40 protein-coding genes are annotated in these 42,629 nt (G+C 67.9%); 2 read left to right on the top strand and 38 right to left on the bottom strand.

All coding sequences use genetic code 11. The features are described 5' to 3' along the window. Positions 1-60: 60 nt before the first annotated feature. The 31 genes from aroC to WEE69_09425 form a co-directional block, all read right to left on the bottom strand. Positions 61-1,212, bottom strand: coding sequence for a chorismate synthase (gene aroC / locus WEE69_09575; GenBank protein MEX1145543.1), 1,152 nt, complete (start codon positions 1,210-1,212; stop codon positions 61-63). Positions 1,213-1,331: 119 nt separating this feature from the next. Next, the gene (locus tag WEE69_09570; GenBank protein ID MEX1145542.1) at positions 1,332-2,015 is read right to left on the bottom strand and encodes an A24 family peptidase; all 684 of its coding nucleotides are present in this window, start codon (positions 2,013-2,015) and stop codon (positions 1,332-1,334) included. A gap of 5 nt (positions 2,016-2,020) precedes the next feature. Beyond that, positions 2,021-2,848: a shikimate dehydrogenase gene (gene aroE / locus WEE69_09565; GenBank protein ID MEX1145541.1), complete on the bottom strand. Its 828-nt coding sequence runs from the start codon at positions 2,846-2,848 to the stop codon at positions 2,021-2,023. Beyond that, the gene (mltG, locus tag WEE69_09560) at positions 2,845-3,843 is read right to left on the bottom strand and encodes an endolytic transglycosylase MltG (protein MEX1145540.1); all 999 of its coding nucleotides are present in this window, start codon (positions 3,841-3,843) and stop codon (positions 2,845-2,847) included. Before mltG ends, aroE begins: the two co-directional genes overlap by 4 nt. Before the next feature lie 329 nt (positions 3,844-4,172). Then, entirely contained in the window at positions 4,173-4,595 is a 423-nt protein-coding gene (gene ruvX / locus WEE69_09555; GenBank protein ID MEX1145539.1) for a Holliday junction resolvase RuvX, read from the bottom strand. 7 nt (positions 4,596-4,602) lie between these two features. Then, positions 4,603-7,242, bottom strand: a complete 2,640-nt coding sequence (gene alaS, locus WEE69_09550) for an alanine--tRNA ligase (protein ID MEX1145538.1) — start codon at positions 7,240-7,242, stop codon at positions 4,603-4,605. A 10-nt stretch (positions 7,243-7,252) separates the two neighbouring features. Continuing rightward, positions 7,253-8,584: a replication-associated recombination protein A gene (locus WEE69_09545; GenBank protein MEX1145537.1), complete on the bottom strand. Its 1,332-nt coding sequence runs from the start codon at positions 8,582-8,584 to the stop codon at positions 7,253-7,255. Beyond that, positions 8,581-10,326 (bottom strand): aspartate--tRNA ligase, encoded by a 1,746-nt coding sequence (aspS, locus tag WEE69_09540; protein ID MEX1145536.1) that lies wholly within the window; start codon positions 10,324-10,326, stop codon positions 8,581-8,583. Before aspS ends, WEE69_09545 begins: the two co-directional genes overlap by 4 nt. Next, positions 10,326-11,618, bottom strand: a complete 1,293-nt coding sequence (gene hisS, locus WEE69_09535; GenBank protein MEX1145535.1) for a histidine--tRNA ligase — start codon at positions 11,616-11,618, stop codon at positions 10,326-10,328. Before hisS ends, aspS begins: the two co-directional genes overlap by 1 nt. A gap of 41 nt (positions 11,619-11,659) precedes the next feature. Further along, positions 11,660-13,894 (bottom strand): bifunctional (p)ppGpp synthetase/guanosine-3',5'-bis(diphosphate) 3'-pyrophosphohydrolase, encoded by a 2,235-nt coding sequence (locus WEE69_09530; GenBank protein ID MEX1145534.1) that lies wholly within the window; start codon positions 13,892-13,894, stop codon positions 11,660-11,662. Between the two features lie 68 nt (positions 13,895-13,962). Next, a complete protein-coding gene (secF, locus tag WEE69_09525; GenBank protein MEX1145533.1) occupies positions 13,963-15,099 on the bottom strand; it encodes a protein translocase subunit SecF in 1,137 nt (378 codons plus the stop codon). Next, positions 15,096-16,610 carry a protein translocase subunit SecD gene (secD, locus tag WEE69_09520; GenBank protein ID MEX1145532.1) on the bottom strand — a complete coding sequence of 505 codons (1,515 nt, stop codon included), beginning with the start codon at positions 16,608-16,610 and terminating at the stop codon, positions 15,096-15,098. Before secD ends, secF begins: the two co-directional genes overlap by 4 nt. Before the next feature lie 3 nt (positions 16,611-16,613). Further along, positions 16,614-16,895 (bottom strand): preprotein translocase subunit YajC, encoded by a 282-nt coding sequence (gene yajC / locus WEE69_09515; GenBank protein ID MEX1145531.1) that lies wholly within the window; start codon positions 16,893-16,895, stop codon positions 16,614-16,616. A gap of 60 nt (positions 16,896-16,955) precedes the next feature. Beyond that, positions 16,956-17,981 carry a Holliday junction branch migration DNA helicase RuvB gene (gene ruvB, locus WEE69_09510; protein ID MEX1145530.1) on the bottom strand — a complete coding sequence of 342 codons (1,026 nt, stop codon included), beginning with the start codon at positions 17,979-17,981 and terminating at the stop codon, positions 16,956-16,958. Between the two features lie 4 nt (positions 17,982-17,985). Further along, positions 17,986-18,576, bottom strand: coding sequence for a Holliday junction branch migration protein RuvA (ruvA, locus tag WEE69_09505; GenBank protein ID MEX1145529.1), 591 nt, complete (start codon positions 18,574-18,576; stop codon positions 17,986-17,988). Beyond that, the gene (gene ruvC / locus WEE69_09500; GenBank protein MEX1145528.1) at positions 18,573-19,139 is read right to left on the bottom strand and encodes a crossover junction endodeoxyribonuclease RuvC; all 567 of its coding nucleotides are present in this window, start codon (positions 19,137-19,139) and stop codon (positions 18,573-18,575) included. Before ruvC ends, ruvA begins: the two co-directional genes overlap by 4 nt. 107 nt (positions 19,140-19,246) lie before the next feature. Then, positions 19,247-19,954, bottom strand: a complete 708-nt coding sequence (locus WEE69_09495; GenBank protein MEX1145527.1) for an SRPBCC family protein — start codon at positions 19,952-19,954, stop codon at positions 19,247-19,249. A 61-nt stretch (positions 19,955-20,015) separates the two neighbouring features. Further along, positions 20,016-20,612: a nucleotidyltransferase family protein gene (locus WEE69_09490; protein ID MEX1145526.1), complete on the bottom strand. Its 597-nt coding sequence runs from the start codon at positions 20,610-20,612 to the stop codon at positions 20,016-20,018. Further along, positions 20,609-21,430 carry a xanthine dehydrogenase family protein subunit M gene (locus tag WEE69_09485; protein ID MEX1145525.1) on the bottom strand — a complete coding sequence of 274 codons (822 nt, stop codon included), beginning with the start codon at positions 21,428-21,430 and terminating at the stop codon, positions 20,609-20,611. The genes WEE69_09490 and WEE69_09485 overlap by 4 nt, the downstream gene beginning before the upstream one ends. Further along, positions 21,427-21,885, bottom strand: coding sequence for a (2Fe-2S)-binding protein (locus tag WEE69_09480; protein MEX1145524.1), 459 nt, complete (start codon positions 21,883-21,885; stop codon positions 21,427-21,429). Before WEE69_09480 ends, WEE69_09485 begins: the two co-directional genes overlap by 4 nt. A 57-nt stretch (positions 21,886-21,942) precedes the next feature. Next, the gene (locus WEE69_09475; GenBank protein MEX1145523.1) at positions 21,943-22,353 is read right to left on the bottom strand and encodes a PPOX class F420-dependent oxidoreductase; all 411 of its coding nucleotides are present in this window, start codon (positions 22,351-22,353) and stop codon (positions 21,943-21,945) included. Beyond that, on the bottom strand, positions 22,353-22,820 hold the full coding sequence (locus tag WEE69_09470; GenBank protein ID MEX1145522.1) for a peroxiredoxin: 468 nt from the start codon (positions 22,818-22,820) through the stop codon (positions 22,353-22,355). Before WEE69_09470 ends, WEE69_09475 begins: the two co-directional genes overlap by 1 nt. Further along, positions 22,817-23,569, bottom strand: coding sequence for a YebC/PmpR family DNA-binding transcriptional regulator (locus WEE69_09465; protein MEX1145521.1), 753 nt, complete (start codon positions 23,567-23,569; stop codon positions 22,817-22,819). Before WEE69_09465 ends, WEE69_09470 begins: the two co-directional genes overlap by 4 nt. Then, entirely contained in the window at positions 23,566-24,144 is a 579-nt protein-coding gene (pdxT, locus tag WEE69_09460; protein ID MEX1145520.1) for a pyridoxal 5'-phosphate synthase glutaminase subunit PdxT, read from the bottom strand. Before pdxT ends, WEE69_09465 begins: the two co-directional genes overlap by 4 nt. Before the next feature lie 26 nt (positions 24,145-24,170). Next, on the bottom strand, positions 24,171-25,076 hold the full coding sequence (gene pdxS / locus WEE69_09455) for a pyridoxal 5'-phosphate synthase lyase subunit PdxS (protein MEX1145519.1): 906 nt from the start codon (positions 25,074-25,076) through the stop codon (positions 24,171-24,173). A 46-nt stretch (positions 25,077-25,122) separates the two neighbouring features. Further along, entirely contained in the window at positions 25,123-26,205 is a 1,083-nt protein-coding gene (locus WEE69_09450; protein ID MEX1145518.1) for a DUF3048 domain-containing protein, read from the bottom strand. Further along, positions 26,202-27,143, bottom strand: a complete 942-nt coding sequence (locus WEE69_09445) for a M48 family metallopeptidase (protein MEX1145517.1) — start codon at positions 27,141-27,143, stop codon at positions 26,202-26,204. The genes WEE69_09450 and WEE69_09445 overlap by 4 nt, the downstream gene beginning before the upstream one ends. Before the next feature lie 18 nt (positions 27,144-27,161). Beyond that, a complete protein-coding gene (locus WEE69_09440) occupies positions 27,162-27,722 on the bottom strand; it encodes a LemA family protein (GenBank protein MEX1145516.1) in 561 nt (186 codons plus the stop codon). Positions 27,723-27,803: 81 nt separating this feature from the next. Next, on the bottom strand, positions 27,804-28,910 hold the full coding sequence (locus WEE69_09435) for a glycosyltransferase family 4 protein (GenBank protein MEX1145515.1): 1,107 nt from the start codon (positions 28,908-28,910) through the stop codon (positions 27,804-27,806). A gap of 29 nt (positions 28,911-28,939) precedes the next feature. Then, positions 28,940-29,836, bottom strand: a complete 897-nt coding sequence (locus WEE69_09430; GenBank protein MEX1145514.1) for a phosphatidylinositol mannoside acyltransferase — start codon at positions 29,834-29,836, stop codon at positions 28,940-28,942. Next, positions 29,784-30,464: a CDP-alcohol phosphatidyltransferase family protein gene (locus WEE69_09425; protein MEX1145513.1), complete on the bottom strand. Its 681-nt coding sequence runs from the start codon at positions 30,462-30,464 to the stop codon at positions 29,784-29,786. The genes WEE69_09430 and WEE69_09425 overlap by 53 nt, the downstream gene beginning before the upstream one ends. A gap of 136 nt (positions 30,465-30,600) precedes the next feature. Between WEE69_09425 and WEE69_09420 the strand changes: the two genes are divergently transcribed. Beyond that, the gene (locus tag WEE69_09420) at positions 30,601-32,613 is read left to right on the top strand and encodes an elongation factor G (GenBank protein MEX1145512.1); all 2,013 of its coding nucleotides are present in this window, start codon (positions 30,601-30,603) and stop codon (positions 32,611-32,613) included. Here WEE69_09420 and WEE69_09415 read toward each other — a convergent pair. From WEE69_09415 to npdG, 5 genes are all read right to left on the bottom strand, one after another. Beyond that, entirely contained in the window at positions 32,610-33,080 is a 471-nt protein-coding gene (locus WEE69_09415) for a hypothetical protein (GenBank protein MEX1145511.1), read from the bottom strand. The two genes, WEE69_09420 and WEE69_09415, sit on opposite strands and share 4 nt — an antisense overlap. A 10-nt stretch (positions 33,081-33,090) precedes the next feature. After that, positions 33,091-33,585, bottom strand: a complete 495-nt coding sequence (locus tag WEE69_09410) for an HIT domain-containing protein (protein ID MEX1145510.1) — start codon at positions 33,583-33,585, stop codon at positions 33,091-33,093. 19 nt (positions 33,586-33,604) lie between these two features. Further along, complete coding sequence (gene thrS, locus WEE69_09405) at positions 33,605-35,638, bottom strand: threonine--tRNA ligase (protein ID MEX1145509.1); 2,034 nt, start codon at positions 35,636-35,638, stop codon at positions 33,605-33,607. Positions 35,639-35,717: 79 nt separating this feature from the next. Next, positions 35,718-36,899, bottom strand: coding sequence for a cysteine--tRNA ligase (cysS, locus tag WEE69_09400; GenBank protein MEX1145508.1), 1,182 nt, complete (start codon positions 36,897-36,899; stop codon positions 35,718-35,720). Next, the gene (gene npdG / locus WEE69_09395; protein ID MEX1145507.1) at positions 36,896-37,573 is read right to left on the bottom strand and encodes an NADPH-dependent F420 reductase; all 678 of its coding nucleotides are present in this window, start codon (positions 37,571-37,573) and stop codon (positions 36,896-36,898) included. The genes cysS and npdG overlap by 4 nt, the downstream gene beginning before the upstream one ends. 58 nt (positions 37,574-37,631) lie before the next feature. Here npdG and WEE69_09390 point away from each other — a divergent pair, with 58 nt between their 5' ends. Next, positions 37,632-37,823 (top strand): hypothetical protein, encoded by a 192-nt coding sequence (locus tag WEE69_09390; protein ID MEX1145506.1) that lies wholly within the window; start codon positions 37,632-37,634, stop codon positions 37,821-37,823. A gap of 54 nt (positions 37,824-37,877) precedes the next feature. Here WEE69_09390 and dnaE read toward each other — a convergent pair whose 3' ends face one another. After that, positions 37,878-41,381 (bottom strand): DNA polymerase III subunit alpha, encoded by a 3,504-nt coding sequence (gene dnaE, locus WEE69_09385; GenBank protein MEX1145505.1) that lies wholly within the window; start codon positions 41,379-41,381, stop codon positions 37,878-37,880. A gap of 108 nt (positions 41,382-41,489) precedes the next feature. Next, complete coding sequence (locus WEE69_09380; protein MEX1145504.1) at positions 41,490-42,584, bottom strand: alkaline phosphatase family protein; 1,095 nt, start codon at positions 42,582-42,584, stop codon at positions 41,490-41,492. Between the last annotated feature and the right edge of the window lie 45 nt (positions 42,585-42,629).

Here is a 42,629-nt window from a genome sequence, read left to right as displayed (position 1 = left end):
ATCTCCTCGGGTCGACTTCGCTCCGCCTTCCCGGCCATCCGGCCAAGGCTCCGCTGCGTCTCATCCCAGCGACGCGATGTAGGCGTCGTGGTTGCGAACGAGCTCCGCAAGCGAGTCGCCACCGAACTTTCGCGTCGCCTCGCCCGCGATCACGAGCGCCGCCATCGCCTCGGCGACCACTCCCGACGCCGGCACGGCGGTCACGTCGGTGCGCTCCTTGAACGACACCGTCTCTTCTTTGGTGCCGACGTCCACGGTCTTCAAGACCGGCCGGTTGAGCGTGGAGAGTGGCTTCATCGCGACGCGGGCCACGAGCAGATCGCCGGTCGTCATCCCGCCCTCGGTCCCTCCGGCGCGTGTCGAGCCGCGGGAGTAGCCCGAATCTTCGTCCCACAGGATCTCGTCGTGGGCTTCGCTGCCTCGACGGCCGGCGGATTCAAAGCCGTCACCGAGCTCGACGCCCTTCATGGCCTGGATGCTCATGAGCGCCTGCGCGAGCAACCCATCGATGCGCCGATCCCAGTGCACGTGGGACCCGAGCCCGGGCGGGACACCGTACGCAAGCACTTCGACGACGCCCCCGAGCGAATCACCATCCTTCGCGGCTGCTTCGACGGCCTGGATCATCGCGGCCTCGGCGTCGGGGTCGAAGCATCGAACGGGTGAGCCGTCGACGGTGTCGAGATCGGCCGGCTTGGGTCGACGGTCGGCCGCGGCGCGAACCGGACCGAGCTGCACCACATGGCTCAGGACGTGCACACCGAGGTGCCCGAGCAATGTCTTGGCGAGCGCGGCTACAGCGACCCGCGCCGCGGTCTCACGCGCGCTGGCTCGCTCGAGCACGTCGCGGGCGTCGTCGAACCCGTACTTCTGCATGCCGACGAGATCGGCGTGGCCAGGTCGAGGGCGGGTCAACGGCTTCTCCGTCTTCCCCGGCGCCGGTGACATCTCCTCGGCCCACTTCGGCCACTCGGTGTTGCGGATGGCGATCGCAACCGGCGAGCCCAGGGTGCGCCCGTGGCGTACACCACCGAGGAACTCGACCTCGTCCTGCTCGATGCGCATCCGCGGGCCGCGCCCGAAGCCGAGTCGCCGACGGGCGAGCTCCGCGGCGACGTCTTCGATCGTGATGGGCATGCCCGATGGGAGGCCCTCGACGACCGCGACGAGGGCCGGTCCGTGCGACTCGCCCGCTGTCAGGTAACGCAGCAACCTCGACCTCGTCTGTCGGACCGGGACGACGGTGACGTCCGCGGCGGAGCAACCACTGACAAGGATACTGGCGGGGATATCGCGCGCCCGCGGACTTCAGGTGACGCGTCGACCTGCTCCTATCCCCGGTACCAATCGACGATGACGTCCCCGACGAGCACGGCAGTCATCGCGCCCGCGGCGAGGAACGGGCCGAACGGCACGTGGTCCTTGCGAGAACGCAGCTTGGTCGCGATCAGGAACATCCCGACAACCGCGCCGTACACGAACCCGAGGAACAGGCCGAGCACCGCTTCTCCAACCCCCAGCCAGCCAAGCGCGAGGCCCAGGACGAACGACAGCTTCACATCTCCGAAGCCCATCGCACGCGGTGACGCGAGATGCAGAATCATGAACGCGAACAGACCCCCGGCACTGCACGCGAGCGCTCGGAGGAACGCGTCTGCGTCTCCTTCGGCGGCAGCGGCCCCACCCAGCAACAGTAGCGTCGCGACCGCGAGCGGGAACACGATGCGATTCGGGAGGATGAAGTGCCGAAGATCGATCGCCGACAGTGCCACCAGCGCGGCCGCCAGGAGCAGGAACGCCGGAAGCTCCCACACGTCGCCCAGGCGTTGCGCGACACCGGCCCACAGTGCACCCGTCACGATCACCACCGCGAGCCCGAGCGGCTCGCGGAACGCGCCAGCAACCTCGGGGAACGGCCTGGTCAGGACCGCGTGCCGGGCGGGGACACGCTCGACGAGCACCCAGAGGAGCACACCGACAACGAGGCCGACGAGACCCGCGGACGCGGTGAGCATCGTCGTCAGCTCGTCCGTGCTGCCGCGGCGTGCATCACATCGAGGGGCGCGTCGATGCCCGTGAAGGCACGGAACGAGATCGCGGCTTGATGCACCAACATCCCGACGCCGCCGATGCACAGGAGCTCTCGGGCCCGGGCGCGAGCCAACAACGGGGTCTCGATCGGGTGGTACACGGTCTCGGCCACAACGGCGTCGCGGCGGAGCAGCTCGACATCGAATGGCGGCGCTTCTCCATCCATTCCGAGCGGTGTGGCGTTCACGATCACATCCGCGCTCGACACTTCGTCGTTGACCGCGTCGAACGAAACACCGCGACCGCCCGATGCGAGCGAAGCCGCCGCCTGCGCCGCGCCGATACGCCGCGCCGCGACGACCACCTCGGCTCCGATGTCACCGAGTGCGAGCGCGATCGCACGCGCGGCACCACCGGCTCCGAGCACGAGGCACCGCCGGCCGGACGGATCGACGCCGTGGTCGGCCACCGAGCGGACGAATCCCTCCCCGTCGGTAGAGTCCCCCATCAGACGCGAGTCGGCATTGGTGATCGCGTTCACTGCGGCGAGCCGCGTCGCCGTCTCGGAGAGCTGGTCACACGCCCCCGCAGCATCCGCCTTGTGCGGCATGGTCACCGTGAGGGCGGCGATCCCCAGCGCGCGCATCCCGTCCAGTGCGACTGCAGCGCCGCCGGCAGGCACCGGGAGCGCCACGAAGACCCAGTCGACGTCGGCCGCCGCGAACGCCGCGTTCCAGATGACTGGCGAGCGCGAGTGACCGACCGGGTCGCCGATGATCCCCGCCACCCGCGTGGCGCCCGTGAGGGCACGAGTCAAAGCAAGCCCTTGGCGCGCGCGGCCTCGACGTTGCGGTTGTGCTCCTCGAGCGTCGTCGCGAACGCGTGGCGACCCTCCTCGTCCGCGATCACGTAGAAGAGGTACGGCACGTTCGCGGGGGTCAGCGCCGCGCGCAGCGATGCTTCGGTCACGCTCGCGATCGGCGTGGGCGGCAACCCCGGGATCAGGTACGTGTTGTACGGCGAGTCGATGGTCTTGTCGGCGTCAGTCGGCAGCGGTGGGCACCCACCCTTCGCGTAACACAGGGTGGAGTCGACCTGGAGCTGCATGCCCTGAGCGAGCCGATTCCTGATGACTGCGGAGATCAGGGGCGCGTCGTCCACGACTTTGGCCTCTGTCTGGATCAGCGATGCGGTCACGATGGCCTGGTACGGCGTGAGGCCCTGCACGTTCGCGAGACCGATCTTGTCGCCGATCTCGTCGAAACGGTCCACGAGACGCTGCACGATCTGTTCGTCCGTCCAGTTCGCGCCGATGAGGTAGGTGTCGGGGAAGAGCATGCCCTCGAGCGACGTGACCTCTGCGGGCTGGTACTTCGAGCGGATGGTTCCGGAGTTCACGACCGCGAGGAACTCGGCCGGATCCCGACCCGTGAGCTCGCCCACGATCGCCGCAATCTGGTCGAGCCGGCGACCGGGCGGAAGGAACAGCTCGAGGTCGGGCTCCTCCGTCGGGAGAACGCACTTACCCTTGATCAGCTCGCCGCCGGGTGCGCCGAGGAGGCTGGTCGCACCGCGTACCCCCAAGCCCTCGTGCAGGTCGTGGCATCCAGGTTGGTACGGGCCGCCGCCGCTCATCGTCGTCCAGAGCTTGAACGCGAGCCCGGAGCCGATGACGTCCTTGCGCGCGAGGAGGTCGGCAATCTCGGACGTACCCATCCCCTCTTTGATCGTGATCGTCACACGTGGACCGTCGGACCCGGGTCGCAGCTGGTACGCGAACCATGCGATGGCGATCACGAACGGGAGGAGCATCACACCGACGACAGCCAGGACCCGGACATTTCGCCGCCGGCCGCGCTTTCGATCTGATCGGGAAGCACCGGTCCGCGTGCGCGCCGGCGCGCTCTCCTGTCGCCCGAGGGCGGGTATCTGCTCGGTCGGAGCCTCGGACGGCGGTGGTGCCGGCCTTCTCGAGTCACCGCGACGCGTGCGACTGCGCGCCGCACCGCCGGCCGGTGCCGCCGCACCGCCGCGGGTGGGCCTCGTACCGCGGGGAACACCGGCCCCCTGGCGTCGTCCGGGCCCGGTCGGGCCAGGACCACCCGGGTTCGGGTTTCTCGGGTCCGGCGGTTCCCAACCGCTCATCGGTCCCCCTCCAGCCACGACTGGAGCATGACCGCCGCGGCCGCCGCATCGATCATCTTGCGCCGGGCGCGCCGCTTGACCCCTACCGCAGCGAGGCGACGCTCGGCACCGACCGTCGTGAAGCGCTCGTCGTGGACGCTGACGGGTAGCTCCGGACCTGCACGCATCGCGAGCGCATCGACTTCGTCGCGAGCTGCGCGCGCTGCGGGTCCGTCGGTGCCATCGAGCGAGACCGGCATGCCCACAACGATCTGCTCGGCACCTTCCGCACGAGCCACAGCCACGATGGCTGCATGGTCGCGCGACGGGTCCCCCGTGCGCGTGAGGACCGACAGCGGTGTCGCCAACGTTCCGCTCCGGTCGGAGCACGCGAGTCCGATGCGAACCGCGCCGAGGTCCACGCCCAATACTCGAGCCATCGCTGGCCTACTTCGCGCCGGCCGCGCCGGTGGCGGCCTCCTTGGCGCGCCGCCCGAGCAGTGCCAGCGCCTCGTCGACCGCCCCCGCGTTCGGCCCCCCACCGGCGACGACATCGGCTTGCTTGCCTGTCCCGCCACCGAGCACCTTCGCAGCCTCGGCGGACACCGCACCGGCATTCGCGCCGCGTTCGACGAGGTCTTTGCTCACTGCGACTGCGATCGCAGCCTTCTCACCGTCCGGTGTGATCCCGACGAGTCCCACGACGCCAGAGCCCAGCGCGTCTCGCGTCGCGATCGCCAAGCCCCGGATCTCATCGTTCGTGAGCCCGTCGCGTCTGGCGACGACCACGCCATCGACGGCAGACGCGGCAAGGCTCGTCGCAACGGTCGCGGCTTGTCCGCGTCGCTGGATCTCGAGCTCACTCCGCAGATCCTTGACCTCGGCGAGCAGGCGATCCACGCGGTCGCCGACCTCGGTTGGGCCCACATTCAGCAGACTCGCGGTCTCTCGAAGCACGAGCTCCTCACGGTGGATATGCGCGAGCGCAGCATCACCCGTGACGGCCTCGATGCGGCGGAGGTTTGCCCCGATTGAACCTTCGCTCACGATCTTGATCGGTCCGATGAACCCAAGCGCATGTACATGCGTGCCACCGCACAGCTCGATGGAGTGCTCACCTGCTTCGAGCACATGTACGAGGTCGCCGTACTTGTCGCCGAAGAAGGCGATCGCCCCGAGGCTCTCGGCATGCTCCTTCGTGGTCTCGTAGTGGCGAACCGGTGCATCGGTGATGACCTGCGCGTTGGCACGTGCTTCGATGTCGTCGAGCTGCTCACGAGAGACCGCCTCGAAGTGGCTGAAGTCGAATCGCAGACGGTCCGGCGCGACCAATGATCCGGCCTGCTGCACATGGGACCCGAGAACTTCTCGCAACGCCCAATGCAACACATGCGTGGCGGTGTGGTTACGGCGGATGCGATCCCGGCGCGGGGCGTCGATCCGAGCCGTGACCTCGTCGCCTTCCGCGATCGACCCTTCTTCGAGCTCGCCTGTGTGCACGACCAGGTCCGGCAGCCCGTATTGGGTGTCGAGCACGCGAACCAACGCACCGTTCGCAGTGGTGATCGTCCCGGTGTCACCCACCTGACCACCCGACTCGGCGTAGAACGGTGTGCGGTCGAGCACGATTTCGACCTCACCAGTCGAGGCTTCGGGCACCCGCGTGCCATTCGCGACGAGGCCGCGCACCTCTGCCCCGACGGTCTCGTATTCTTGACGCCCGACGAAGTCGGTTGGTCCTGCTAGCTCTGCGAGCTCTCGGTAAGCCTCGGTCGGCGTGGTCGCCGTGCTCGCCTTCCGGGCGGCGAGCGCGCGACGACGCTGGTCCTCCATCTGCGCCTGAAACCCCTCGAGATCGACGCGACGCGATCGCTCTTCGGCGATCTCCCGAGTGAGGTCAACCGGGAAGCCGAGCGTGTCGTGCAGGAAGAAGGCGTCGTCGCCGCTCACGTCACCTTGCGTGAGGAGACCGTCGAGCATGTCGAGACCGCGCTCGAGCGTCTGACGGAACCTCTCCTCTTCGCGCGCCACGGTCTGCGACACGAGCTCGTGGTTCTTGACGATCTCGGGGTACGGGCCACCCATCGCAGCGACCGTCGCGTCGACGAGCTGTGGCGTCACGCTCTCCGACGCGCCGAGCAAGAAGGCGTGTCGTACTGCGCGTCGGATGATCCGACGCAGGACGTAACCACGCTCCTCGTTCGACGGCACAACGCCGTCGGCGACGAGGAAGGTCATGGTGCGACCGTGCTCCGCCAAGATGCGCAGCGAGACGTCGCTGTCATCGTCATCTCCGTAGGTGACGCTCGCCGCTTGCTCTGCCGCTTGGATCAGGGGGCGGAACACATCGATGTCGAAGATCGAGTCGACGCCCTGGAGGACCAGCAAGTTCCGCTCGAGACCGGCTCCGGTATCGATGCTGCGGCTCGGCAACGCGGCGAGGTGTCCGTCGGGCTGTGCGTCGTATTGCATGAACACGAGGTTCCAGATCTCGATGAAGCGGTTCGGGTCGCCGACCGCGGGCCCGCCGCCGCTCCCGAAGCCTTCACCGAGATCCCAGAAGATCTCGCTCGACGGTCCGCAGGGGCCGGTGTCGGCCATCCGCCAGAAGTTGTCCTCGTGCAGGCGCTGGATCCGCTCGGCCGGGAGCCCGATCCGGTCGCGCCAGATGTCGGCGGCCTCGTCGTCGGACTCGTGCACGGTGACCCAGAGGCGGTCCATCGGGAGCGCGAGCACGTCGCGGTACAGCTCCCACGCCCACTCGATCGCCTCGGTCTTGAAGTAGTCCCCGAAGCTGAAGTTGCCGAGCATCTCGAAGAAGGTGAAGTGGCGGTTGGTCCGACCCACCTCTTCGAGGTCGTTGTGCTTCCCACCGGCGCGCACGCACTTCTGCACCGAGGTCGTGCGCCGCTGCGGTGGCGTTTCGTCACCCACGAAGTAGGGCTTGAACGGCACCATGCCCGCGTTTGTGAAGAGCAACGAGCGGTCGTGCGGGATCAAGCTCGCCGACGGGACGATCGTGTGCTCGCGCGCCGCGAAGAACTCCAAGAACGCGGTGCGGAGCTCGTCGGCGGTGCGCGGCGGCATCCGGTCCAGGCTACTTGTCGGTGTTTTCACGGCTCGTCGTGGAGCCGGGCGCGTCGTCTCCTGGAGCACCCCCGACGACGTCGGCACCCCGTCCGGTGGGGTTCCAATAGCGTCGGTCGGCCACCTCGTCGGGGCGGTGCTGCTGCTCGACCCAACCCTCTGGCGCGTCGTGGGGGTACTGGTAGCCCTCACCGTGGCCAAGGACCGCCGCGCCCGCGTAGTGAGAGTCGCGCAAGTGCGCGGGGACGCGTCCCGCCGGCAGGTCGTGCACGTCGGCGCGGGCAGCGCCGAGCGCCATCGTCACCGAGTTCGATTTCGGTGCCCGCGCCAGGTACACGACCGCGTGCGCCAGGTTCAGCTGCGCCTCGGGAAGACCGACGAACTCGACCGCACGCGCGGCCGCGTCCGCCACGAGCAGCCCCTTCGAGTCGGCCAGGCCGACGTCCTCCGACGCCAGGATCACAAGGCGGCGCGCGATGAGCCGGGCGTCCTCCCCCGCTTCGAGCATCCGAGCGAGCCAGTACAAGCCGGCGTCGACATCTGAGCCGCGAATGCTCTTGATGAACGCTGACAGCACGTCGTAGTGCTCATCGTCGCCGTAGCGGATCGCTCGGAGTGCGAGCGCGGCTTCGGCATCGGCGAGGGACATGCGAATGCGGCCGGCCTCAAGGCTCAGCGCGGCCGCAACATCCAAGGAGGTGAGGGCGTGGCGGGCGTCCCCATCGGAGCGATCGACCAGATGATCGAGCGCAGCCTCTTCGACCACGACCTCGCCGGAGAGACCTCGAGAATCGTCGAGTGCCCGCATGAGCAACGTGCGCAGCGCTGTCCGATCGAGCGGCTCCAATCGGAACAACGTCGAGCGCGACAAGAGCGGGCCGGTCAGCGAGAAGAACGGGTTCTCGGTCGTCGCGCCGATCAGGACGAAGAGTCCCTCTTCGACGTGCGGGAGCAGAGCGTCCTGCTGCGTCCGATTGAAGCGGTGCACCTCGTCGAGGAAGAGGATCGTGCCCTGGCCCTGCTCACCGAGCCTCACCCGCGCGCGCTCGGCGACGTCGCGAACATCCTTGACCCCGGCACTCACCGCCGAGAGCGGCTCGAACGCCTTCGCGGTGTCGACGGCGACGAGGCGAGCGATCGTGGTCTTGCCAGTGCCGGGCGGCCCCCACAGGACCACCGACGAGAGGCGGTCGGCCTCGATGAGCGTTCGGAGCGGTCGTCCGGACGCGAGCAGATGCTCCTGCCCGACCACTTCGTCCAACGTCCGCGGGCGAAGCCGAGCTGCGAGCGGTGCTCGCGAACGCAGCCGCTCTTCGACCGCGGTGCTGAACAGGTCGGTCATTTCCTTCGTGGCTTCACCGTCAAACCCAGCTCGGTGAGCTGCCCAGGGTCGATGGGCGTTGGTGCGCCCGTCAGCGGATCGGCGCCCGACTGCGTCTTCGGGAAGGCGATCACCTCTCGGATGTTCTCCTCGCCGGCGAGGATCGCGACGAGGCGATCGATGCCGAAGGCAAAGCCGGCGTGCGGGGGCGCTCCGTACCGGAACGCGTCGAGCAGGAAGCCGAATCGTGCCCGCGCGTGCTCGGCGTCGATGCCGAGCACTGCGAAGACCTGCTCCTGGAGGTCGGGGCGGTGGATCCGCACACTGCCCGACCCGAGCTCCCAACCGTTGAGCACGAGGTCGTACGCGAGGGATCGCGTCTCGAGCAGCTCAGGCCCGGTCAGGTCGGTCAGCATCGACAGATCGTCGGGGTGCGGCATGGTGAACGGATGGTGCGCCGGCACCGGGCGTCCGTCTTCGATGCCTTCGAACAACGGAAAGTCGACGACCCAGACCAGGCGCAGCGGGCCCTCGTGCACCGGCGGGCGCGCGAGGTCGAGCCGGATGGTCCCGAGGACGCGCCGCACGACCGGTCGCTCGCCGGCCGCGATCAGCAGGAGGTCGCCTGGAGCTGCGCCGGTTCGGTCCACCAGGCCGATGGACTCAGCGTCGGAGAGGAACTTCGCGACGGGTGCATCGAGCGTGCCGCCGTCCTGGACGCGCATCCACACAAGACCCGCGGCGCCGAGGTCCTTGGCGCGTTCGATGAGCGCGTCGAGGCGGTTGCGGCCGAGGTCGGCGGCTCCCGGCACGCAGATCGCCTTCACCACGTCGGCCTGGAACGCGCGGAACTCGGTCGCAGCGAACACCTCGGTGACGTCGACCAGCTCGAGGCCGAAGCGGAGGTCCGGCTTGTCGGTGCCGAACCGCTCCATCGCCTCGTGCCACGTGAGCCGCTCGACCTTCGGCGCTTCGATGCCGGTCGCGGCCTCGATCCCCGTGGTCACGACCGCGCTGATCACCTCCATCACGTCATCTGCGTCGGCAAAGCTCATCTCCGCGTCGAGCTGGGTGAACTCGAACTGGCGGTCAGCGCGCGGGTCTTCATCACGGAGACAGCGCGCAACTTGGTAATAGCGATCCAGGCCGCCGACCATCAGGAGCTGCTTGAACAGTTGCGGGCTCTGGGGCAGGGCGTAGAAGGAACCAGGCGAGAGCCGGGACGGCACGACGAAGTCGCGCGCACCTTCAGGGGTGGATGCGATGAGCAAGGGGGTCTCGATCTCCACGAATCCCCGCGCATCGAGCGACTCACGCAATGCTCTGGTGAGCCTGGCGCGGAGCCGGAGGTTGCGTTGGAGCCGACTGCTCCGGAGGTCGAGGTATCGGTACCGCAGACGGAGCATCTCGTCGGCCTCCACCCGCTCGTCGATTGGGATCGGCGTCGGTTCGGACGCGTTCAACACCTCGACGTGCGTCGCGGCAACCTCGATGCCGCCCGTCGGGAGGTCAGCGTTTTCTGTGCCCTTCGGGCGATCGCGCACCGCACCCGTGACTCGCAGCACGTACTCGGATCGGATGGCGTGGGGGTCGACACCCTGAACTTCCTGCGGGTCGAGCACCACTTGCACGAGCCCTGCCGTGTCGCGCAGGTCGACAAAGACCACGCCGCCATGGTCGCGGTGACCGTCTACCCAACCGCATACCGCCACCTGCTCGCCGCGGTGCTCGGGTCTCAACTCCCCGGCGAGGTGGGTGCGCATCATCGGGTGCGTTGCTCCCGGCGCTGGAGCAGCCAGCCCGCGACCTGCTCACGCGGCACTTCGATCTGCTTCGTCTCGCCGAACTCCGCGCTGAGGTCCTTCACCGCGACGACTTCACGGGCCAGCTCGTCAGGACCGAGCATCAAGCCATAGGTCGCGCCGGACCGGTCGGCGAGCTTCCATTGAGCCTTGACCGAGCGACCGCCGTACGCGCGGTCTGCGCGCAACCCCGCTTCGCGCAGCGCGGCGACCATGAGCGTGGCGGCCGCGCCGGCACCCGGGTCGATCACGAACGCGTCCAGGACGGGGCCGGCCGCGCCGAGGGCGATTCCCTCTGCTTCGCAGACGATGAGCACTCGCTCGATCCCGATCCCGAACCCGATCCCCGGCGTGGGATCACCGCCCATCTCCTCGGCGAGCTTGTCGTAGCGGCCGCCGCCGCCGGCCGCGTCCTGCGCGGCGTCGAGCGCGTCGCTCACGAACTCGAACGTCGTGCTGGTGTAGTAGTCGAAGCCGCGCACGAGTCGCGGCGAGATCTCGTGGGCAATCCCGAGTGTCTCGAGACCCTCTTGGACCCGTTCGAAGTGGGCGCGTGCCGCATCGCCGAGGTGCTCGGTGAGCTGCGGCGCTCGCTCGATGACGTCCTGCCACGGCTCCTGCTTGGCGTCGAGGAGCCGCAGCGGGTGCTCCGCGGCGCGGGTCCGGAACTCGTCACCCAGACCCTCGGCGTGGGCCAAGAGGTACTCGCGCAAGACGTCGGTGTATTCGGCGCGGTCCTCAGGCGCGCCCATGGAGTTGACCAAGAGGCGCACCTTCCGCAGGCCGAGGTCCGTGTAGAAGCCGTGCGCGAACGCGATGACTTCGACGTCGACATCAGGATCGTCCAGTCCGAGGACTTCGGCGCCCAGCTGCCAGTGCTGCCGGTAGCGCCCCTTCTGGGGTCGCTCGTATCGGAAGTTGGGTGCGAGGTACCACGTCTTCCACGGTGGCGTCGGGTGGTGCTGCACGAAGGCGCGCACGACGGACGCGGTTCCCTCCGGGCGCAGCGCCAGCCGCCGGCCCCCCCGATCCTCGAACTCGTACATCTCCTTGCGGACGACGTCGGTCGAGGCGCCGACGCGCTCGAAGACCTCCGCGTGCTCGAAGATCGGGTTGATGACCAGCCCGTAACCGAAGCGGGCGGCCCGATCGGCGAAGCGTCGGACCACCTCGATCCACCGCGCTGACTCAGGAGGGAGCACATCGTGGGTGCCAGCCGGCGCGCGGTAGGGAGAAGCTTCTGACGCGGCCATCGCCGCATCGTACGACCCGGTACCCCCGGATCGGTGGGAGATCAGGTGCGGCTCGCGGCGGCGGCGCCGGGGAGCACGCGATAGGCGTCGAACACCGAGTCGACACGCTGCACTGCCTTGAGCAGCGACTCGAGATGACTGGGATCGGCCAGCTCGAAATCGAACCGGAACCGGGCGACCCGATCGCTGCTCGTCTGCGACGCGCTGCCGAGGATGTTCACGTGGTGCTCGGCAAGCACTTGCGCGACATCCCGCAGCAACGACGATCGGTCCAATGCCTCGATCTCGACCGAGACCACGAACGTCGCGGTCTCGTCATGGTCCCATTCGACTTCGATGAGTCGCTGGGACTGCGTCGAGAGCGACACGGCGTTCGCGCAGTCCGTTCGGTGCACGGACACACCTCGGCCCCTCGTGACGAAGCCCATGATCTCGTCACCCGGAACCGGCGTGCAGCAGCGCGACAACCGCACCATGACGTCATCCAGACCTTCGACGTGCACGCCCACCGCCCGGCGGCCGCGCGCCGTGGTGGGCGGCCGACGGGTCGTGACGGGCAGCTGCTCCTCGCCACCGCGCAGCTCGCGCTGGACGCGCTGAGCGACGGTTCGGGCCGAGACATGGCCCTCGCCGATCGCGGCATGGAGCGCTTCGAGATCCGCGTAGTGCATCGCTTCGGCCACGCCCAGGAGCGCAGCTGAGCGTGTGAGCTTCTGCACCGGAAGACCCTCGCGTCGGAGCGCCTTCACGAGATCCTCACGGCCCGAGTCGATGGCGTCGACTCGGCGCTCGCGCGAGAACCACTGCCGGATCTTCGAGCGCGCGCGGGGCGTCTTCGCGAACTGGAGCCAGTCTCGGCTCGGGCCCGCGCCTTCGACCTTGCTCGTGAAGATCTCGACCGCGTCACCCGATTCGAGCGCGCTGTCCAAGGGGACCAGGCGACCGTTGACGCGCGCTCCGATGCAGCGGTGACCGACCTCGGTGTGGATCGCGTAGGCAAAGTCAACGGGTGTCGCACCGGCTGCCAGCGTGATGACCTCGCCCTTGGGTGTGAAGACGAACACCTCGTCCTGCTCGAGATCGACCTTCAGGGTGTGCATGAACTCGGTCGGGTCGTCGGTGTCCTGTTGCCAGGCGACCATCCGTTGCAACCACGCGAGGTCCTCGGCCTGCGAGCGCTCCTTGTAGCCCCAGTGCGCGGCGATCCCGTGCTCAGCGCGTCGGTTCATCTCGTGGGTGCGGATCTGCACCTCGACCGGCTTGCCCTGCGCACCCACGACGGTCGTGTGCAGCGATTGGTAGAGGTTGAACTTCGGCATCGCGATGTAGTCCTTGAACCGCCCCTGCACCGGCGCCCACAGCGCGTGGATTGAGCCGAGCGCGCCGTAGCAATCCTTCACCGAGCCAACCACGACCCGGACGCCGACGAGATCCTGCACCTCGTCGAACGCCTTCCCCTTCACGATCATCTTCTCGTAGATCGACCAGTAGTGCTTCGGGCGCCCCTGCACCTGCGCGTCGATGTGCAAGTCAGCGAGCCGATCCTTGATCTGTGAGACGACCGCGCGGAGCTCCTCGTCCCGCTCGGGAGCCCGGCTGGCGACCATCTGCTCGATCTCCGCGTACCGCTTCGGGTGCAAGACCGCGAACGCGAGGTCTTCGAGCTGCCACTTCACGTCGGCGATGCCCAGCCGGTGCGCGAGCGGCGCGTACACATCCAGCGTCTCTTGGGCGATCCGGCGCTGCTTAACCTCGGGGAGTGACGCGATCGTGCGCATGTTGTGGAGTCGGTCGGCGAGCTTGATCAGGAGCACGCGGATGTCGCTCGCCATCGCGACGAGCATCTTCCGCAGCGTTGCTGCCTGCTGCGCCTCCTTCGAGTCGAAGTGCAGGCGGTCGAGCTTGGTGACGCCGTCGACGATCGCTGCGATCTCGGGGCCGAACCGGTCCTCGAGGTCCGCCAGCGTGATCACCGTGTCCTCGATCGCGTCGTGGAGCAGGGCCCCGGCGATCGTCACGTCGTCGAGGCCGAGCTCGGCGAGGATCATCGCCACCCCGAGCGGGTGCGCGATGTACGGCTCGCCGGAGCGCCGAACCTGTTCGGCATGCGCCACCCGGGCGACGTCGAAGGCTTCTTCGATGCGCGTGGTGTCGGCACGCCGGTGCCGCTTGTGGAAGGCATCCAGCAGCGGCGCGAGCTCGACATCGACGTGATGCCGGCGCCACGGCAGCGTGAGGCCCGACCGGCGGTCGGGGCGGGCGTCGAGTGTGCTCATCGGATCGCCTTCACCATTGCGGGTCGACGCTGCTTCGTCGCCTCAATGGTAGAGGCCGTGCTCGTGGGTCAGCGTCGTCGCTTCCGGCGTTGCTGGCGTGGCCGTGGGGCGACGGCGCCCGGCGGTCGCGGCGCGGCGGGGGCATCGGAGACGCGTGAAGGATCGGACGTCGGCGGGGCGGCCGTCGTCGCGGGACCGACGTCGCCGCGTGCGAGCTGGGCGGCGGAGCGCTCTCGCAGCGCCCGGTAGCGCGGCTCACGCTCCTTCATCCAGGCCAAGATCGGCGTGGCCACGAAGATCGACGAATACGCGCCGGCGAGCAAGCCGACGAAGAGCGCGAGCGCGAAGTCTCGGAGAGACACCGCCCCGAGGACCCCGCTCCCCACGACGAGCAGCGACGCGACCGGGAGCAAGGCCACAAAGGACGTGTTGAGCGACCGCATCAACACCGCGTTCATCGACCGGTTGACCATGCTGGAGTAGGAATCACCACGATCTGCACCGACACTCGGCGTGTTCTCGCTGATCTTGTCGAACACCACCACGGTGTCGTAGAGCGAGAAGCCCAAGATCGTGAGAAATGCGATCACCGTCGCGGGCGTGACCTCGAAGCCGCTCACGGCATACACGCCGACGGTGATGGCGATGTCGTGCACCACTGCCATGATCGCGGCCACGGCCATCTTCCATTCGAACCGGAACGTGAGATAGCTCGCTATGAGCACGAAGAAGACCACCAGCGCGAGCAGTGCCTTGGAGCTCACGCGATCGCCCCAGCTCGCGCTCACTTCCGCGCGCCGGGTGATGTCGCCGAACTGCTCCAGGGACGCCGTGAGGTCGGCCTCCTTCGCCGTCGACAGGTCGGACACCTGGACGACGACCGAACGCTCACCGTTCGCCTGATTCTCCTGCAAGAGCACCTTGGCGTCGGCCAGACCCAACGGTCGCAGCTCGTCGCGCACATCGCTGATGGTGGGCGCCGCACCCGTGACCTTGACGGTGAGAGACGTTCCCCCGGTGAAGTCGATCCCGAGGTTCAAGCCCGAAAGAACCAGCGTCGCAAGCGACACGGCGACGGCAGCTCCCGAGATCAGCGCCCACAGCCACGTCCGTCCGATGAAGTCGAAGCGCGTGTTCTCGTGGTACACGTCACGCAGCGTGCTGAGCAGACCGCGGCGCCGATCGACAGTTGCTGAAGCTGTCATGCCGTGGCCTCGGGAGTGTCGAGGCCCGACGCGATCCCCACCTTGCGCATGCGCACCAGCGACGGACGCCGCGCCATCAACGACACGAGGGGATGCATGAAGAAGTAGGCCACGGCGAGGTCGAGCAGCGTCGACATTCCGAGGAAGAAGGCGAAGCCCTTCACCGAGCCGATCGCGATGAAGTAGAGCGCGCTCGCGCCGATGAGCGACACGAGGTCGGCCGCGAGGATGGTCCGGAACGAGCGCGCGAACCCACGGTCGACCGACGAACGTACGGTCTTACCTGTTCGTACCTCGTCTTTCAGGCGCTCGAAGTACACGACGTAGGAGTCCACTGTGATGCCGATCGAGACGATGAGGCCGGTGACGCCGGCCAAGGTCAACGCGAGACCGATCGTCTGCCCGAGGAAGGTGATGAGCGCGTAGACGAAGGCCCCGCTCAGGAGCAGCCCGGCGAGGACCACGGCGCCGAGGAGTCGGTAGTACACGAGCATGTAGAGAGCGACGAGTACGAGGCCGATCGCACCAGCGGCGATCCCCGCGTCGAGCTGGTCGCGGCCGAGCGTCGGTGACACGTCGTTGGTTGCGAGTTTCTCGAGGCGAACCGGAAGCGCGCCGTAGTTGATGAGCTTCGCGAGCCGCTCGGATTCCTCCTGGGTGAAGTCGCCGCTGATCTCAGCCGTCCCACCGAAGGAGCTGAACGCGGTTTGGTCTGGTTGGATGGCCGGCGCGGAGCGCACGACGCTGTCGAGCGCGATCGCGACGCGCTGTTGGAAGTACTTCGCCCCGAGCTGATCCCAGGCGGTTGATCCCTCACCGGTCAGCTTCATCGACACCGCGTAGCCCTGTCCCGGAGCAAAACTGGACTTCGCGGAATCGACGACTTCGCCGGTGAGCTCCGTCGGCCCGAGGTACAGCCGCAGCGGCTCGCCGTCCTGGCGGAGCACAAGGCACGACGTGCGCTTGTCGTCGGCGCGCTTCGTCGTCGGGATCGTCGCTCCGGCCTGGAGGAGCGCCTGCACGGTGTCGGTGTCGCAGGAGGTGATGGCCGCCTTCACCGCCTCGTCCGACGGTGAGACCGTCGTGGTGGTCGTCATGGGAGCCGCGGTCCCGGTGGCTCCGGTTGTGGTGCTGCTGGGCGACGGGCTCTTCCCCGCCGGCGGAAGCTCGAACAACACCGGGCGGAAACGCAGCTCACCCGTCCGGCCGACGATCTTCGCGGCTTCGGCACGGTTCTTCACGCCCGGGAGGTCGACCGAGATCGTTCGGCCCTGCCGGCTGATCTCGGGCTCGGCGACGCCCAGGCCGTTGACGCGCTCCTCGATGATGTCTCGCGCCACGTCGAGCGCGCCCGGCTTGGCCTTCCCCACCGCCTCGTAGACGATGGAGATCCCACCCTGGAGATCGAGTCCGAGGACGGGCTCGTCGCCCGACGCGAGCACCCCGCCGAGGCTGGCGACGACCACGAGGATCGACATCACCAGGTAGGTCCGCAGCCGCTTGACGGTCACGGGTCAGGCAACCTCGTCGTCTGTCGTGGTGGGCAGCTCCACGGCGCGCGCGATCGCGCCCCGAGCCATCCGCACAACGACACCGTCGGCCACCTCGAGCTCGATCGTCTCGTCCCGCAACGCACGGATCGTGCCGTACAAGCCGCCCGCGGTGATCACCTCGTCGCCGACCTGGAGCCTGCTGACCAACGCCCGGTGCGCCGCGATCTGGCGTCGCTGTGGACGCACGACGAGGAAGAAGAACACCGCCGCCAGCAGCACGAACCAAGCAATCGCGAATTCCATCGGTCTCCCCGAAGAGTCAGGGGATCGTAGCGGAGGCCTCTCTCGACGCTCGGTCGACCCTCAATCCTCGTCGAAGAGGCTCGCGGCGACGGCTGGCGTCGCGAGTCCGAGGTGCGCGTACGCACCGGGCGTCGCAACGCGACCTCGTGGTGTGCGTCGTATCAAGCCTTGCTTCAGCAGGAACGGCTCGTACACGTCTTCCACCGTCTCCGGCTCCTCCGCGACCGCGACCGCGAGCGTGCCGAGCCCTACCGGCTGCCCGACGAACGTGACGCAGAGCGCATGAAGGATCGCGCGGTCGACCTTGTCGAGGCCGAGGTCGTCCACCTCGAAGAGCACGAGGGCGGCACGCGCCGTCTCCACACTGATGCGTCCGTCACTGCGCACCTCCGCGTAGTCGCGCACGCGCTTGAGGAGCCGATTCGCGATGCGCGGCGTGCCCCGGGCGCGGCGACCGATCTCTGCGGCGCCGTCGGCCACCAGCGGGACGCCAAGGATGCGCGCCGAGCGCTCGAGGATCGCGAACAGATCCTCGGGCTCGTAGTAGTCGAGTCGGGCGAGGAAGCCGAACCGATCCCGAAGCGGGCCGGTGATCATGCCGCTGCGCGTCGTCGCACCCACCAACGTGAAGCGCGGGAGGTCAAGTCGGATCGAGCGGGCCGACGGCCCCTTGCCGATCACGATGTCGAGCTGGAAGTCCTCCATCGCGGGGTACAGCACCTCTTCGACCGTGCGCGGGAGACGGTGGATCTCGTCGATGAACAGCACGTCACCGTCATCGAGGTTGGTGAGGATGGCCGCGAGGTCGCCCGCGCGCTCGAGGGCCGGTCCGCTCGTGATGCGCAGCCCGACGTCCAGCTCCGCCGCCACGATGCATGCGAGCGTCGTCTTGCCCAGACCCGGGGCACCCGCGAACAGCAGGTGGTCGACGGCCTGTCCGCGCTGGGCCGCCGCTCCCAGCATGATCTCGAGGTGCTCCTTGAGGCGCGTCTGACCGACGAACTCCGACAGCCGACGCGGTCGCAGCGTGGATTCCTCCGCCTGCTCCGCGGGGTCGGCGGCGGCGGAGAGCAGCTCGTCTCTCATGCGCTCAGGCGCGTGCGCCGGCCAGCTGCCGCAGCGCGTCACGCAGCAGATCTTCGACGGCCCCTTCTTCGGGAAGCCGGGCCAGCACCTCACGCACCTCGTCGGGTCCGTAGCCGAGGCCCGTGAGCGCGTCGCGCACCTCGCTCCTCGCCGATGCGTTCATCCCGTCGGTGGTGACGTCGACCATCGACGGGACCTCGAGACGAGCGTGCAGATCGACGAAGAGACGCTGCGCGGTGCGCTTGCCGACGCCGGGAACCAGCGTGAGCGCGTCGAGATCGTCATCGAGCAGCGCACGGCGGAGCGATGCCGGCGAGTGCGCTGACAGGATCGCCAATGCGAGCTTGGGACCGACACCTGGGGCGCCGATAAGGACCTCGAAGGTGTCGCGCTCCTCGCGGGTGGGGAACCCGAAGAGCACCATCGCGTCGTCCCGCACGTGGAGGTGGGTGAAGAGGAACGCGGCACTTCCTGGGCCGAGGGCTTCGAGCGAACCGAGCGGTACCAGCACGCGGTACCCCACGCCACCGACGTCCAGGATCACCTCCCCCGTCACGTCGCGCTCCAGCACGTCGCCGCGCAACGACCCGATCACTTCGCCCCCTCACGCGCAAGCGCGGCCGCAACTGCTCGTTCGAGGCCGCGCCCGGGCGGCTCAGCCGCGGCGGCGGTTCGTGTGCTCGCCGACGAGCCGTGGCACAGCGCGAGTGCGAGCGCGTCCGCAGCGTCGGGCGGAGGTGCGGAGTCGAGACCGAGGAGGCGCTGCACCATGACCTGCACCTGCGCCTTGTCGGCCGCGCCGTAGCCGGTCACGGCGAGCTTGACCTCGTTCGGGCTGTAGTGCGTGACGGGGACGCTTGCTCGCGACGCGACTGCCAACGCGAGCCCGCTCGCCTGTCCGACCGAGATCGCCGTGCGGACGTTCGCCTGAAAGAGCACTCGCTCCACCGCCATCGCACTCGGGCCGATGTCGGCCACGAGCTGCGCGAGATCGGCCTCGAGCATCGCCAGCCGATCCGGGAGTGGCAGCGTCTTGGGCGTCTCGAACACACCGAGGGCCACCATGGCGAGCTCGCCGCCGCCAGGGCGAACGGCCCCATACCCGCAGCGCGAGAGACCCGGGTCGATCCCGAGCACCGGCCCGGCCTGATCGAACATGGGTTCGATCCTACGAGCCGAGACCCCTCGGTTGGTGGATGGCGGAGGGCGGCGTGACGGCTGCCGCCAGCGGAGGCGCCGCCCGCGGCGTCCGACCAGTGGAGGCGTCAGCGAGAGACGAGCCAGATGACCACGCCGATCACCACAGCACCCGCCACCAGCGCGGGCACCACGCGCTTCGCCACCGCTCCCCCAGCGACCTTCATCAGGTCCACCGCCTCCGCCTCAGGAGCATCGATCTTCCGCACCTCACTCGACGAGCCAGCTGGGGATGCCTGCTCGACCGAACTCACGTCTGGAGGGGTCTCCGGGTTCGCCGACGACGCATTTGCCTCCTGGGCACGAGGAGGAGGTGATCCCGGAGACCCCTCCCCACTGAGAACAGTCGACTCGAGGCACTCGACGAACTGCGCGAGGAGCTTCGAGCTGACGTCGGCCATCACGCCGCGGCCGAACTGGGCGACCTTGCCGGTCACGTTGAGATCAGTGTCGATCGATACGCGGGTGCCGTCACCGTCGGGCTCGAGTGCCGCGGTGACGGTGGCCGACGCGTTTCCTTGCCCGCGCGTGTCACGGCCATCGGCCTTGATCACGATGCGACGCGCGGCTTCGTCGGCTTCGACGATGCGGGCGACGCCCTTGTACTGCGCGGTGATCGGACCGACTTTCACCTTCACGGTGCCCCGGTACTCGTCGCCCTCGACCTCTTGGAGCTGGGCGCCGGGCATGCACGGCGCGATGCCCTCGACATCGAGGAGCACTCGCCACGCGTGGTCGACGGGCACCGCCACCCGGAACTGGTCCTGGATCTTCATGGTCGACTCCGCTGCGCCCTCCCGGCCATCCGGCCAGGGCTCCGCTTCGTCTCCGTGATCTTCATGGTCGACCCATCTCCTCTTCCAACGCGCGCAGGTCTTCGAGCGTATCGACATCCCGTGGGCTGCCCGTGTCCGTGCAGTCGATTTCCACGACTTCGTGCTCCCCCATCAGCGCCCGTGCGCCCACGTCACCCGTGAGCCGCCGCGCCGCCGCCCAGACGTTCCGCCCGAGCAGCACGGGGTTGCCCCGCTCTCCCGCGTACGTAGCCACCGCGAAGTCGGCGCCATCCGCATGGGCGTGGGCGAGCCGTCGAAATGCCTCGGCTCCCACGCGTGGTTGGTCGGCGAGCCCGATGCATGTTGCAGTCACCTCGCCCTGCCCCTCAAGCGCGTCGACTGCCGCGTGCAGCGAATGGGAGATGCCAAGTTCCGAAAGCGCGGCCGTCACCACTTGGACTCCGCGCGGCGCTGCTTCCGCGATCTCCGGGGCGTGGGAGCCGACCACGAGCAGTGTGGGCATCAATCCGCTCGCGATGGCTGCGTCCAGCGCCCACGCGACGAGTGGGCGACCGTTGAGCAGCGCCAACGGCTTCGCAACGTCACCCGCGAAGCGGGAGCCGAGGCCCGCGGCGAGCACCGCCGCGGCAATGCTCACGCGCCGGCGGCTTCCAACGCTCGACGTACGAGCACGCGGGCCAGATGCTCGCGGTACTCCGGTCCGCCATTGAGATCGGTCGGCGGCTCGGTGCCCTCTGCGGCTCGTTCGGACGCGTCAGCGACCGAGGATCCCGCCGCCAATGCCTCCTCGACGCCCCGTGCGCGCACCGGCGTCGTCCCCATGTTCACGAGCGCGACGCGGGTCGTGCCGTTGCGCACGACGACTGCGCCAACGATGGCCCAATCCTGCGCTCGTCGGTTGAACTTCTGGTACGAGAACCCCTCCGCGCCTGTCTTGGGCACCCTGATCTCGACCAAAAGCTCCGTTGGCGCGAGCGCGGTCTCGAGGAACCCGTGGAAGAACTCCGGCGCTGCGACCGTCCGATCGCCGTCGAGGCCGCGGATCACGAGCGTGGCGTCCAGGGCCACCAACACGGCAGGAAGGTCGGACGCCGGATCGCCGTGCGCGGTCGAACCTCCGATGGTCCCGCGATGACGCACCTGGTTGTCGCCGACCTCGGCCGCGACGGCGCGAAGGACTCCACACTCCTTGGCCAAGAGGTCGCTGGTCTCGAGCTCCCGGTGGCGCGTGAGCGCGCCGATCGCGACGTGGTCTCCACCGTCGTTCACGTAGGCGAGATCCCGCACGCGCCCCGCGTCGACGAGGACGCTCGGAGTCGCCAACCGCAGCTTCATCAGCGGGAGGAGGGACATCCCGCCCGCGAGGATCTTGGCGTCATCACCGTGCTCGGCCAGCGCGGCCAGCACCTCGCCGGCCGAGCCGGCGCGCACGTAGTCGAACGCGGCGGGGATCACTTCGAGCCCGCAGCTGCGAGCACGGCTTGCACGATGTTGTGGTAGCCGGTGCAACGGCAGAGGTTGCCTTCGAGCCCGAGCCGAACGTCGGCTTCTGTCGGCTCGGGGTTCTCGTCGAGGAACGACACCGCCGCGAGAACCATGCCGGCAGTGCAGTACCCGCACTGGAGGCCGTGATGTTCGGCGAACGCCCGCTGCACCGGGTGCTGCTCACCGTCGTGCGCCAGTCCCTCGATCGTCGTGATCGAAGCGCCGTCGGCCTGCGCGGCGAGCATCGTGCACGACTTCACGGACTCGCCGTCGACAAGCACGGTGCACGCACCGCACGAAGACGTGTCACACCCGACCTTGGTGCCCGTGAGGCCGCATGACTCACGCAGGTATTGCACGAGCAGCGTGCGCGGCTCGACATCGTGACGTTGCGCACCTCCGTTCACGGTGATCGAGATGTCCACGCGCTCCCTCCGGGTTGCGAGTCGTCGAAATCTAACTGCTGTGCGAAGAACCGGGCGCTAACCGCCAACGTTGGGGCCGGCACGTTCGATGGTCACCCGCACCAGCACGCGTCGATCGCGTTCCATGGCCGCCCGGTACTCGTCCCAATCGGGATGCTCGCCCGAAGCCTGGCGGTAGTACTCGACGAGGCCGTCCATCGCCTCGGGGAGCGAGATGATCTCCGCAATCCCTTCCACCTGCACCCAATCGCCGAAGAAGCCGTCGTTGAGCACGCACAGTGAGGCCCGAGGATCGCGGCGAATGTTCTTGACCTTCATCGCCGTCTCACGGCTGCTGATCACCACGAAGCCGTCCGCGTCGATCACGCAGGCGATCGGAGAGAGCTGCGGCCGTTGATCGCGACGGACCGTGGCGAGTACCGCGTGGTGATTGGCGCGAATGAACTCCCGGGCTTCTTGGACATCCATCAGTGCAACTCCTCGATGATCCGTGCGAGTGCCTTCGGCTTCTTGAAGATCGCACGTACTCCGGCAGTCAGGCGATATCGCACGGTCCCCTCGGTATCGATGACGAACACCGAACGCCGGACGCCAACGCCGCGCGCCTTCAAGCCGTACGCGTCGATCACGCGGCTCTCGGTGTCGGCGAGCATGGCAAACGGAAAGTCCTCTTGCTCGGCCCAACGCTCATGGCTGTCCACATCCTGCGGTGAGATCGTGAGCACGACCGCGCTCACCCGCTCGAACTCCGCGAAGTCGTCGCGGTACGAGCGCAGCTGAAGCGTTCAGCCAGGGGTGAAGTCCCCCGGGTAGAACGCGAGCACCACCTTCTGCCCCCGGAACTCCGACAGCGTGTAGTCACGCCGCTCATGCCCGCGCACTCCCGGGAGCGTAAAATCGGGTGCGACGTCGCCGACATCGGGACCGCGGCTCATGCCACGACCGCCTGCAGCACGTCGTCGGGGATGTCGAAGTTGGCGTAGACGTTCTGGACGTCATCAATCTCCTCTAATGCGTCGATGACGCGGATCACCGCGCGTGCGCCGGTCTCGTCGCCCAATGGCACGCTGGTCGTGGGCAGCATCGTGAGCTCGCAACTCGTCACGTTGATGTCGGCAGCCTCGAGCGCGGTCCGTACCGCATGCAGATCAGACGGTCCGGTCGTCACCTGCCACGTGTCGCCCTGATCGGCGATGTCTTCGGCGCCGGCATCGAGCGCGGCCAACATGAGGTCATCCTCGGTTGCCGCCGACTTCTCGAGGATGATCACACCTTTTCGCTCGAACTGCCACGCCACCGCGCCGGGCTCCGCCAACGATCCGCCGTTTCGCGTGAACACGTTCTTTACCTCCTGGCCGGTCCGATTACGGTTGTCGGTGAGACACTCCGCGAGCACCGCTACTCCGTTCGTCGCATACCCCTCGTAGGTCACCGGCTCGTAGCGAACGCCTTCGAGGTCTCCTGTGCCGCGCTTGATCGCCCGTTCGATCGTGTCGACGGGCACCGACGCATCGCGCGCCTTCTGCACCATGCTGCGCAACGTGGGACTTGCGTCCACATCACCGCCGCTCTCGCGTGCCGCGACCTCGATCTGGCGGATCAGCTTCGCGAAGAGCTTCCCGCGGGCCTGATCGGCCGCGCCCTTCTTGTGCTTGATGGAGTGCCACTTGGAATGGCCGCTCATGACATCACCTCGTTGAGGAACCGCTCGTGAACGCGGAGATCTCCGGACAGCTCAGGATGGAACGTCGAGGCCCAGATCCTGCCCGACCGGACGAGCACGGGGTGGCCCTCGTGCTCAGCCAGGACCTCGACACCCTCGCCCACACACTCGACCACCGGCGAACGGATGAAGACGCCGGGGAACGGACGGCCCCCAAGGATGCCGATGTCGAGGTTGGCCTCGAACGACGCCAGCTGGGTGCCGTACGCGTTGCGCCGCACGGTCACGTCGAGGGCATCGAGTGCAACCTGATCGGGCCGCCCATCGACGACGCAGTTGGAGAGCAGGATGAGCCCCGCGCACGTCCCGAACGCCGCCATGCCATCGTGCAACCGCTCGCGCAGCACAGGAAGCACGCCTGAGGTTTCCAGCAACTTGCCGACGGTGGTGGACTCACCTCCTGGCAGGATCAGCGCGTCGAGCCCGGTGACCTGCTCAGGTGTGCGGACCTCGGTGGTCGCGACGCCGAGCGCATCGAGCACTTCACGGTGCTCTCGAAACGCCCCCTGGAGCGCGAGGACCCCAAACTTGAACATGACCTGGAGGCCTCCGCGACACGTTGCTACCAGCCGCGCTCGGAGAGTTTGACGTCCAGGCCGGCGATCTCCTCGCCGCGCATCGGGTCGCCGAGCCCACGTGACACCTTGGCCACGATCGCAGCGTCACGGAAGTGCGTGGTTGCCTCGACCACTGCCTTCGCGGTTGCCGCCGGCTCCGAGCTCTTGAAGATGCCGCTCCCCACGAACACCGCCTGCGCACCGAGCTGCATCACGAGCGCGGCGTCGGCTGGCGTGGCGATCCCACCCGCGCAGAACAGCGGGACCGGGAGCTCTCCCCGTTCTGCCACCTCGCGCACGAGCTCCACCGACGCCCGAAGCTCCTTGGCCCACACGAACTGCTCGGCTTCGTCGGCCACGGTGATCTTGCGGATGTCGCCGAGGATCGACCGCAGATGGCGAACCGCTTCGACGATGTTGCCGGTCCCTGCTTCGCCCTTCGAGCGGATCAAGGCGGCGCCCTCAGAGATGCGACGCAACGCCTCGCCGAGGTTGGTCGCACCGCAGACGAACGGCACGGTGAAGGCCCACTTGTCCACGTGGTGCGCCTCGTCGGCCGGCGTCAACACCTCGCTCTCGTCGACGTAGTCGACACTGAGCGACTCGAGCACCTGAGCCTCGGCGAAGTGGCCGATGCGGCACTTGGCCATCACGGGGATCGTGACGGCCTGCCGAATCCCTTCGATCATCGCAGGATCGCTCATCCGCGCCACCCCGCCGTCGCGGCGGATGTCTGCGGGGACCCGCTCGAGGGCCATCACGGCCACCGCACCGGAGTCCTCGGCGACCTTGGCCTGGTCCGGGGTGACGACATCCATGATCACGCCACCGCGCAGCATCTCGGCGAGACCACGCTTGACGCGTGCAGTGCCGGTCGTGCGTGCCGCGGGTTCCTCGGTTCCATCGGGCATCCGGCGAGTGTACCGGCACCCTTGCCGACGACCGTCCGAGATCCGGCTACTTGCCCTTCTTCTTCTTGGCCTTGGTGGTGGACGTCGTCGTGGTCGGTGGCGCACCGGGGGCCACGTCGACGGTCCGCCCGACGGGCAGGAGCTCTACCCACGTGCGTCCAGGCGTGAGCACGATCGGCGCACCGTCCGCGTCGAAGAACTTCGTGGGCACGCCCGGGTAGATCCGGCTCCATCGGCCTCGGATGAGCTGACCGTTCGAGAACACGTACGCGTCACCACTGCCGAACGACAGGCCCTCGGCGCCCTTCGGGTACGGAATCACCTGCACGATCACGTTCGTCGGCGTCACCTGCGTCTGCGTGAAGGTCGACCCGACCGCGAAGAACGGCCCGCTCGAGCCCTGGAAGCGCAACCAGCCCTTGCGTTTGGCATCCCACACGTAGGTGACGTCGTAGCCCTGGTCGAAGTTGACGTGGAAGCTCAAGATCGGTTCGCCGACGAACTCCGCCTCATCATCCTTGTCGAAGTAGGTGAACATCGGACGCGGCGGGACCGGTTGCCCGCCGCGCTCGAACAGCGACGCGCTGCGCGCGAACAGGTTGTGGGGCGCGTACCGCCCGGAGTCCCGAAAGAACGTGTCGCCCGCGTTGTTCTCGTCTACCCAGACCAAGCCGGTCGCCCGGACGCCGGCCACGTTGGGCGATGTCCCCCCTGAATACGCGACGACTCCGCCGAGCGGCTTGACGATGGGCGGATCCATCGCACGGACGGAGCGCACCGGACCGATGTTGTCCGGTGCTCTCGAATTGAACACCGCCCAGAACCGCGTGATCCCGCCCTCGACGACTTCCTCGTAGACGATGTCGGCGACATCGAGACCCGATTGCGGGCGCGCGTCCGGACTGTTCTCGATCTTGACCGCGACCGACGACCGGCTGTTCGCGAGGCCTTCGGGATCGGGCAGTCCGGTGAACGGCGCGATGGGGACAGGGATCGTCGTCGTGGTGGTGCTCGGCTCGGGTTTCGGTTTCGGCGCGGCTCGCTTGTCTTCACCGCTGCACGCGCCCACCGTGAGCGCAAGAGCGGCCCCGAGCGCGACGAATCGCACCTTGAACGCGACCTGGCTCACATGGACTCCAGCAAGCGGATCCGCTCGTCCAGGGGGGGGTGGGTGTCGAAGGCCCGATTCAGCCACGAACCCTTCTTCTCTTTGTCACGATCGAGCGGTGACTCGATCCACAGCTGAGCGGTGGCGCGCGTGGCGTAATGCACCACTGCCGTGTCATCACGAAGCTTCTTGAGCGCCGAGCACAGACCTGGCGGATAGCGCGTGAGCTGCACTCCGGTGGCATCAGCGAGCAGCTCTCGCTTGCGCGTCATCGAGAACTGCATGAGCTGAGCCGCGACGGGTGCGAGCACGAGCAAGGCGAGCGCCGCGATTGCGATGATCGCGCCGGCGCCGCCGCTGTCGCGGGAGTCACGTCGGCCCCTTCCCCCGCCCCAGAACATGAACCGCAGCCCGAGATCGGCCAGCAGCACGATCGTGCCGACCGCGATCACCGCGACGGTCCCGGCCAGGATGTCGTAGTTCTTCACGTGGGACAGCTCGTGGGCGATCACGCCCTCGAGCTCTACCCGGTTCATCATCTTCAGCAACCCGGTGGTCACCGCCAGCGACGAGTGCTTGGGGTTGCGGCCGGTGGCGAATGCGTTCGGCGCCGGGTCGTCGACCACATAGAGCTTCGGCTTCGGCAATCCCGCGGCGATGCACAGCCCTTCGACGATGTTGTGGAACCGCTGGTACTCCGGTCCTTCAGCCGGCTTCGCACGCGACGCCGCGAGCGCCATTCGATCGCTGTAGAAGTACGAGAAGAACGCCATGAACACCGCGATGACGAACGCGATGATCACGGCAGCGACTCCGAAGCCGAGCAGCACATCGAAGGCGACGCCGACCAAGAGGATCAAGAAGACGAACGCCGCGAGGATCACGAACGTCCGCCATTTGTTCCTGCGGATCTCGCGATGGAAGTCGGTGCGCGCGACTGGCTGCGGTGACTCGCTCATCGGGCGCGGGAGGTCGGGCTAGAACTCGACCTTGACCGGACCCTGCGCCTCCGCCTCGCCCTCGAAGAACTCCCGCTTCTCGAAGTTGAACATCCCAGCGAGGATGTTCTTCGGGAACACCTGGATGGAGTTGTTGTAGTTGAGGACGCTGTCGTTGTAGAACTGTCGCGCGTACGCGATGCGGTCCTCGGTCGACGTGAGCTCCTCTTGCAGCTGCAAGAAGTTCTGGTTGGCCTTCAGGTCGGGATACGCCTCCGACACCGCGAACAGGCTCTTGAGGGCACCGGTGAGCGCGTTCTCGGCCTGCGCCTGCTGCTGCACCGAGCCCCGCTGCTGCGCATCGATGGCCTGGGCGCGAGCGCTGGTGACCGCCTCGAGCGTCTGGCGCTCGTGAGCGGCGTAGCCCTTGACGGTCTCCACGAGGTTCGGGATGAGGTCGTAGCGACGCTTCAGCTGCACATCGATCTGCGACCACGCGTTGTCGACCCGGTTCCGCGACCGAATCAGGCTGTTGTAGATGAGGATGACGAACAGCAACAGCACGATGATGACTGCGGCGATCACATACACGGCGGTCACTGGCAGGCCCCCTCGAAGCGGCGCGGGCTGGTGCGGACGGGCGACATCATAGGGGCCGACGCAGGGCCCCGTGACCGGGCGTCAGATCGTGGACCGGGCCGGCCCAGAGGTGACGTTCGGCTTGCTGGCAAGGAGCGACTCGTAGCGCTCGATGAAGGACGCGGCGAGACGAGGCATCGCGAACTCCTCCGCTCGCGTCCGTCCGGCCGCGACCAACTCGTCACGAAGCGCCGGATCACTGAGTGCGCGCCCGAGCGCATCTCGGAGCGCGCCAACGTCCCCAGGGGGCACGAGGAGGACCTCACGGCCGTTTCGGACGACATCGCGATAGCCGGTGAGGTCGGACGCGACGACGGCAGCTCCTGCAGCCATGGCTTCGAGCAGCACCACGCCGAACGACTCACCTTCGATGGACGGAAAGCACGCGACGGTCGCGCCGCGCAGGCGGCGAGCCTTCTCGTGCTCGGAGATCACTCCGAGCCAATCGACCCGCGTGTCGCCGGCGGCGCTGCTGCGAAGCGACGTGGTCTCTGGTCCGTGCCCCGCGATCCACAGCACTGCGTCCTCGTGGAGCCCGGAGAACGCGTCGAGCAGGACGCCGAGGCCCTTTCGCTGCTCGTGCCGACCGATGAACAGGACCGCCGGCGATGCACTCGGCCACGACTCGGCGCCCGCGTACGTGGCGATCTCCACGCCGTTCGGGAGGATCTCGCACGGCAGGCCGAACGTGGTCTCGATGTTACGCTGTGCTTCTTCGGACACCGCCGTGCGCACCGCAAGGCGCTCGACGAGCCGTCGGAGCGGCAGGCGCAGCGCGTCGTACCAGCCGTTGCGGCCCGGGTATGCCGCGTGGAACGTGCCGACGGCTGGGATCTCCGTGGCAAGGAGAGCGGCGTGGTTCGCGCCGGGCGATAGCGGCTCGTGCAGGTGCAGCACATCAGGGGCGAACGATCGCAGTGCCTCGAGCGTACGGCTTGCCACCGCGCGTCCCGATGTGATGGGTGCGATCGACCCGTTGGACGGGAAGCGGAAGGTCGGTCCGACGCTGATGATCCCCGGTCCGGGCGGCGGTCCGTCGGATGGCGCGAGCACTCGTGCGTCGACGCCGCACTGCCGCAAGGCGCGCGCAAGTGCGAGCACCTGGAGCTGCACACCGCCGAAGAGGGACAGCGAGTATGGACAGATCAACGCGACCCTCAGCGGACGGGGGCGGCGCGTCATGGTCGGGGCGCGCTGTCGCTCGGCCAGACCGGCTGCATCATCAGCCAATGGTCGGGTGCCGCCGCGATCAGCCCTTCGAAGCATCGGGCCAAGTCCTGAGTCACGCGCTGCACATCGTCGCGCAGGCTCCCACGACGCTCAGTCGGGACCGGCGCCAGGATCCGCACAAACCGTCGTGCCGCCGGCCGGAAGTAGATGCCCACCGGCACGATCGGTGCTCCGGAACGGAATGCGAGCACCGCTGGCCCGCCCGGCATCGTGGTGGGCTCTCCGAACAGCTCCACCTCGACGCCGTCTCCGGTGAGGTCGCGGTCGCACACGAGGGCGGCAATCCCGCCGTCGGCGAGCGCGCGCAGCAGCGCCCCGGCTGCGCCGGGACCGAGCGGGACCACGTCCATGCCCAGCTCGCGTCGCTCGGTCGCGAACCAGGTGAAGAGCTCTGGGGGCTCGAGCGGTTCCGCGACGACCGTGAGCCGATGGCCGCGCCCCGCGAGCCACGCACCCGCCGCGTCCCAGTTGCCCAGATGTGGGAGCGCGAGGATCACGCCTCGTCCTGCCGCTTGGGGTTCTGCGATGTGCTCGTAGCCTTCGCTGTCGGTATCGGCTTCGAGTGAACGGTGCTCGCGCCGGAGACGAAACAGCTCGTACCAATATTGCCCATAGTTCGAGAACAGCCGACTGGTAGCGCGGTGCAGCTCGCCCTCGCTCAACGCGCCTCGTGTGGCGCGTCTGAGGTTGCGCTCAACCTGGAGACGGCGTTTGCTGAAGATCGCCGTCATCCCTCGCGATATGCCTCGCGCGATCCGCAGTCCGAGCGCGGGCGGAAGCGCCCGCGCGACGTCAGCGCCAGCGCGATACGCGAGATACGCGGCGCGGCCGGTTGCGCCGGGCACGGTGACTCCGCACGAAGCGCGTGCGCATTCGACCAGGGGTGGTCAAGCGCTCGCTCGGGCTGGCCTGGCGCCAGACCTTCGCGAACCGATGGGCAGCAGTGACCGCAGTGAGCACGAGCATGATCCACAGGACCGGGATGAGGACATCGAAGGCGAGGCCCACGCCGAGCAGCACAAGCCGCTCGAAGCGCTCCATCATCCCGCCGCGTGCGGAGAACCCGAGCGCCTCCGCCTTGGCTCGTTCGTAGGACACGAGCATCGAGAGCGCGACGACGCCCACCACCAGGACCGGCGCGCCCGGTCCGTCGTCGGTCAGGTGCCACGCGACGCCGGCGAGAAGGACGGCGTCGGCGACCCGGTCGCAGACCGAGTCGAGGAACGCGCCGCGCGCGCTCGCCGTGCCGCTGTGGCGGGCGACCGACCCGTCGAGGAGGTCGGGCAGGCCGCTCAGGATGACGCCGATCACCGCGAGCGCAAGATTGCCGTTGGCGATGAGCGCCGCCGTGCCGATCGCCGCGAAGAGGCCGAAGACCGTGAGCACGTCGGCTGAGACACCGAGACGATGGAGCACCCGGCCTGCGGGATCGAGGCCGCGCTCTGCCTTCGCGCGCCAACGTCCATCCAGCATGCCCGCGGTGACCTTTCGACGACTGAGGCGCCGAGGTTACCAGGGCGCGACTTCGAGACCGTGCCCCAAACCACCTTCCCGTCCAGCGCGGCCGACCGCGCCCATAGACTCCCGATCGCTCGCCACGAAGGGGGTCATGCTCGTGTCGAAGATCCGCAACGTCGCCTTGGTTGGCCACGGAGGCGCCGGGAAGACCACGCTCGCGGAAGCGCTGCTCTTCGTTGCCGGCGCCATCCAGCGCATGGGACGCGTCGAAGACGGCACCACCGTCTGCGATTTCGATCCCGAGGAGCAGAAGCGGACCATCTCCGTGTCCCTCGCCCTCGCGCCGTTCGAGTACGACGGCTACAAGATCAATGTCATCGATACGCCGGGGTATGCCGACTTTGTGGGCGATGTCGCAGCCGCGCTACGGGCCGCCGACCTTGCGATCTTCGTGGTGTCCGCGGTCGAGGGTGTCGAGGTGCAGACCGAGACGGCATGGCAGCTGGCCGAAGCAAGCGCCATGCCCCGCGCGATCTTCGTCAACAAGCTGGACCGGGAGCGCGCGTCGTTTCAGCGCACGCTCGACCAGCTCAAAGAGCGGTTCGGTGCCGGTGTTGCACCACTCGAGCTGCCGATCGGCGAAGAGGCCGCGTTCCGCGGCGTCATGGACCTCCTGACGGACGAAGCGGTCACGTATGACGGCACGACCGGCAAGGGCAGCACCGAGCCCGTGCCCGAGGAGCTGGCCACGGAGGAACACGCGGTGCACGACGCTCTCGTCGAAGGGATCGTCGTCGCCGACGACGATCTCATGGAGCGCTACCTCGGCGACGAGCAGCTCTCGGTCGCGGAGCTCGAGCAGGCCCTGGCCAAGGGCATCGCCGAGGGCAGCGTGTTCCCTGTGCTGTGTGGCAGCGCGACCAAGCTGATCGGCGTCGATCGGCTCGCCCACTTCATCGCTGAGGAAGGGCCTGCGCCGAGCACCAGCGACGGTCCACCCGCGGCGTTCGTGTTCAAGACGATCGTCGACCCGTACGTGGGTCGCGTGAACCTCTTCAAGGTGCTCCAGGGGCAAGTCGACCAGGACGCCACGCTCCTCAACGGGCGCACGATGAACGACGAGCGCCTGCACCAGCTGTCCACCATGCGGGGCAAGGAGCAGCAGACGATCAAATCGGTCCCGGCCGGTGACATCGCCGCCGTCGCCAAGCTCACCGATACGGCGACGGGTGACGTGCTCGCGACGCGCGGCGCTGACATCGGCGTCGAGCCGTTGTCTCCGCCCGAGCCGACGCTGGCCGTGGCCATCCGAGCCAAGAACAAGGGCGACGAGGACAAGCTCGCGAACGCGCTGCACCGGCTTCAGGACGAGGACCCGGCGATCAAGATCGAGCGCAACGCGGAGACGCACCAGACCCTCGTCTGGGGCATGGGCGAGACGCACGTCGGCATCGCGCTCGAGAAGCTCTCCCGCAAGTTCGGGGTCGAGGTGCAGACCGAGGACGTGAAGGTTGCGTACCGGGAGACGATCACCGACACCGCGGAGGCCGAGGGCAAGTACAAGAAGCAGACGGGCGGTCACGGGCAGTTCGGCGTCGCCTTCCTGCGCGTCGAGCCGCTCGAGCGAGGGAGCGGTTTCGAGTTCGTGGACGCGATCGTCGGCGGCGCGATCCCCCGTCAGTTCATCCCGGCCGTCGAGAAGGGCATCGGCGAGACCATGTCGGGTGGAGGGCTCCACGGGTTCCCCGTGGTCGACGTGCGGGTGACGTGCTTCGACGGCAAGTACCACCCCGTGGACTCGTCGGAGATGAGCTTCAAGATGGCCGGCTCGCTCGGGTTCAAAGAAGCCATGGCCAAGGCGTCCCCCATCCTGCTGGAGCCGATCAGTGAGCTGGTGGTGATGGCCCCCGAGGCCTACCAGGGCGACTTGATGGGCGATCTGAACTCCAAGCGCGGCCGCATCCAGGGCTCGAGCGCGATCGGTGGCGGCGAGATGGAAGTCGTTGCACTGGTGCCCACCTCAGAGGTGCTGCGCTACGCCATCGACCTGCGCTCACTCACGCAGGGCCGCGGCCGCTTCGCGATGAAGCACTCCCACTATGACCCCGTCCCCGCGCACCTCGTCGACAAGGTCGCCGCGGCCCTCGCGGCTTCAAAGGCCTAGGCGCCGTCGAGGCCGTACTGCGACCAATCTTCGGGGTTGTCCTCGACGTACTGTCCGAGGATCCCACCGTCGATGGCGTCCACTTCCACGAGGCCTCGCTGCGTCGGCGGCGTGTCGGCTGAATAGAGAAGGATGCGCCACGACGGGCGCGATCGAAGGCCCCGCCAGCCGAGCTGCGCGGAGGCGTGACCGACGGGGAAACCCGCGGCACGGCTCGCGGCGGCGAGCGCCGCGGTCTGGTCCAGCTCGAGGTGCCAGCCCGCCAAGGAGTGGTATCCGGCGACGAGCGCGAGGAGTCCGCCGGCAACGAGAAGGCCGGCGTTCCCGCTCGCGGCTCCCCCGATCAGGCTCCCGCCCGCGACGACCGCATGAATCGCGCCCGCGATGCGACGTCGGCGGATGTCAGGAAACAAGTACGGCCCGACGTAGGTCGTGACATCGAGATCTTCGGGAAGCGCGTCGGTCACGACCGTGACCTTATGCAGGCCAGGCGGCGCGCAGCCGTTCGAGGGTGGTCGGAAGCGCCTCGGGCAGTACGCGGACCTCGGCGGCCGTGGTCATGAAGTTGGTGTCGCCCACCCAACGCGGCACCACATGGAGATGCAGATGACCGGGGACCCCCGCACCCGCGGCCCGGCCCAGGTTCATCCCCACGTTGAGACCGTCTGGTTGATATGCCGCCTTGATTGCGACGGAAGCGCGTTGTGTCATCGACATGAGCGCCGCGGCATCCTCGGGACCCAGACCCTCCAGGTCGGCTTCGTGCGTGATCGGCGCCACCATGAGGTGGCCCGACGTGTACGGATATGCGTTGAGTACCGCGAAGGTTCGGTCGCTGCGCGCCACCACGAACGCCTCATCGGGTGGCGAGGACGCGAGCGTGCAGAAGAGACAGTCATCGCGGTCGTCCTCGGCTCCCACGCTCGCCACGTACTCCGCGCGCCATCCGGCCCACAGGCGTTCGAGCGTCATGCGCGCGCCGAAACCTCGGTCATGGTCGACTTCGCGGCGCCCTCCCGGCCGTCCGGCCAGGGCTCCGCTGCGTCTCGAGTTCCGCCTGCAACCGCTCGACGAACGCGTCGAGGTTCACGCCACGCTCCGGCGCCTCGTCACCTCGAACGTTGACTCCCACGGTGCCCGACTCTGTGTCTTCGTCACCGACGACCAACACGTAGGGGACCTTCTCCACCTTCGCTCGGCGGACCCGCGCACCGAGGTTGTCGCCGTGCGCATCGTGGTACTCCACGCGGATGCCTTCGGCGCGCAGCCGGTCCGCGACAGTGATCGCGTATGGCTCGTGACGGTCGGCGACCGGCAGAACCGTCGCTTGCACCGGCGCGAGCCATGCCGGAAACGCGCCGGCATAGTGCTCCAGGAGGATCGCGAAGAAGCGCTCGATCGACCCGAAGAGCGCGCGGTGGATCATGATCGGCTGGTGGCGTTGATTGTCCGTGCCCACGTACTCGAGGCCGAACCGCTGGGGGGACTGGAAGTCGACCTGGATGGTCGAGACCTGCCATGTCCGGCCAATGGCGTCGCGCGCCTGCACCGAGATCTTCGGGCCGTAGAACGCGCCCCCGCCTTCGTCGAGCACCAACTCAAGCTCCATCGCCTCGGCCGCGACGCGCAGCGCCTCCGTGGCCTCCGCCCATTCGGCGTCGGATCCGATCGCCTTCCCCTCGGGCTTCGTGGACAGCTCGAGGTAGAAGTCTGACAACCCGTAATCACCCAGCAGGTCGAGCACGAACACGAGGAGGGAGCGCAGCTCGTCCGGCATCTGCTCCTTCGCGCAGAAGATGTGCGCGTCGTCCATCGTCAGGCCGCGCACTCTCGTCAGGCCGTGGACAACGCCGGACTTCTCATAGCGGTAGACGGTGCCGAACTCGAAGAACCGCAGCGGGAGCTCTCGGTACGAACGCATTCGGCTCTCGAAGATGAGGATGTGGAACGGGCAGTTCATCGGCTTGAGGTAGTACTTCGTGCCTTCGCCGGCGCCGCCTTCATCGAGCGTCATGGGAGGGAACATCCCGTCCGCGAAGAAGTCGAGATGCCCGGACCTCTCAAAGAGTTCGGCCTTCGTGATGTGCGGCGAGTTCACGAACGAATAACCAGCCGCCTCGTGCCGCGCGCGGGAGTAGTCCTCCATGAGCTTGCGCACGAGCGCGCCCTTCGGATGGAAGACCGCGAGTCCCGAACCGATCTCCTCTGGGAACGAGAACAGATCGAGCTCGGCACCGAGCTTGCGATGATCGCGGCGCTCGGCCTCTTCGAGGCGATGCAGGTGCTCTTCGAGCGCTTTCGGAGACTCCCACGCCGTGCCGTAGATCCGTTGCAACTGTGGTCCGTGCTCGTCGCCACGCCAGTACGCGCCGGCGACTTTCGTGAGCTTGAACGCGCCCAATCGCTTCGTCGAGGGCACATGCGGACCGCGGCACAGGTCCACGAATGCGTCGCCACCGTCACGCTTATTGCGGTAGAGCGAGACCACGGTCCCATCCCCCACCTCGGACGCGTCGACCCGCTCGATGATGTCGCGCTTGTACGGCTGCTCGGCGAACTCCGCCAAACCCTGCTCGCGTGTCACTTCCGTGCGCTCGAAAGGCTGATCGGCCTTCACGATCCCGCGCATCCGTACCTCGATTCGCGCCAGGTCGTCGTCGCTGAACCGGGCGCCGTCGGGGAGCTCGAAGTCGTAGTAGAACCCGTCCTCGATCGCAGGGCCGATGGCGTACTTCGCGCCCGGGTAAAGATCGGTGACGGCTTGCGCCATCACGTGCGCAGTCGAGTGCCGCAGGACCTCGCGCCCGTCAGCCGAGTCCGCCGTGATGATCTCCACCGCGGCGTCGTGATCGATCGGTCGTCCGAGGTCGGCGGGTTCACCGTCGACCTTCGCCGCAATCGCGGCCTTGGCAAGCCCACGCCCGATGGACGCGGCAACATCGGCCGCGGTTGCACCCTTCGCGACGTCGCGCGTCGACCCATCGGGCAACGTGATAGTGATTTCCTGCTCTACGCGCTCGCTCACTGCAGCGCAGGATACCTGCGCCACGGCCGTTCGCTCGCTGGCAAATTCCTCGGCTCGCGCAGCCCGCTACGGAATCGCGCTAGTCGAGCGCCCTGGCCAGATCGAGACCGAGGAGCGCGCCGAGCGTGCGCAGCTCACCCGGTGCAGATGCATCGTCACCGCCCGAGAGGATCGCGCTGGCCAAGTCGTCCAGCGCCTCGACGGCGCGCGGCGCGTCGAGATCAGCGTCGAGAGCATCGCGAACCCGCGTCACATACGGCGCCGGATCGGCACCACCTTCACATCGCGCGGCCGCGAGGAGTCGATGCAACAGCGCCGTGCCTTCGTCGAGATCGGTGTCGTGCCATTCGAACCCGGCCCGGTAGTGATGTCGCATCAGCGCCAACCGGATCGCGCGGGCGTCGGCCACCTCGAGCAGATCGCTCACGAACACGAGATTGCCCAGCGACTTGCTCATCTTCTCGCCCTCGTAGCTCACCATCGCCGAGTGCATCCAGTGTCGCGCAAACGGCTCGCCGCTGATGCTCTCGCTCTGGGCGATCTCACACTCATGGTGCGGGAAGATCAGATCCGTACCACCGCCGTGCAGGTCGAGGGTCGGCCCCAGGTTCTGCATCGCCATCACGGAGCACTCCACGTGCCAGCCCGGGCGGCCAACGCCGAACGGAGCGCGCCACGCCGGCTCGTCATTGAGGGACGGCTGCCAGAGCACGAAGTCGAGGGGGTCGCGCCGGTGCGGGTCGTCGGGGTTGCCGCCGCGGGCGCGGGCGAGCCGGACCATGTGGTCCCGCGGGTAGTGCGACAGCTCACCGAACGCGGGAAACGTCGACACGTCGAAGAAGACGGTGCCGTGCGTGAGGTACGCGTGCTCCGACTCGAGGAGCATGTTGATCATCTCGATCATCCCGTCGATCGCCTCGGTGGCGCGCGGTTCGGCCGTCGGCGGTCGCATCCCGAGCGCGCCCATGTCCGCTTGGAACCGAGCCAGCTCTGAGGCGGCGAGCTCGAGATAGGGCACACCGAGCTCGCGGGCCTTCGGCAAGATGGAGTCGTCCACGTCGGTGACATTGCGAACCATCCGCACTTCATGACCGAGATCTTCGAGCCTCCGGATCAAGAGGTCGTACGCGAGATACGTCGCGGCATGACCCAGGTGCGTGGAGTCGTAGGGGGTGATCCCACACACGTACATGCGCACGACGTGGTCGGGCTCGAACGCTTCGATGCTGCGCCTGGACGTGTCGAAGAGCCGAATCGTCATCGGCCGGGGCCCTGGTAGCCGTCCACACCGAGGAGGCGGAGCGTTCCCCGTCCCTTGTGACGGAGGTTCACCGAGAGCAAGACCGCCGCGAACGCTTCGAGGCCCACGGCGTTGACGAGCGACCCGCCGTCGAAGGCACGGAGCTTGGGGATCTCGACGGCGAGGTCCAGCACCAGCGTGCGGGCCGCGTCGTCGTCCGCGCACACCACCACATCGCTCTCGAGCTCGGTGTCGAGCGCCGCGAACGCGGCTGCCGGGATCAGGTGGAACGCCGAGACGACCCGTGAGGCCGGCGCCGCGGCTTGTACCGCTTGAGCCAACGAGCCCTCCTCCGGAAGAACCGGACGAAACTCGTTGCCGACCTTGTCGAGACCGTTCGCCATCGAGACGACGACCCTGCCGCTGAGCGCGTCGGCGTGTGCTCGCGCGGTGTCGACGGCGCCTTCCCAGGTTGTGGCGACGATGACAAGGTCGCGCACGGCCGCGGCGTCGTCGTTCGTGCCGGCGCGCAACGTGGCCATGCGACTTCCCCACCGCTCGACAAGGTCGCTGGCGACTGCCTCCGCTCGCGCGCGTTCGCGCGATCCGACGATCACGTCATGTCCGATGCTCGCGAGCCGAGCCGCGAGCCCTGTGCCCGCCGGCCCGGTTGCACCAAGGACGCCGATCTCCACCGCGAGAGCATGGCAGACGGGAGCTCCAGCCCCCCGTGCCGGGCCTACGCTTGCCCGCATGTCCGACCTCGAACGCCCGACGACTCCGTTGATCGTCAAGGTCGCCGGTGTGACCGCGCTGGTCCTGCTCGGGTGGTTGCTGTTCGGGTCCGCCCTCACGATCGCGAAAGCTGCGATCGCGCTCATCGGCTACATCGTCGTCGGCGTCATCGCGTTCACCATCGGCAAGGCCGTCGGCAAACGGGGCTGACGAAACGCGGCACCGCAGCGAGGCCGGGTATCCCGGCTCGCAGAGAGCGAGCAATTAGAGGAGAGAGTCGGGCCCGAAGAGAACACGAAGTTCGGCGTAGAGGCCGGCACTGGGCTCGACGCGGTACTCGTCGGCGAGGCGCAGGACGGTCGTGCGTTGGGCGCCTTCGAGCTGCACGAACGCGGCGCTCTCCCCCGGGTGCTGGAGCAGGATGTCCTTGAGCTGACGAACGCGCTCGTCGTCGAAGACGGCGGCCTTCGTGCGGATGCGCACGGGCTCGGTCTCGTGGTCGAGCGTGATCTCGGGTCGTGTCACCTCCAACGCGATGACCTTGGGCTGCTCGTCACGCAGGTCCAGACGACCCTTCACGCACACGATTGCGTCGTCTTCCAGGAGATGCCCGAAGTTCGTCATCGTGCGAGGGAACACCATCACTTCGAGCGCGGCACCGAGATCTTCGAGGACGAATGTGGCCATCAGATCACCCTTGCGGGTGTACTTCCGAGACAAGGTGGTGACGATGCCGCCGACCACGCGCATCTCTCCATCACGGAGCTCGCGCAGCTCGGCCAGCGTGCACTCGACGTGTCGCTTCAACCGACCCTGCGCGCCGAGCAGGGGGTGCTCACTCACGTAGAGCCCCAGCATCTCCTTCTCGAAGCCGAGCCGCAGCGACTTGGGGTACTCGGCGTCGGGGATCTCGATGCGGTGATCGAAGCCGAGCGCGATGGCATCGGCCCCAGCATCCGCAAAGAGGCTCATGATCCCGGCATCACGCTCGCGTCGGCGAGCCAGAGTGCGATCGATGATCTGCTCGTGCACGTCGACCAATCCCTTGCGCGCGTGACCGAGCGAGTCGAACGCCCCGGCCTTCGCCAAGGACTCCACCGTCCGCTTGTTCAGCGCGGTGGGGTCGACCCGCTCGCAGAAGTCGTGGAAGTCGACGAAAGGACCCCCGACTTCTCGAACTGCGCTGATCAGCGCCACGACTCCCTCGCCGACGTTGCGGACGGCGGACAGGCCATACCGGATCGCCCGGCTGTCGTCGGCGCTGATCCGCACCGTGAAGTCCTGCTCGGACTCGTTGACGTCGGGCACGAGCACCGCGAGGTCCATCTGCCGGCACTCGTTGAGGAAGACCGCGGTCTGGTCCTTGTTCGATTTGACGCTCGTGAGCAGCGCCGCCAGGTACTCGACCGGGTGGTTGGCCTTGAGATACGCGGTTTGGTAGGCGACGTAGCCGTACCCGACCGAGTGGGACTTGTTGAACGAGTAGTCGGCGAACGGCTCGACCTTGTCGAAGATGAGCTCACCGAAGGCCCGGTCGTGGCCTTGTGCAACGCAGCCGTCGACGAACTTCGAGCGTTCCTGCGCGATCAGGACGCGGTCCTTCTTCCCCGTCGCCTTCCGGAGGTTGTCGGCCTCCTCGAGCGAGTACCCGGCGAGGCGCTGAGCGACTCGCATCAGCTGCTCTTGGTAGATGATCAGCCCGTAGGTGGGCTCGAGGATGTCGGTGAGGTCGTCGTGTGGATAGTCGACGGGCTTGCGGTTGTTCTTCCGGTCGGCGTACTCGTTGTGCCAGTTCTGAGCCATGGGCCCCGGGCGGTACAGGGCGGTCAGGGCGGCGATGTCCTCGAACGACGTGGGTGCGAGCGAGCGCAGGAGCGCGCGCACCGGTCCGCCCTCGAGCTGGAACACGCCGACGGTGTCGCCCCGCTGCAGCATCTCGAAGGTCTTCGGATCGTCGAGCGGCACCTCGTCGATGCGCGGGCGCGATCCCGCCGTCGCCTCGACGAGATCCAGCGTGATCTCGATGACGTCGAGGTTCCGCAGGCCGAGGAAGTCCATCTTCAAGAGGCCGAGGTCCTCGACCCCGTGCATCTCGTACTGCGTGACGATCGGTCCCTCGGCGACATCGCCCTGAGGCGTACGCCCCCGTTGGATCGGCAGATACTCGATGAGCGGCTCGCGTGTGATCACCACTGCCGCGGCGTGGATGCCGTCCTGGCGTCGCAGGCCCTCGAGGCCCGTTGCCACGTCGATGACGCGACGGGCATCAGGATCCGCTGCGTAGAGCTCGCGCAGCTCGTTGGCCATCTTGTAGCCGTCCTCTTGGCCGGACACCTCCTCGAGGCACGCATTCAGGGGCGTGTCGCGACCCATGATGAGCGGTGGCATGAGCTTGGCGATCTTGTCGCCGACACCGTACGGATAGCCCAGCACGCGCGACGCGTCGCGCACCGCCGCGCGCGCCTTGATCGTGGAGAACGTGACGATCTGGGCGACGCGGTCCTCCCCGTAACGCTGCGCCGCATAGCGGATCATCTCCCCCCGGTAGCGGGAGTCGAAGTCCATGTCGATGTCGGGCATCTGCTTGCGGCCAGGGTTCAGGAAGCGCTCGAAGAGCAGGTCGTAACGGATGGGATCGATATCGACGATGCCCAGTGAGTACGCGACACAGGACCCCGCTGCGCTCCCCCGCCCGGGACCGACGCGGATGCCACGCTCCCGTGCGTAGCGCACGAGGTCCCAGACCACGAGGAAGTACGCGGAGAACCCCATCGTCTTGATGACACCGAGCTCGAACTCGACGCGCTCGGCGACGTTCTGCGGAACCTGTTCGCCGTACCGTTCGCGCGCACCGGCGAGCGTCAGCTCGCGCAGGTACGAGTCTTCGTCGTGGCCGGCCGGGGTAGGGAACGCGGGGAGCACCGCGTTGCCGAATTCGATCTCCACGGTGGCCCGTTCCGCGATCCAGAGTGTGTTGTCGCAGGCGTCTTCGTGATCGGCGAACAGCGACCGCATCTCGTCGGATGTCTTCAGGTAGAACTCGTCGGCCTCGAACCGAAATCGGTTCGGGTCATCGAGCGTCGTGCCGGTCTGCACGCAGAGCAACGCGGCGTGCGCCTCGGCGTCGTCTCGGTGGGTGTAATGGCTGTCGTTCGTGGCCAGCAGCGGCGCGCCGATGTCCCGCGCAATCTCGAGCAGGCGACCGTTGACTCGTTGCTGATCAGCAAGACCATGGTCCTGCAGCTCGACGAAGAAGTTGTCGCGCCCAAGGACATCCTGGAACCGCGCCGCCAGCTCACGGGCGCCCGCATCGTCGTCAGCGAGCAGCCGCTGGCACACCGCGCTCCCGAGGCAGCCGCTGGTACCGATGAGCCCCTCGCGGTGATGCTCGAGGAGCTCGAAGTCGACCCGCGGCTTGTAGTGGAACCCGTCGAGGTACGCGCCGGACGAGACCTTGATCAGGTTTCGGTAACCCGCGTCGTTCTCGGCGAGCAACGTGAGATGGAAGATGTCTGCATCGGCACGCCGTGGCTTGTCGCGTCGGTCGCCGGTCGTGAAGTACGCCTCCTCACCGACGATGCACTTGATGCCCGCCTCCCCCGCGGCCTTGTACATCGGCAGGACGCCGTACATGTTGCCGTGGTCCGTGATGCCGACCGCCGGCTGCCCGTCGGCGACGGCGCGAGACACGACCTCGTCGATGCGGGACGCGCCGTCGAGCATCGAGTACTCGGTGTGGAGATGGAGGTGGACGAATGAACCGCTCACCGAGCGTCGTGACCCCCTCTTCCTGCACGGCGTGTGCGCACGTTCTCCACAGGCCTGTGGACAAATAACACCAGTGTGATTCGCGCACTGTAGCCCGGCGGGGTCGGCCTAGCGACGTCCCCGACCGGCCACCACCGGCACGAGCATCTCCGCGGCCGTGAGCGACCCATGAGCGCTGCGCAGGCGCGCTTCCTGCTCCAGGGCGGGATCGACGAAGGCGACGTCGTCGCGCGCCGCGAGCACCACGTCTCCGACGCGGGCGCGTGTCGCCGGTGACGGGTCGGTCCCGAGCCATCCCGCTTCGAACAGCTCCGCGCGGCTGAGGACCCACGCGTGGTCACCGTGGTCCGCGCGCGCAACATCCAGGAGCTCGTCCGCGACCCCGCGGTGCGCGTGCAGATAGCGGAAGCGCCCATCGCCTGAGCAGGCCTCCACCAGCGCGCCGGCGCGTCCGAGGGGCAGCCATCCATCGGGCTCGAGGTGCACTTGGCCATGGTCTGCCGTGACGACCAACGCACACTCGGAGCTCAGCGCGTCGAGCAGATCGGCAACGAGGCGGTCGGCGGCCACGAGCTCGGCTTCGTAGAAGCCGTCGCGCAAGCCATGGGCGTGCGCGACGGTGTCGACACCGGGGTAGTACGCGTAGACGAAGGGCTCACCGGCCTCCGTGAGCCGTCGGCAGTGCTCCACGAGCGATGACGGCGCGCCCCATCCGCAGAAGCGCGCCCCACCGAAATGCACTTCGCTGAAACCGCTGTTGCGAAACTCGGCCTTCGTCACGACCGGAACCTCCCGCTGCAGGAACGGCGGGTGGCGCTGTACCGCGCGTGGGTCGGGTTTGTGCCGGTGCTCTCCCTGCCACGAGAGGACGTTGAGCACCCCGCCGTCGAGCCGGATGCGAAACCCCACGACGCCGTGCTCGGCGGGGGTCAGCCCGGTGGTGAGCGATGTCAACGCAGTCGCCGTGGTCGACGGGACGACCGTGGGGACCGGACCACCGTCGAGCGCGGCGAGAGTCGGCAGGCGGTCACGGTGCGCTTCGATCGCCTCCCAGCCCAGGCCGTCGAGCACGAGCAGCACCACGTGGCGCGCGGCGCGCACCGGGGCGGGAAGCCAGTCGGCGGTGGCGGTACCGAGGAGCGCGGGGACCAGCGTGCTCAGGCCCGGCCCGGCGTAGTCGGGTCGAACCATCTCGGGCAGCACCCGTCGGAGGCTACTGAGCGAAGCGTCCGCGGGACGGGTACCCCG

Source organism: Acidimicrobiia bacterium (assembly GCA_040881685.1).
Taxonomy (GTDB): domain Bacteria; phylum Actinomycetota; class Acidimicrobiia; order IMCC26256; family PALSA-555; genus SHVJ01.
Note: the sequence above shows the minus strand (reverse complement) of the source record. Positions and strands in the feature narration are given on the sequence as shown.

What these genes read in the sequence shown, in the direction of transcription:
- WEE69_09570 (MEX1145542.1), bottom strand. Translation starts at nt 2,015, where the DNA reads ATGCTCACCGCGTCCGCGGGTCTCGTCGGCCTCGTTGTCGGTGTGCTC.
- pdxT (MEX1145520.1), bottom strand. Translation starts at nt 24,144, where the DNA reads ATGTTCAAGTTTGGGGTCCTCGCGCTCCAGGGGGCGTTTCGAGAGCAC.
- WEE69_09445 (MEX1145517.1), bottom strand. Translation starts at nt 27,143, where the DNA reads ATGAGCGAGTCACCGCAGCCAGTCGCGCGCACCGACTTCCATCGCGAG.
- cysS (MEX1145508.1), bottom strand. Translation starts at nt 36,899, where the DNA reads ATGACGATTCGGCTCTTCGACACGTCCAGGCGCAGCATCGAAGCGTTC.
- ruvC (MEX1145528.1), bottom strand. Translation starts at nt 19,139, where the DNA reads ATGTTCGATCAGGCCGGGCCGGTGCTCGGGATCGACCCGGGTCTCTCG.
- aspS (MEX1145536.1), bottom strand. Translation starts at nt 10,326, where the DNA reads ATGCGCACCCACCTCGCCGGGGAGTTGAGACCCGAGCACCGCGGCGAG.
- mltG (MEX1145540.1), bottom strand. Translation starts at nt 3,843, where the DNA reads ATGCTCCTCCCGTTCGTGATCGCCATCGCATGGTTCGCGTACCAGCTG.
- WEE69_09530 (MEX1145534.1), bottom strand. Translation starts at nt 13,894, where the DNA reads ATGAGCACACTCGACGCCCGCCCCGACCGCCGGTCGGGCCTCACGCTG.
- WEE69_09425 (MEX1145513.1), bottom strand. Translation starts at nt 30,464, where the DNA reads ATGCTGGATGGACGTTGGCGCGCGAAGGCAGAGCGCGGCCTCGATCCC.
- WEE69_09475 (MEX1145523.1), bottom strand. Translation starts at nt 22,353, where the DNA reads ATGGATGTCCAAGAAGCCCGGGAGTTCATTCGCGCCAATCACCACGCG.
- hisS (MEX1145535.1), bottom strand. Translation starts at nt 11,618, where the DNA reads ATGGCCGCGTCAGAAGCTTCTCCCTACCGCGCGCCGGCTGGCACCCAC.
- ruvX (MEX1145539.1), bottom strand. Translation starts at nt 4,595, where the DNA reads ATGGCTCGAGTATTGGGCGTGGACCTCGGCGCGGTTCGCATCGGACTC.
- WEE69_09410 (MEX1145510.1), bottom strand. Translation starts at nt 33,585, where the DNA reads ATGACGCTCGAACGCCTGTGGGCCGGATGGCGCGCGGAGTACGTGGCG.
- secF (MEX1145533.1), bottom strand. Translation starts at nt 15,099, where the DNA reads ATGACAGCTTCAGCAACTGTCGATCGGCGCCGCGGTCTGCTCAGCACG.
- WEE69_09420 (MEX1145512.1), top strand. Translation starts at nt 30,601, where the DNA reads ATGCTCGTGTCGAAGATCCGCAACGTCGCCTTGGTTGGCCACGGAGGC.
- WEE69_09495 (MEX1145527.1), bottom strand. Translation starts at nt 19,954, where the DNA reads ATGAAGATCCAGGACCAGTTCCGGGTGGCGGTGCCCGTCGACCACGCG.
- WEE69_09545 (MEX1145537.1), bottom strand. Translation starts at nt 8,584, where the DNA reads ATGACCGACCTGTTCAGCACCGCGGTCGAAGAGCGGCTGCGTTCGCGA.
- yajC (MEX1145531.1), bottom strand. Translation starts at nt 16,895, where the DNA reads ATGGAATTCGCGATTGCTTGGTTCGTGCTGCTGGCGGCGGTGTTCTTC.
- ruvB (MEX1145530.1), bottom strand. Translation starts at nt 17,981, where the DNA reads ATGAGAGACGAGCTGCTCTCCGCCGCCGCCGACCCCGCGGAGCAGGCG.
- alaS (MEX1145538.1), bottom strand. Translation starts at nt 7,242, where the DNA reads ATGCCGCCGCGCACCGCCGACGAGCTCCGCACCGCGTTCTTGGAGTTC.
- pdxS (MEX1145519.1), bottom strand. Translation starts at nt 25,076, where the DNA reads ATGCCCGATGGAACCGAGGAACCCGCGGCACGCACGACCGGCACTGCA.
- WEE69_09390 (MEX1145506.1), top strand. Translation starts at nt 37,632, where the DNA reads ATGTCCGACCTCGAACGCCCGACGACTCCGTTGATCGTCAAGGTCGCC.
- WEE69_09465 (MEX1145521.1), bottom strand. Translation starts at nt 23,569, where the DNA reads ATGAGCGGCCATTCCAAGTGGCACTCCATCAAGCACAAGAAGGGCGCG.